Origin of the sequence: Cupriavidus sp. 2TAF22 (assembly GCF_052115045.1) — a bacterium.
Lineage (GTDB): Bacteria > Pseudomonadota > Gammaproteobacteria > Burkholderiales > Burkholderiaceae > Cupriavidus.
Genome location: NZ_JBFRFX010000004.1, coordinates 1 through 55,947 on the forward strand (window position 1 = coordinate 1; position 55,947 = coordinate 55,947).

Annotated in this window: 49 protein-coding genes, 1 tRNA gene and 1 pseudogene (1 of these 51 only partly in view); 28 read left to right on the forward strand and 23 right to left on the reverse strand. The window is 68.3% G+C overall.

What is annotated here, in order from left to right; all coding sequences use genetic code 11:
• On the reverse strand, positions 1–1,092 hold a 1,092-nt coding region (locus AB4Z48_RS06415; RefSeq protein ID WP_441613061.1), incomplete at its 3' end, for an HD-GYP domain-containing protein.
• 231 nt (positions 1,093–1,323) lie between these two features.
• Here AB4Z48_RS06415 and AB4Z48_RS06420 point away from each other — a divergent pair.
• Positions 1,324–2,097 carry an alpha/beta fold hydrolase gene (locus AB4Z48_RS06420; protein ID WP_441613062.1) on the forward strand — a complete coding sequence of 258 codons (774 nt, stop codon included), beginning with the start codon at positions 1,324–1,326 and terminating at the stop codon, positions 2,095–2,097.
• Between the two features lie 125 nt (positions 2,098–2,222).
• Complete coding sequence (locus AB4Z48_RS06425) at positions 2,223–2,687, forward strand: GNAT family N-acetyltransferase (protein ID WP_441613063.1); 465 nt, start codon at positions 2,223–2,225, stop codon at positions 2,685–2,687.
• Here AB4Z48_RS06425 and AB4Z48_RS06430 read toward each other — a convergent pair.
• The 3 genes from AB4Z48_RS06430 to AB4Z48_RS06440 form a co-directional block, all read right to left on the reverse strand.
• Entirely contained in the window at positions 2,677–3,189 is a 513-nt protein-coding gene (locus tag AB4Z48_RS06430; protein ID WP_441613318.1) for a DNA-deoxyinosine glycosylase, read from the reverse strand. The two genes, AB4Z48_RS06425 and AB4Z48_RS06430, sit on opposite strands and share 11 nt — an antisense overlap.
• A gap of 91 nt (positions 3,190–3,280) precedes the next feature.
• Entirely contained in the window at positions 3,281–5,194 is a 1,914-nt protein-coding gene (gene htpG / locus AB4Z48_RS06435) for a molecular chaperone HtpG (protein ID WP_441613064.1), read from the reverse strand.
• A 115-nt stretch (positions 5,195–5,309) separates the two neighbouring features.
• Positions 5,310–6,827 carry an aminotransferase-like domain-containing protein gene (locus tag AB4Z48_RS06440; RefSeq protein WP_441613065.1) on the reverse strand — a complete coding sequence of 506 codons (1,518 nt, stop codon included), beginning with the start codon at positions 6,825–6,827 and terminating at the stop codon, positions 5,310–5,312.
• Between the two features lie 84 nt (positions 6,828–6,911).
• Between AB4Z48_RS06440 and AB4Z48_RS06445 the strand changes: the two genes are divergently transcribed.
• The 8 genes from AB4Z48_RS06445 to AB4Z48_RS06480 all read left to right on the forward strand — a co-directional run bounded on the left by AB4Z48_RS06445 (position 6,912) and on the right by AB4Z48_RS06480 (position 13,006).
• Positions 6,912–7,592: a VOC family protein gene (locus AB4Z48_RS06445; protein ID WP_441613066.1), complete on the forward strand. Its 681-nt coding sequence runs from the start codon at positions 6,912–6,914 to the stop codon at positions 7,590–7,592.
• A 102-nt stretch (positions 7,593–7,694) separates the two neighbouring features.
• Positions 7,695–8,411: an alanyl-tRNA editing protein gene (locus AB4Z48_RS06450; protein WP_441613067.1), complete on the forward strand. Its 717-nt coding sequence runs from the start codon at positions 7,695–7,697 to the stop codon at positions 8,409–8,411.
• A complete protein-coding gene (locus AB4Z48_RS06455) occupies positions 8,408–9,061 on the forward strand; it encodes a LysE family translocator (protein WP_441613068.1) in 654 nt (217 codons plus the stop codon). The genes AB4Z48_RS06450 and AB4Z48_RS06455 overlap by 4 nt, the downstream gene beginning before the upstream one ends.
• A 75-nt stretch (positions 9,062–9,136) precedes the next feature.
• The gene (locus AB4Z48_RS06460) at positions 9,137–10,069 is read left to right on the forward strand and encodes a DMT family transporter (protein WP_441613319.1); all 933 of its coding nucleotides are present in this window, start codon (positions 9,137–9,139) and stop codon (positions 10,067–10,069) included.
• Positions 10,070–10,080: 11 nt separating this feature from the next.
• Complete coding sequence (locus AB4Z48_RS06465) at positions 10,081–10,539, forward strand: RidA family protein (protein WP_441613069.1); 459 nt, start codon at positions 10,081–10,083, stop codon at positions 10,537–10,539.
• Positions 10,540–10,642: 103 nt separating this feature from the next.
• Positions 10,643–10,972, forward strand: coding sequence for a DHCW motif cupin fold protein (locus AB4Z48_RS06470; protein ID WP_441613070.1), 330 nt, complete (start codon positions 10,643–10,645; stop codon positions 10,970–10,972).
• Positions 10,973–11,008: 36 nt separating this feature from the next.
• A complete protein-coding gene (locus tag AB4Z48_RS06475; protein ID WP_441613071.1) occupies positions 11,009–12,196 on the forward strand; it encodes an aminotransferase-like domain-containing protein in 1,188 nt (395 codons plus the stop codon).
• A gap of 165 nt (positions 12,197–12,361) precedes the next feature.
• A complete protein-coding gene (locus tag AB4Z48_RS06480; protein ID WP_441613072.1) occupies positions 12,362–13,006 on the forward strand; it encodes a glutathione S-transferase family protein in 645 nt (214 codons plus the stop codon).
• Between the two features lie 17 nt (positions 13,007–13,023).
• On the opposite strand, the gene AB4Z48_RS06485 is transcribed toward AB4Z48_RS06480, so the two are convergent.
• Entirely contained in the window at positions 13,024–13,671 is a 648-nt protein-coding gene (locus tag AB4Z48_RS06485; protein ID WP_441613073.1) for a LysE family translocator, read from the reverse strand.
• A 364-nt stretch (positions 13,672–14,035) separates the two neighbouring features.
• Between AB4Z48_RS06485 and AB4Z48_RS06490 the strand changes: the two genes are divergently transcribed.
• The gene (locus AB4Z48_RS06490; protein WP_441613074.1) at positions 14,036–15,712 is read left to right on the forward strand and encodes an L-lactate permease; all 1,677 of its coding nucleotides are present in this window, start codon (positions 14,036–14,038) and stop codon (positions 15,710–15,712) included.
• Between the two features lie 96 nt (positions 15,713–15,808).
• Here the strand turns inward: AB4Z48_RS06490 and hutG are convergent, their stop codons facing one another.
• From hutG to hutU, 3 genes are all read right to left on the reverse strand, one after another.
• Entirely contained in the window at positions 15,809–16,783 is a 975-nt protein-coding gene (hutG, locus tag AB4Z48_RS06495) for a formimidoylglutamase (protein ID WP_441613320.1), read from the reverse strand.
• 28 nt (positions 16,784–16,811) lie between these two features.
• Positions 16,812–18,119 carry an MFS transporter gene (locus AB4Z48_RS06500; RefSeq protein WP_441613075.1) on the reverse strand — a complete coding sequence of 436 codons (1,308 nt, stop codon included), beginning with the start codon at positions 18,117–18,119 and terminating at the stop codon, positions 16,812–16,814.
• Between the two features lie 87 nt (positions 18,120–18,206).
• Entirely contained in the window at positions 18,207–19,880 is a 1,674-nt protein-coding gene (gene hutU / locus AB4Z48_RS06505) for a urocanate hydratase (RefSeq protein WP_441613076.1), read from the reverse strand.
• Between the two features lie 357 nt (positions 19,881–20,237).
• On the opposite strand from hutU, the gene AB4Z48_RS06510 reads away from it, so the two are divergent.
• The gene (locus AB4Z48_RS06510; RefSeq protein WP_441613077.1) at positions 20,238–22,070 is read left to right on the forward strand and encodes an ABC transporter ATP-binding protein; all 1,833 of its coding nucleotides are present in this window, start codon (positions 20,238–20,240) and stop codon (positions 22,068–22,070) included.
• Positions 22,071–22,158: 88 nt separating this feature from the next.
• On the opposite strand, the gene AB4Z48_RS06515 is transcribed toward AB4Z48_RS06510, so the two are convergent.
• The 5 genes and pseudogenes from AB4Z48_RS06515 to AB4Z48_RS06535 all read right to left on the reverse strand — a co-directional run bounded on the left by AB4Z48_RS06515 (position 22,159) and on the right by AB4Z48_RS06535 (position 28,733).
• Positions 22,159–22,689 (reverse strand): chromate transporter, encoded by a 531-nt coding sequence (locus tag AB4Z48_RS06515; protein ID WP_441613078.1) that lies wholly within the window; start codon positions 22,687–22,689, stop codon positions 22,159–22,161.
• A gap of 125 nt (positions 22,690–22,814) precedes the next feature.
• Positions 22,815–23,375: pseudogene (locus tag AB4Z48_RS06520) on the reverse strand (chromate transporter); the annotation flags it as partial.
• 104 nt (positions 23,376–23,479) lie between these two features.
• Complete coding sequence (gene parC, locus AB4Z48_RS06525; RefSeq protein ID WP_441613079.1) at positions 23,480–25,831, reverse strand: DNA topoisomerase IV subunit A; 2,352 nt, start codon at positions 25,829–25,831, stop codon at positions 23,480–23,482.
• A 69-nt stretch (positions 25,832–25,900) separates the two neighbouring features.
• Entirely contained in the window at positions 25,901–26,701 is an 801-nt protein-coding gene (locus AB4Z48_RS06530) for a lytic transglycosylase domain-containing protein (RefSeq protein ID WP_441613080.1), read from the reverse strand.
• A gap of 40 nt (positions 26,702–26,741) precedes the next feature.
• Positions 26,742–28,733 carry a DNA topoisomerase IV subunit B gene (locus tag AB4Z48_RS06535; RefSeq protein WP_441613081.1) on the reverse strand — a complete coding sequence of 664 codons (1,992 nt, stop codon included), beginning with the start codon at positions 28,731–28,733 and terminating at the stop codon, positions 26,742–26,744.
• Positions 28,734–29,107: 374 nt separating this feature from the next.
• On the opposite strand from AB4Z48_RS06535, the gene AB4Z48_RS06540 reads away from it, so the two are divergent.
• Positions 29,108–30,319: an MFS transporter gene (locus AB4Z48_RS06540; RefSeq protein ID WP_441613082.1), complete on the forward strand. Its 1,212-nt coding sequence runs from the start codon at positions 29,108–29,110 to the stop codon at positions 30,317–30,319.
• Positions 30,316–30,453: a hypothetical protein gene (locus tag AB4Z48_RS06545; RefSeq protein WP_441613083.1), complete on the forward strand. Its 138-nt coding sequence runs from the start codon at positions 30,316–30,318 to the stop codon at positions 30,451–30,453. Before AB4Z48_RS06540 ends, AB4Z48_RS06545 begins: the two co-directional genes overlap by 4 nt.
• 119 nt (positions 30,454–30,572) lie before the next feature.
• On the opposite strand, the gene AB4Z48_RS06550 is transcribed toward AB4Z48_RS06545, so the two are convergent.
• Positions 30,573–32,489, reverse strand: a complete 1,917-nt coding sequence (locus tag AB4Z48_RS06550) for an ATP-binding cassette domain-containing protein (RefSeq protein ID WP_441613084.1) — start codon at positions 32,487–32,489, stop codon at positions 30,573–30,575.
• A 733-nt stretch (positions 32,490–33,222) separates the two neighbouring features.
• On the opposite strand from AB4Z48_RS06550, the gene AB4Z48_RS06555 reads away from it, so the two are divergent.
• Together AB4Z48_RS06555 and AB4Z48_RS06560 are read left to right on the forward strand one after the other, a co-directional pair.
• Positions 33,223–34,092, forward strand: a complete 870-nt coding sequence (locus tag AB4Z48_RS06555) for an amino acid ABC transporter substrate-binding protein (RefSeq protein WP_441613321.1) — start codon at positions 33,223–33,225, stop codon at positions 34,090–34,092.
• A 193-nt stretch (positions 34,093–34,285) separates the two neighbouring features.
• Positions 34,286–35,503, forward strand: coding sequence for a benzoate/H(+) symporter BenE family transporter (locus AB4Z48_RS06560; RefSeq protein WP_441613085.1), 1,218 nt, complete (start codon positions 34,286–34,288; stop codon positions 35,501–35,503).
• Positions 35,504–35,539: 36 nt separating this feature from the next.
• Here the strand turns inward: AB4Z48_RS06560 and AB4Z48_RS06565 are convergent, their stop codons facing one another.
• Positions 35,540–36,034, reverse strand: a complete 495-nt coding sequence (locus AB4Z48_RS06565) for a hypothetical protein (protein WP_441613086.1) — start codon at positions 36,032–36,034, stop codon at positions 35,540–35,542.
• Positions 36,035–36,304: 270 nt separating this feature from the next.
• Here AB4Z48_RS06565 and AB4Z48_RS06570 point away from each other — a divergent pair, with 270 nt between their 5' ends.
• Positions 36,305–36,637: a DMT family transporter gene (locus AB4Z48_RS06570; RefSeq protein ID WP_441613087.1), complete on the forward strand. Its 333-nt coding sequence runs from the start codon at positions 36,305–36,307 to the stop codon at positions 36,635–36,637.
• A gap of 153 nt (positions 36,638–36,790) precedes the next feature.
• Here AB4Z48_RS06570 and AB4Z48_RS06575 read toward each other — a convergent pair.
• Positions 36,791–36,865 (reverse strand) — tRNA-Arg (locus tag AB4Z48_RS06575).
• Positions 36,866–37,857: 992 nt separating this feature from the next.
• Between AB4Z48_RS06575 and AB4Z48_RS06580 the strand changes: the two genes are divergently transcribed.
• Positions 37,858–39,816: a DEAD/DEAH box helicase gene (locus AB4Z48_RS06580; RefSeq protein WP_441613088.1), complete on the forward strand. Its 1,959-nt coding sequence runs from the start codon at positions 37,858–37,860 to the stop codon at positions 39,814–39,816.
• 112 nt (positions 39,817–39,928) lie between these two features.
• Here the strand turns inward: AB4Z48_RS06580 and AB4Z48_RS06585 are convergent, their stop codons facing one another.
• Both AB4Z48_RS06585 and egtD read right to left on the reverse strand, forming a co-directional pair.
• Positions 39,929–41,188 (reverse strand): SUMF1/EgtB/PvdO family nonheme iron enzyme, encoded by a 1,260-nt coding sequence (locus AB4Z48_RS06585; protein ID WP_441613089.1) that lies wholly within the window; start codon positions 41,186–41,188, stop codon positions 39,929–39,931.
• Between the two features lie 161 nt (positions 41,189–41,349).
• Entirely contained in the window at positions 41,350–42,438 is a 1,089-nt protein-coding gene (gene egtD / locus AB4Z48_RS06590; RefSeq protein WP_441613090.1) for an L-histidine N(alpha)-methyltransferase, read from the reverse strand.
• A 539-nt stretch (positions 42,439–42,977) separates the two neighbouring features.
• On the opposite strand from egtD, the gene AB4Z48_RS06595 reads away from it, so the two are divergent.
• The 3 genes from AB4Z48_RS06595 (at position 42,978) to AB4Z48_RS06605 (ending at position 45,191) form a co-directional block, all read left to right on the forward strand.
• The gene (locus tag AB4Z48_RS06595) at positions 42,978–43,676 is read left to right on the forward strand and encodes a TerC family protein (protein ID WP_441613091.1); all 699 of its coding nucleotides are present in this window, start codon (positions 42,978–42,980) and stop codon (positions 43,674–43,676) included.
• Positions 43,677–43,899: 223 nt separating this feature from the next.
• Positions 43,900–44,694, forward strand: a complete 795-nt coding sequence (locus tag AB4Z48_RS06600) for a thymidylate synthase (protein WP_441613092.1) — start codon at positions 43,900–43,902, stop codon at positions 44,692–44,694.
• On the forward strand, positions 44,691–45,191 hold the full coding sequence (locus AB4Z48_RS06605; RefSeq protein WP_441613093.1) for a dihydrofolate reductase: 501 nt from the start codon (positions 44,691–44,693) through the stop codon (positions 45,189–45,191). Before AB4Z48_RS06600 ends, AB4Z48_RS06605 begins: the two co-directional genes overlap by 4 nt.
• A 73-nt stretch (positions 45,192–45,264) precedes the next feature.
• Here AB4Z48_RS06605 and pmbA read toward each other — a convergent pair whose 3' ends face one another.
• A complete protein-coding gene (pmbA, locus tag AB4Z48_RS06610) occupies positions 45,265–46,632 on the reverse strand; it encodes a metalloprotease PmbA (RefSeq protein WP_441613094.1) in 1,368 nt (455 codons plus the stop codon).
• Positions 46,633–46,689: 57 nt separating this feature from the next.
• Here pmbA and yjgA point away from each other — a divergent pair, with 57 nt between their 5' ends.
• The gene (gene yjgA / locus AB4Z48_RS06615) at positions 46,690–47,310 is read left to right on the forward strand and encodes a ribosome biogenesis factor YjgA (protein WP_441613095.1); all 621 of its coding nucleotides are present in this window, start codon (positions 46,690–46,692) and stop codon (positions 47,308–47,310) included.
• Positions 47,311–47,329: 19 nt separating this feature from the next.
• On the forward strand, positions 47,330–47,983 hold the full coding sequence (gene mog, locus AB4Z48_RS06620) for a molybdopterin adenylyltransferase (protein WP_441613096.1): 654 nt from the start codon (positions 47,330–47,332) through the stop codon (positions 47,981–47,983).
• Positions 47,984–47,994: 11 nt separating this feature from the next.
• Here mog and AB4Z48_RS06625 read toward each other — a convergent pair whose 3' ends face one another.
• Positions 47,995–48,876, reverse strand: coding sequence for an AEC family transporter (locus tag AB4Z48_RS06625; RefSeq protein ID WP_441613097.1), 882 nt, complete (start codon positions 48,874–48,876; stop codon positions 47,995–47,997).
• Between the two features lie 68 nt (positions 48,877–48,944).
• Positions 48,945–49,589: an oligoribonuclease gene (gene orn / locus AB4Z48_RS06630; protein WP_441613098.1), complete on the reverse strand. Its 645-nt coding sequence runs from the start codon at positions 49,587–49,589 to the stop codon at positions 48,945–48,947.
• A gap of 159 nt (positions 49,590–49,748) precedes the next feature.
• On the opposite strand from orn, the gene AB4Z48_RS06635 reads away from it, so the two are divergent.
• From AB4Z48_RS06635 to AB4Z48_RS06645, 3 genes are read left to right on the forward strand one after another with little or no spacing between them, the layout of a single operon-like run.
• Entirely contained in the window at positions 49,749–50,996 is a 1,248-nt protein-coding gene (locus AB4Z48_RS06635; protein WP_441613099.1) for a M48 family metallopeptidase, read from the forward strand.
• Positions 50,993–51,985 carry a ribosome small subunit-dependent GTPase A gene (gene rsgA / locus AB4Z48_RS06640; RefSeq protein ID WP_441613100.1) on the forward strand — a complete coding sequence of 331 codons (993 nt, stop codon included), beginning with the start codon at positions 50,993–50,995 and terminating at the stop codon, positions 51,983–51,985. The genes AB4Z48_RS06635 and rsgA overlap by 4 nt, the downstream gene beginning before the upstream one ends.
• 35 nt (positions 51,986–52,020) lie before the next feature.
• On the forward strand, positions 52,021–52,329 hold the full coding sequence (locus AB4Z48_RS06645; protein WP_441613102.1) for a putative signal transducing protein: 309 nt from the start codon (positions 52,021–52,023) through the stop codon (positions 52,327–52,329).
• 16 nt (positions 52,330–52,345) lie between these two features.
• Here the strand turns inward: AB4Z48_RS06645 and AB4Z48_RS06650 are convergent, their stop codons facing one another.
• Both AB4Z48_RS06650 and AB4Z48_RS06655 read right to left on the reverse strand, forming a co-directional pair.
• Positions 52,346–53,338 carry a CobD/CbiB family protein gene (locus tag AB4Z48_RS06650; RefSeq protein WP_441613103.1) on the reverse strand — a complete coding sequence of 331 codons (993 nt, stop codon included), beginning with the start codon at positions 53,336–53,338 and terminating at the stop codon, positions 52,346–52,348.
• A gap of 167 nt (positions 53,339–53,505) precedes the next feature.
• Complete coding sequence (locus AB4Z48_RS06655) at positions 53,506–54,204, reverse strand: pirin family protein (protein ID WP_441613104.1); 699 nt, start codon at positions 54,202–54,204, stop codon at positions 53,506–53,508.
• Positions 54,205–54,344: 140 nt separating this feature from the next.
• Between AB4Z48_RS06655 and AB4Z48_RS06660 the strand changes: the two genes are divergently transcribed.
• Both AB4Z48_RS06660 and gluQRS read left to right on the forward strand, forming a co-directional pair.
• Complete coding sequence (locus tag AB4Z48_RS06660) at positions 54,345–55,268, forward strand: LysR family transcriptional regulator (protein ID WP_441613105.1); 924 nt, start codon at positions 54,345–54,347, stop codon at positions 55,266–55,268.
• Positions 55,269–55,307: 39 nt separating this feature from the next.
• Positions 55,308–55,947 carry the 5' portion of a tRNA glutamyl-Q(34) synthetase GluQRS gene (gene gluQRS, locus AB4Z48_RS06665; RefSeq protein ID WP_441613106.1) on the forward strand. It continues 269 nt past the right edge of the window, so the window shows 640 of its 909 coding nt (coding positions 1–640); the start codon lies at positions 55,308–55,310; its stop codon lies off the right edge, out of view.

A 55,947-nucleotide genomic window follows, 5' to 3' on the forward strand; every position in this document is an offset into this window, starting at 1 on the left:
CGCGCGCAGCGCGGCCCACGCCGCCGATGCGCCCAGCGTGCGGTGCGCGGCCGACAGCGCGTCGCCACCGAGGCCGCGGAAATAGCCGCTGCCGTCGAGCCGCTCATACGCATACGAGGCCAGCTCCGCTTCCGCGCCAAGGTCGCCGATCTGGCGGGCCGCGCGCGAGGTCCAGTAAGGCACCAGGCGGATGTGTTCCCAGTCCGACGGGGGCAGCCGGCCCGGCGTGTTCCACAAGCGGTTGGGCAGCGCGGCGCGGCCCATGCCGTGGATCAGGCCGGCGCGGTGCAGCCGCGCCTGCAGCCCGGCATCGAGCCCCTGCAGCGCGGCGCTCGCACGCGCCAGCTCCGCCACCTGCCGCGAGTACCCGGTCATCCACGGCAGCTTGAGATCGATGACGTCGGCGATCACGGTCAGGCGGACTTCCTCCGCGGCGGGCATGCCGGGCACGCCGGGCGCCTCGCCGTCCAGCTCAGCCAGCCAGTCGCGCGCGCGGCAGCGCAGCGGCTCCACCAGCGCGTCCGGATACTTGCGATTGCCCGCCGCCGCGATGCGCGCCAGCGCGCCATCGAGGCCGTGGGCGCGGCTGAGGATCTCCAGGTCGCTGGCCAGCGCCACGTGATAGACCAGCTCCGGCACCTCCGGATGCCGGAGCCCGCCGGGCATGCCGCTGCCGTCGTAGGTCTCGAAGATATTGCGCAGCCCGTGCTCCACCTCGCCGCGCATGCCCAGCATGGCCGCGATCTCGCCCGACACCTCGCAGTGGATTTCCGCCAGCGGGACGATGTCGCGCTGCTGCGCGTGGCTGAGCGCGGGCAAGGTCTGCGTGAGCATGGCATCGCGGCCGCCCACGTCGTCGCCGAGGAGCGCCTCGAAGCCGGCCGCGTTGGCGGTGCAGCCCGACCAGCGCAGCAGCGCCACCTGCTGCGCCGCGCTGCTGCCGGACGCGCCGCAGCCTGCCAGCGCGGCGAGCTGCGCGGCCAGCCACGCGGTACGCGGCGAGTGGTCGGTCGGCCGGCCCATGCTCAGGTCGCCGATAAAGGCCAGAGCCAGAATGGCGTCGCGGACCGGCACGGTGTCTGGGCTTTGCATGTGGCGTTCGGTAATGGTTGCGAGCGGTTGCGAGCGGTTGCGGACGGCTGCGGGCGACTGCGGCGAAACAGGCAGGATAGCCGGGAATGCCCGGATGACGAATGGGAACACAAAAGCACACGGCGGCGTCGCCAGGGGTCGGTTAATCGACCGATCCCCGCCGGCGGCGCAATTCCGGATACTGGGCTCCAGTCACATACCCCGTGCCGAGCAACCAACCGGAGATCCTCCATGCTGCATCGTAAAACCATTTCGCTTGCCCTGGGCGCCCTGGCGCTGGCCGCCGGCACCTTCGCCCACGCCGCCGCGCCCGCCGGCCAGGCCCCCGCGGTCGTGCTCGTGCATGGCGCCTTCGCCGACGGCTCGGACTGGGCCAAGGTGATCCCGCTGCTGCAAGCCAAAGGCATCAAGGTGCAGGCCGTGCAGAACGGCCTGAACTCGCTGCAGGACGATGTCGCCGCGACCCGCCGCGCCATCGACAGCCAGAAAGGCAAGGTGGTGCTGGTCGGCCACTCCTGGGGCGGCACCGTGATCACCGAGGCCGGCAACGACGACAAGGTGGCGGCGCTGGTGTACGTCGCCGCGTTCGCGCCCGACGCCGGCCAGTCCACCGAAGACGTCGGCAAGGGCTATCCCACGCCGCCGGGCATCAGCAAGCTGGTCGCCGATGCGCAAGGCTACCTGTCGCTGCCGCCCGAGGCGATGGCCCAGGACTTCGCGCAGGACGTGCCGGCCGCGCAGGCGCGCGTCATGGCCGTCACGCAAGGTCCCATCCAGGCAAAGTCGTTCGGCGAGAAGGTCACCACGGCCGCGTGGACCACCCGCCCCTCCTGGTACATCGTCAGCGAGAAGGACCGCATGATCCAGCCGGACCTCGAACGCGCGATGGCCAGGAAGATCGGCGCCAAGGTCACGAGCCTGCCGAGCAGCCACGTGCCGCAGCAGTCACGGCCGGCCGACGTGGCCAGGGTCATCCTCGACGCCGTCCAGGCCAGCGCGCAATAAGCGCCCTGGCACCCGCACATCGGCAACGGTGCCGGCCGTCGTGGCGACTGGCGCCGCGCCCGGCCGCGTGACAAGATACCTGCCTCTTCACCGAAGCGGCGCGCATCTTGTCGCGCGGCATGGGCATGGGCATGGAACAAGTGATATTTCGGGCGGCGGTGGCGGACGACCTCCCCGCCATCGTCGGATTGCTGGCCGACGATGCACTCGGCAGCCAGCGCGAAACCGTCGGCTCGCCGCTGGACGAGCGCTACCTGCGCGCCTTCGCGGCGATCGAGGCCGACCCCAACCAGCGCCTCGTGGTCGCGGTCCACGCCGGCATGGTGGTCGGCACGCTGCAGCTATCGTTTATCCCGGGCATCGCGCGCCGGGGTGCATGGCGCGGACAGATCGAAGCGGTGCGGGTCGCCGCGGCCCAGCGCAGCACGGGCCTGGGACAGAGGATGTTCGAATGGGCGATCGGCCAATGCCGCTCGCGTGGCTGCTCGCTGGTGCAACTCACCACGGACAAGGGCCGTCCGGATGCGCACCGTTTCTACGAGAGGCTGGGTTTCGTGGCCAGCCACGAGGGCTACAAGCTCAGCCTGTGACGCGGGGACCGGACAGCCACGCCCGCAGCGCCTGCCAGGCACGCAGTTTCTCCGCATAGGCCAGCGTGTAGGCGGGACTGCTGGAGGGCAGCTTGACGATGTGATGCCGCGCGGCATGCTGGTCGAGCGCCCTGGCGCCGATGCGCGCGGCCGTGCCGCCATTGAAGGCGATGACTTCGAGACCGGGGAGCGAGGCGACAAGGCCGGGCAGGTCGTTGCCGGCGTGGTCGCGTATGTTGCTGTCGAGGCTGCCCTCGCGGCGCGCTTCGGCCACCACGTCCCACAGGCCGATACGGTGGGCCAGCAGCGTGCGCAGGCGCGCAGCGTAGTCCATCCCCACCAGGTCCTCGCCGATGACCGCGCCGGTCAGGTGCCAGAAACGGTTCTGCCGGTGCGCGTAATACTGGCTCTGCGCAAGCGACACCTCGCCGGGCAGGCTGCCAAGGATCAGCACCCGAGTGTCGGCGTCGACCACGGGCGGGAAGCAGCGCTTGAGCGCCATTGTCTGTTCTTCGTCTACGGCCATGTTCGGCACCGCCCTCCCCCGCGAGCGGGAGAGGGCGGCCAGCCCCCGGTCAGGATCGGAGCCGTGCTCAGGCCAGCAGCTTGTTGATCCGGCGCACGTAGGCCGACGGATCTTCCAGCGTGCCGCCTTCGGCCAGCAAGGCCTGGTCGAACAGCACATGCACGCGGTCGCCGAAGGCCTCGTCGGCGGGGCCGGCCTCGGCCAGCGCGCGCAGCTTCTGCACCAGCGCGTGGTCCGGGTTCAGCTCCAGGATCGGCTGGGCGTCGGGCGCCTTCTGGCCGGCCTGCTTGAGCAGGCGCTGCAGGTAGCCGCTCATGTCGCCTTCGTCCGACACCAGGCACGATGCGGACTCGGTCAGGCGCAGCGTCACGCGCACGTCCTTGGCCTTGCCGTCGAGCACGGTCTTGGCGCGTTCGAGCACTTCCTTCCAGTCGCCTTCGGCCTTCTCCTGCTCAGCCTTCTCGCCGGCATCGGCCAGCGCGCCGAGCTCGAGGTCGCCGCGTGCCACCGACACCAGTTCCTTGCCGTCGAACTCGCGCAGGAAGGACAGCATCCATTCGTCCACGCGGTCGGTCAGCAGCAGCACTTCGATGCCCTTCTTGCGGAACACTTCCAGGTGCGGGCTCGACTTGGCCGCGGCCCAGCTGTCGGCCGTGACGTAGTAGATCTTGTCCTGGCCTTCCTTCATGCGGCCCACGTAGGCAGCCAGCGCCACCTTCTGCTCGGCGCTGTCCTCATGGGTGGAAGCGAAGCGCAGCAGCTTGGCGACACGCTCGAGGTTGCCGGCGTCTTCTCCCAGGCCTTCCTTGAGCACCTGGCCGAACTGCTGCCAGAAGGTGTCGTACTTGGCGCGTTCGGCTTCGTCCTCGCTGTCGGCCAGCGTCTCCAGCATCGACAGCACGCGCTTGGTGCAGCCTTCGCGGATGGCCTTCACGTCGCGGCTTTCCTGCAGCAGTTCGCGCGACACGTTGAGCGGCAGGTCGGCCGAATCCACCACGCCCTTGACGAAGCGCAGGTAGGACGGCAGCAGTTGCTCGGCCTCGTCCATGATGAAGACGCGCTTCACGTAGAGCTTGAGGCCACCCTTGTGGTTGCGGTCGAACATGTCGAACGGCGCGCGCGCCGGCACGTACAGCAGCTGGGTATATTCGCTGCGGCCTTCGACGCGGTTGTGGGTCCACGCCAGCGGGGCCTGGTTGTCGTGCGAGATGTGCTGGTAGAAGGCGGTGTACTGCTCGTCGGTGATGTCCGACTTGGAACGCGTCCACAGGGCGCTGGCCTGGTTGACGCTCTCCCACTCGCCGGTTTCCTTGTACGCGCTGGTCTCGGCATCCCACACTTCCTTGGGCATGCGGATCGGCAGCGAGATATGGTCGGAGTACTTCTGGATGATGCCCTTGATCTTCCACCCCGAGAGGAAATCGTCCTCGCCTTCGCGCAGGTGCAGCGTGATGGTGGAGCCGCGCTCGGCGCGGTCGATGGCATCCACGCTGAACTCGCCGTCGCCGGCGCTTTCCCAGCGCACCGCCTCGCTGGCGGGCAAGCCCGCGCGGCGCGTTTCCACCGTGACCTTGTCGGCCACGATAAAGGCCGAGTAGAAGCCCACGCCGAACTGGCCGATCAGCGCGGCGTCCTTCTGCTGGTCGCCGGAGAGCTGCTGGAAGAATTCCTTGGTGCCCGAGCGGGCGATGGTGCCGAGGTTGCGGATGGCCTCGTCGCGGCTCATGCCGATGCCGTTGTCGGTGATCTTCAGCGTGCGGGCCTTGGCGTCCGCCTCGATGCGGATGGCGAGGTCGGCGTCGTTCTCGAGCAGGGCCGGGTTGGCAATCGCCTCGAAGCGCAGCTTGTCAGTGGCATCCGAAGCATTCGAGATCAGCTCGCGCAGGAAGATTTCCTTGTTGCTGTACAGCGAGTGGATCATCAGGTGCAGCAATTGCTTCACTTCCGCCTGGAAGCTCATCGTCTCGTGCGGTGCGGTCATGGTTCTCCTCTTGGCAAACTTGGCTGAAACGAAAAATCTGGTTCTTGGCCGCGGCACATGGGCGCCGGGCCGTTGTCCCCAACATAGGGACGCGGGGCATGATTTTCAAGTGCAGCTAACGCCGCCCCAACTGACGCTCCAGGAAGGCCAGCATGTCCGGATCCTGGCTGCTGGCCACGTTGAAGCGCATCCAGCCCGACGGCATCTGGGACGGCGAGAACAGGCTGCCCGGCGCGAACAGGTAGCCTTCCTCGTGCCCGGCGGTGGCGATGGCGTTGGTGTCGCGCCCGGTATCCGCCCACAGGTACATGCCGGCATGCTGTCCCGGGAACAGGGTCAGGCCGAGCCGCTCCAGCGTACGGCGGGTGTCGTCGCGGGCGCGGTCCAGCCTGGTGCGCACCCGCTCCACATGCTTGCGGTAATGGCCCTCGGTAAGCACCTTGTAGAGCACGCGCTCGTTGATTTCCGGCGAGGCCAGGCCGGCCAGCAGCTTGCTGTCGGTCAGGTTGGCGGCGATCTCCGGGTGCGCGGCGATAAAGCCCACGCGGAGGTTGGCGGCCAGCGTCTTGGAGAAGCTGCCCAGGTAGATCACCCGGCGCAACTGGTCGAGGCTGGCCAGCCGCGTGGCGGCATGGCCGGGCGGGCACAGGTCGCAGTAGATATCGTCCTCGACGATCAGCAGGTCGTACTGCTCGGCCAGGCGCAGCAGCTGGAAGGCCTTGGCGGCCGACAGCGAGGTCCCGGTGGGGTTGTGCAGCACCGAGTTGATCACCATCAGGCGGGGGCGGCGTGCCTGCAGGATGCGCTCCAGCGCCTCCAGGTCCGGACCTTCGGCGGTATAGGGCATGCCGATCAGCTGCGCGCCCTGCGCGGCGAAGCGGCCGAACATCACGAACCAGGCCGGGTCGCCCACCAGCACCGCGTCGCCGGCGCGCAGGTAGAGCCGGGCGATCAGGTCCAGCGCCTGGGTGATGCCCGAGGTCAGCACGATCTGCTCGGGCACGGCACCGATCTCCAGCTCGGCCAGGCGGTTGCGCAGTTGCTGGCGCAGCGGCAGGAAACCCTGCGGCGTGCCGCTGACCAGGAAATGGCTGCCCGGCTGGCGGCCCAGCCCGCGCAGCGCGCTGGCGATCAGCTCGCCGTCGAGCCAGTCGTTGGGCAGGAAGCCCATGCCGGGCGATTTGTGGGGCTCGCTCGAGTGGAACATGCTGCGCAGCAGCCAGGTCACGTCGATATTGCGCGACCCGGTGGCCACCGGCGCCACGGCTGGCGCCTGCGGGGTGCGCTCGCGCACGTAGAAACCCGAGCCGCGGCGCGATTCCAGGTAGCCCAGCGCCACCAGCCGCTCGTAGGCCTCCACCACGGTGAAGCGGGAGATGCCCTTTTCCTGCGCCAGCTGGCGGATCGAGGGCATGCGCATGCCGGCGCGGAAGATGCGCTCGTCGATGCGCAGCCGGGCCCACTCCGTGAGCTGCTCGACCAGCGTCATCTGCGCCGACGGCACCGGGCTGGGCATGCGTTCGGTCGGCGGCGCCACCAGGCGCAGGGCGCGCGCCGGCTCGGCCGCAACCGCGCCGGCAACGCCGCCTGCCTTATCCTTGAGGCCGGGCGCGGCCAGATCCTCGCTGTTCATATCCTGCTCCCGCCACTGTACTGTGAATGATCTGCATAACTGTATAGGTACTGTACCGACAACCTTGTCTACCATCAACACACAATGCCGCTAGCTCTCGACCATCTCGTGATCGCCGCCCCCACGCTTGACGCGGGCGCGCGGCATGTCGCCGATCTGCTGGGCGTGCCGGTGCAGCCAGGCGGCGCGCATCCCGGCATGGGCACGCACAACCGCCTGCTCAGGCTGTCGGGCAGCGTCTACCTGGAAGTCATCGCCATCGACCCCGAGGCTCCGCCTCCCGGCCGGCCGCGCTGGTTTGGACTGGATTCCGAGGCGGTGCAGGCCCGCCTGCGCAACGGGCCCTTCCTGCTGCACTGGGCGGCCCGGGTGGAGCGCCCGACCGATCTGTCGTTGTGGCAGTCGCAATATCCCGCGCGTATCGCGCCGGCGATTCCGATGACCCGCGGCGACCTGCGCTGGCGCATCACCGTGCCGGAGGACGGCAGCCTGCCGTCCTGGCCGGCCGGCGATGACGGCCCGGCCGTGGCCGGAGACGGCGTGCTGCCCACCCTGATCCAGTGGGACGTGCCGACCCACCCGTGCGCGCGGCTGCCCGACCAGGGCCTGGCGCTGCGCGCGCTGCGCGGACGGCATCCGCAGGCAGCGCGGCTCGGGCCGGCCATGCAATGGCTCGGCGGCGGGCTGCTCGCGCTGGAAAGCGCGGACATGGCCGAGCTGAGCGCGGAGATAGAGACGCCGGACGGCGTACGCACGCTGCGCTGACGCGCCGCGCCGCGCCGCAGCCGGCGAAGGCGGCAAGCAGGACCGCATTCACGACAAGAACGACAAGAACGACAAGAACAGTAACCGCAGGAGACTTCAGCAATGTCCGCCACCCGCAAGCGCTTCGACGACGACGCCTATCTTGGCAGCTGCACGGCCACCGTGGTCGCAGTGCATGCCGACGGCATCGAACTCGACCAGACCGTGTGCTACGCCCGCAGCGGCGGCCAGGCGGGGGATACCGGCACGCTCAGGCTGGCCAACGGCGCCACCATCGCCCTGCTCGAGACGATCCATGCGCCGGACCGCAGCCATATCCTGCATGTGCCGGCCCCGGGCGCCGCGCTGCCCGCGCCGGGCGACATCGTCGCCGTCGCCATCGACTGGGAGCGCCGCCACCGCCTGATGCGCCTGCACACCTGCCTGCACCTGCTGGGCTCGCTGATCCCGGTGCCGGTGACCGGCTGCGGCATCTCGCCGGATTCGGCGCGCATCGACTTCGACCTGCCCGAATCCACGCTCGACAAGAGCGTGCTCACCGAGCAGCTCAACGCCCTCATCACGGCCGACAGCCAGGTCCGCGTCGAGCGCATCACGCCCGAGGAACTGGCGGCGCAGCCCGAGCTGGTGCGCACCGTGGGCGCGGCGCCGCCGGCCGGCAGCGGCGCCATCCGCATCATCGAGATCCCCGGCGTGGACCGCCAGCCCTGCGGCGGCACCCATGTGGCCGCCACCGGCGAGATCGGCGCGGTGGTGGTGACCAAGATCGAAAAGAAAAGCCGCACCAACCGCCGCGTGGTGGTGCAGTTCGCGGCATGACGGGCGCGCTCGCAGGCCCGGCCTTGCTGACCGGGCTGTCCATGGCGCAGTTCGCCGCGCTGCTCACGCTGCTGGCGGTGGGCGCCTTCACGCCCGGCCCCAACACCACCATCGCCGCCGTCACCGGCGCCAACTTCGGCCTGCGCGCCACGCTGCCGCATTGCGTGGGCGTGGCCTTCGGCTTTGCCAGCATCGTGGCCCTGTGCGCCACCGGCGTTGGCGCGCTGGTGCTGGCGAGCCCCGCGCTGGGGCTGCTGGTGCACGCGGCCGGCGTGCTGTACCTGCTGTGGCTGGCACTGCGTCTTGCGCGCAGCACCGTGCTGAGCGACAAGCAGGTGCTGCGGCCGCTTTCCGTGTGGCAGTCGGTGATCCTGCAGTACGCCAATATCAAGGCGTGGATGCTGGCGCTGGCCACCGCCGCCTCGTACATGGCCGGCGCGCAGTCGCCGCTGCAGCGCGTGCTGCTGATGTGCGCGGTGTTCGGCGTGTTCGGCTTTCTCAGCAACGGTCTCTACGGCGCGATCGGCGCCAGCCTGCGGCACTGGCTGCAGGTGGGTAACCGCATCCGCTGGTTCAACCGCGCGATGGGCCTGTCGCTGGCCCTGACCGCCCTGTGGATCGCGCTGTCCGGCGGCCCCGCTTCTCACTGACGCACAACCATGGCTGCCAACCCTTCTTCCCTGCCACGCCTCGACGCAACCGCGCAGGCCACCCACGGCGGCGGCATGCTGCTGGGCCTGGTCGGCGTGGTCATATTCAGCCAGACCCTGCCCTTCACCCGCATGGCGGTGGCGGAGCTGGACGCTACCTTCGTGGCGCTGGGGCGCGCCGTGGTGGCAACCCTGCCGGCGCTGGCACTGCTGTGGCAGCGCGGCGCCTTCGCCGCCGCGCGCCGCCCGCGCGGCAACCAGTGGTGGCGCCTGGGGGTGACGGCGCTGGGCGTGGTGGTCGGTTTCCCGCTGTTTTCCTCGCTCGCCATGCGCGAAGTGCCGGCCGGGCATGGCGCCATCATCACCGGCCTGCTGCCGCTGGCTACCGCGGTGTTTGCCGCCTGGTTCGGCCGCGAGCGTCCCTCGCCGGCGTTCTGGCTGGCGGCGGCGGCCGGCAGCGCGCTGGTGGTCGCCTTTGCCTTGTGGCAGGGTGCCGGCGGGCTGCAGCACGCGGACTGGCTGCTGTTCGCCGCCATGGTGCTGGGCGCGCTGGGCTATGCCGAAGGCGGCAAGCTGTCGCGCGAGCTGGGCGGGCTGGAAACCATCAGCTGGGCGCTGGCGGTGGCGTTGCCATTGCTGCTGCCGGTGGTGGCCTGGCTGGCGCTGACGCATGCCGGCCAGATCGCCGCCGCCTCGCCGCGCGCCTGGCTCGGCGTGGGCTATGTGTCGGTGTTCTCGATGTTCATCGGCTTCCTGTTCTGGTACGCCGGCCTCGCAAAAGGCGGCGTCGCCCGCGTGGGCCAGATACAATTGCTGCAGCCGTTCCTCACGCTGGCGGGCGGCGCCCTGTTGCTGGCCGAGCCGCTCGACGCCGTCACCCTCGCTTTCGCGGTGGCGGTGATCGGCGTGGTGGCCCTGGGCCGCCGCACCGCCGTGCGCAGCGCCCCCGCGGGCACCGCGCCCGCCGTCGAAGAACCCCACCCCATCCCTACGGGACGACCCCACTGACAGGAGACCCTATGTCCGTCTACGACACCCTTGCCCGCCTTGGCATCGAACTGCCCACCGCCGGCGCCCCCGCCGCGGCCTATGTGATGGCCGCCCAGACCGGCAACACCGTGTTCCTTTCGGGGCACATCGCACGCAAGGACGGCAAGCCTTGGGCAGGCAAGCTCGGCAAGGACCTCGCCACCGAAGACGGCAAGGCCGCCGCGCGCGCCATTGCCGTGGACCTGCTGGCCACGCTGCATGGCCACCTCGGCGGCGACCTGAACCGCGTCACCCGCATCGTCAAGGTGATGAGCCTGGTCAACTCCACCCCGGAATTCACCGAGCAGCACCTGGTGACCAACGGCGCCTCGGAATTCCTCGTGGAAGTCTTCGGCGACGCCGGCAAGCATGCCCGCAGCGCCTTCGGCGTGGCGCAGATCCCGCTGGGCGCGTGCGTCGAGATCGAGATGATCGTCGAAGTCAAGTAAGCGCCGCGGCCATCCGTGGCCGCATGCAGAACCCGCGCAGCCGGCCCGCCGGCTGCAAGGCAGAACAGAACAGAACGGAACGACAGGATTCACGCCCCGCCCCATGCGTATCGACAACCTGCCCTTYGGCACCACCGACTGGTCCGGGATCGCCCCGACCCGCCACCCCGGCGATTCCGGGGAAGCCCTCTGGCGCACCCGCCAGTTCGGCGATATCCGGGTTCGCATGGTGGAGTATTCTGCCGGTTACCTCGCCGATCACTGGTGCACCAAGGGCCACATCCTGTTTGTACTGGAAGGCGAGCTGCATACCGAGCTGGAAGACGGCCGGCAGTTCGTGCTCCGCGCTGGCACGAGCTACCAGGTTGCCGACCATGCCGAGCCGCACCGTTCGTCCACGCCGACCGGCGCGCGGCTTTTTATCGTTGACTGAGTCGAGAGCGCTCGACTCCCATACCAAGAGACCATCATGAACTGGGCCATCTCCCGCCGGGCACAACAGCTGACCAGCTCGGCCATCCGCGAAATCCTGAAAGTCACCGAGCGTCCGGAAGTCATTTCCTTCGCCGGCGGCCTGCCCTCGCCGGCCACGTTCCCGGTAGCGGCCATGGAACAGGCGGTAGCCCGGATCTTCGCCGACAACCCGCAGGCCGCGCTGCAGTACGCCGCCACCGAAGGCTACATGCCGCTGCGCGAGTTCATCGCCAGGCGTCACAACGTGGGCGTGGAACGCGTGCTGATCACCACCGGCTCCCAGCAGGCGCTGGACCTGATCGCCAAGGTGATGATCGACCCGGGCAGCCCGGTGCTGGTGGAGACGCCCAGCTACCTCGGCGCGCTGCAGGCGTTTTCGCTGTTCGAGCCGGAATTCGTCTCGGTGCCGGGCGACGACAAGAGCCTGCTGCCCGAAGCGCTCACGCCCGAGCTGACCGCCGGCGCGCGCTTCCTGTACGCCCTGCCCAACTTCCAGAATCCCACCGGCCGCCGCATGCCGCTGGAGCGCCGCCAGGCGCTGGTGGCGCGCGCGCGCGAACTGGGCGTGCTGCTGGTCGAGGACGATCCCTACGGCGAGCTGAGCTACCGCGGCGACCAGCTGCCGAGCCTGCTGTCGATGAACCCGGACGGCGTGATCTACATGGGCTCGTTCTCCAAGATCCTCGCGCCCGGCCTGCGCCTGGGCTACGTGATCGCCCCGCCCGACCTGCACTTCAAGCTGTGCCAGGCCAAGCAGGCCTCGGACCTGCACACGCCCAGCTTCACGCAGCGCCTGGCCTACGAGGTGGTGCGCGACGGCCTGCTGGACACCCACATCCCCACCATCCGCACGCTGTATGCCGCGCAATGCCAGGCCATGCTGGATTCGCTCGCGCGCCACATGCCCGAAGGCGTGACCTGGAACGCGCCGGAAGGCGGCATGTTCATCTGGATGGAGCTGCCCGAAGGGCTGGACAGCATGGAGATCCTGCAGGAGGCGGTCAGGCGCAACGTGGCCTACGTGCCGGGCGCGCCGTTCTACGCCAGCAATCCGCGCCGCAATGCGCTGCGCCTGGCCTTCGTCACGGTGGCGCCGGAGCGTATCGAGCAGGGCGTGGCCATCCTCGGCACGCTGTTCCGCGAAGCCATCGCCAAGCACGCGCCGCAGGCCAAGGCAGCCTGAGCCGGCTGAGCTGGCTGGCCGGCCGGGTCGCCCCGGCGGGCCACACCATGCAACACGGCTACATCTCCTGGCCGATACCTGGGCGGCGGGCTTCATGGCAAGATAACGGCCATCACCCGTTCGTCCGGGCCGGTCCGCGGCCCCCGCCAGAAGGAGGAGGTGTTCGTGCTGCGTATCTGGGGTCGACTCTCATCGATCAACGTGCAGAAAGTGGTCTGGTGCGCGCGCGAGCTGCATCTGGACCATGAGCGCATCGACATCGGCATCCGCGAGGGCGACCTCGACACCGAGGCCTACGTGCGGCTCAACCCGAACCGGCAGATCCCGGTGATCGAGGATTTCCGCGGCACCGACCTGGGCGGCGAGCCCTTCGTGCTGTGGGAGTCCAATGCCATCGTGCGCTACCTGTGCGCGCATGACGGCGACGACTCGCTGTGGCCCGGCAACGTCAAGGCGCGCGCCCTGGCCGACCGCTGGATGGACTGGCAGACCAATGCCTTCAGTCCCGCCATGGTAGACGCCTTCCGCCAGCTCGTGCGGGTGCCGGCCGGGCAACGCGACCAGGCCCTGGTCGCCCGCTCCCTCGAACGCACCGAACCGCTCGCGGCCCGTCTCGACGAAGCCCTGGCCGACCGCGAATTCATCTGCGGCGACCGCTTCACCATGGCCGATATCCCGCTGGCCTGCTCGGCGCACCGCTGGCTTGGCATGCCGGCGCCGCGCCAGCCGCGCCCTCACCTCGAACGCTGGGTGGCCGCCATGCGCGCCCGGCCCGCCGCGGCGGGCATCCTCGTCCTGCCGCTGGCCTGAGGTGAGGCCGGCCCGGCTTATTTGCCGTGGCGCCCGCCCGATACCGCGGCGAGCACGCCCAGTCCGATCAGCGCCCCGCCCGTCACATAGCGGCCAACGGCATTTGCGCCGCGAGCGCGCGCCAGCAGCGGCAGCACCGCCGCCGCGGCCAGCACGTAGCAGCAATCGGTGAAGGACGCGACCAGCACGAAGATGCCGCCCAGCGCCATGCTCTGCTGCAGCGCGGGCGCGGCCGGGTCCATGAACTGCGGCAGGAAAGCGGCAAAGAACAGGGTCGTCTTCGGGTTGAGCATGGCCACCACCATGCCGTCGCGGAACACCTTGCCGAGGCTGGCCGCCGGTGCCTGCCCGGCGGCGTCATCCGCCGGGCGCGCGCGCAGGGCCCGCACGCCAAGGTAGACGAGATAGGCCGCGCCTGCGTACTTGACCACGGCAAACGCGAGCGCCGACACCGCGAACAGTGCCGCCAGCCCCAGCGCCGCCGCCAGCGCATTGACCAGGTTGCCCAGCGCCACGGCGGCCACGGAGGCCAGGCCGCTGCGCCGGCCTTGCGACAGGGTGCGCGTGACGATGTAGATCACCGCGGGCCCTGGCGTCAGCGCCAGCACCAGGCTGGCCAGGAGGAAGGCGGCGAACAACGCGCCGCCGGGAATGGCATGGTGCATGACAAAGCTCCTTCGGGATCGCGGGGGAATTGCGCCGCGCGGGACGAGCGTGCGAACGATCCGGGCATTCTGCCACCGGCCAGCCGTGGCGGGCATACATTTGCGGAACGGCACGTTTGGAGTAATCTGCCCTAGGTGCGGGTGTGCGCCAGCCTGCCCCCAGGCGAACCCTGATCCCTGAATCCGGCTCATGATGCTGGTGATCCGATTTAGGGCGGCGCGGCAGGAACCCATCCCTAAAATCCGAAGTTTGTCCGTTGCGCGCCCCGCAAGGACGCCAGGGCAAAAGCCAGAAGAGCCGAGAAATGGCAGGCCGGAGTAAAAGAAGAGAAAACCTGCCGCCCAACCCGAGGAGGATTCAATCGTGTGGAGTCAAATCTATGACCCGCTAGGCAGCATGGCGTTGTCCACGCTGGCTGCCGGGGTTCCCGTGGCCGTGCTGCTGGCGGCACTTGCCTTCTTTCATCTGCAGGCTCACCTGGCCGCCGGGCTGGCATTGGTGATTGGCGTGGTCATCGCCTCCGCCGTGTTCGGCATGCCGGCAGCCATGGCCGGCAAGGCGGCCGGACTCGGCATCGTCTCCGGCCTGTTCCCGATCGGCTGGATCGTTCTCAACATCATCTTCCTGCACCGGCTGACCACACTCAACGGGTCGTTCAAGGTGTTGCAGAACTCGATCTCCGGCATCACCGAAGACCGGCGCCTGCAACTGCTGCTGGTGGCCTTTAGCTTCGGGGCCTTCTTCGAAGGCGCGGCCGGCTTCGGCACGCCGGTGGCCGTGACCGGTGCCATCCTGATCGGCCTGGGCTTCTCGCCGCTGGCCGCATCAGGCCTGGCGCTGATCGCCAATACCGCGCCGGTGGCATTCGGCGCACTGGGCGCGCCGCTGATCGGCCTGGCTTCGGTCACCGGCCTGGACCTGCTGCACCTCTCGGCCATGGTCGGCCGCCAGTTGCCCTTCTTCTCGGTGCTGGTGCCGTTCTGGCTGATCTGGGCCTTCGCGGGATTCCGCGGCATGCTGGCGATCTGGCCCGCCATCCTGGTGGCCGGCGTCACCTTTGCCATTCCCCAGTTCCTGGTATCGAACTTCCATGGCCCGTGGCTGGTGGACGTGATCGCCGCGCTGATCTCGATGGCCTCGCTGACGCTCTTCCTGAAGGTCTGGAAGCCCAGGGAAATCTGGACCTCCACGCGGATCCTGGGCCGCCATGACGACTCCAAGGTCGACGACCCCGAAGCCGTGGCCGCGGAAGCGCGCGCCAGCGCCGCCTCCGTCGGCATCTCGGTGGTCAAGGCCTGGATGCCGTGGGTGATCCTGACCGTGTTCGTCTTCGTCTGGGGCATCCCGGAGTTCAAGAAGCTGATGGACGGCATCTGGCAATGGCGCTTCCCCATCCCCGGCCTCGACAAAGCCGTGCTCAAGGTACCTCCGGTGGTACCCAAGCCCACCGCCGAAGGCGCGGTGTTCGCCTTCAACGTGCTGTCGATGGCGGGCACCGGCATCCTGGCCTCGGCCTTGCTGGGCGGCCTGCTGATGGGCTACTCGGTGCCGCGCCTGTTCAAGGAGTACTGGGAAACCATCAAGCTGGTGAAGTATTCGCTGCTGACCATCTGCGCGATGTTCGGCATCGGCTACCTGACGCGCTATTCGGGCCTCGATGCCACCATGGGCCTGGCCTTCGCGCACACCGGCGTGCTCTACCCGCTGTTCGGCACCTTGCTGGGCTGGCTGGGCGTGGCGCTGACCGGGTCGGACACCGCGTCCAACGTCCTGTTCGGCGGCCTGCAGAAAACCACCGCGGAGCAGCTCGGCCTGTCGCCGGTCCTGATGGCCGCGGCCAACAGCTCAGGCGGCGTGATGGGCAAGATGATCGACGCGCAGTCCATCGTGGTGGCGTCCACCGCCACCAAGTGGTACGGGCACGAGGGCGAGATCCTGCGCTATGTGTTCTTCCACTCGATCTCGCTGGCGATCCTCGTCGGCCTGTTCATTACGCTGCAAGCGTATGTGCACCCGTTCACGCAGATGGTGATCCACTAGCGCGGCGCGGCATCCGGTTCGCTGCTGCAAAGGCAAAACCCCCGCTGTCGAAGGCGGGGGTTTTTGCTTTGGCGCGCGGTTCGGGGTCACGGGCCATCAGCCCGCCATCAACCTGTATGCCAGCCGCGCCGCTGCCCGCGCGCCGCAGGCATCGCGGTCATACAGCGGATTGAACTCCGCCAGATCCGCCACGCGCAGCTTGCCGCTGGCACGCGCGCATGCCACCACCGCCTCCACCACCGGCAGCGGTACGCCATACGCCGCGGGCGCCGACACCGCCGGCATCACCGCTGCGGGCAGCACGTCGAGATCGATGGTGAGGTAGACGTGGTCCACCGCGTCGATGCGTGCCTGCAGTTCGGCCAGCCGCGCATCGAGGTGCCGCTCCTGCATCTGCACGTCTTCGACGTAGTGCACGCCGAGCGCGTCAGCATGCGCGAACAGCGCGGCGGTATTGCCGAGACGGCTCACGCCGAGGCAGCTGTATTCGAAGCGCTGGCCGCGCGTGCGGCAAGCTTCGGCGATCTGGTCGAACGGCGTGCCCGAGCTGCCGGGACGGCCCGTGCGCAGGTCGAAATGCGCATCGAGGTTGATCACCAGCACGCGGCCGTTGTCGCCGCGCGCGTCGAGATGCGCGCGCAGGCCTTGCCACGTGCCCCAGGCAATCTCGTGGCCGCCGCCGAGCACCAGCGCGAAGGCGCCCTGCGCGAGTTCCGTGGCCACGGCCTGGGCCAGCGCCTGCTGCGCGGATTCGAGGTCGCCGTCGCTGCAGACGATATCGCCCGCATCATGGAACGCGGCGAGGCCGTGCGCCGGGATGCCGGCCAGCGCGCGGCGTATTTCGCGCGGGCCGCCGGCGGCGCCTGGCCGGCCCTGGTTGCGCAGCACGCCGGCGTCGCAGCAAAAGCCCAGCAACGCCGGCGCGCCGGCCACGCGCGCGCTGCCGCCGGTGCGCACCACATTGAACAGCCGCCGCGTGTCGCCACGCTCGTTGCCATCGGTGCGGCCGCGCCAGACAGCGCCGCCGCCTGCCGCCCCCGCCGCGTCCTGCGCCGGGCTCACCGAAGCCATCGGGTCCATCTCGCTCATGACTGCCTGCTCACTTCAGGCGCCGGCCCAGCGTTTCGGGCACCATCGCCAGGCCGATCAGCGAGACCAGGCCGCAGCCGATCACGTAGAAGGCCGGCGCATTGGGATTGGCCGTGAGATGGATCAGCTCGGTCGAGAAGAACTGCGCGAAGCCGCCGAAGATGGCGATGGCAATGCAATACGCAATCGACAGGCCGGTGGCGCGCAAGCGCTGCGGCAGCACTTCGCTGACCAGCACCATCGAGGCAGGCGAAGTCATCGACATCGGCACCGACAGGCAACCCACCACGATCAGCAGGCGTGTCAGGCTGGGCTCGGCATTGATCAGCACGAAGGCGGGATAGATCATCACCAGCAGGGCCACGCGCGACCACAGCACCACCGGGCGGCGGCCGAAGCGGTCGGCGAGCCAGCCCGCGAACGGCGACAGCACCACCTGCACGCCGGCCGCCACGCAGGCCGCCCAGATGCCCAGCGACAGCGGCATGTGCAGTTGCGAGACCGCGTAGTTGCTGAGGTAGTAGACGACGATATAGGTCGACGAAGCCACGCCGATCATCAGCAGCACGCTGGCCACCAGCGCGCGGCGATGCTCGCGCAGCAACTGCATGGACGAGCCGCGCTCCGATGCATTGGCCGCGGGCGCGGTCTCCTCCAGCCGGCGGCGGATCACCAGGCCCACCGGAATCACCAGGATGCCGATGGCGAAGGCCACGCGCCAGCCCCAGGCCTGCAGGTCGGCAGGATCGAGCACATTGCTCAGCAGCAGGCCGACCAGCGCGCCGAGCAGCGCCGCCAGGCCCTGGCTGAACGGCTGCCAGCTGGTGTAGAAGCCGCGCGAGCGATCGTCGGCGTATTCCAGCAGCAGCGCCGTGGAGGCCCCCATCTCGCCGCCGATGGCAAAGCCCTGCACCAGCCGCGCAAGCAGGATCAGCACCGGCGCCAGGATGCCGATCTGGGCATAGGTGGGCGTCACCACGAAGATCACCGCGCTCAGGCCCATCAGCCAGAGCGTCAGTGCCACCGCCGGCTTGCGCCCCACGCGGTCGGCGTACATGCCGATCACCAGGCCGCCCAGCGGGCGCATCAGGAAGCCCACCCCAAAGGTGGCGAAAGACAGCAGCAACTGGCCGGTGGCGTCGGCCACGGGGAAATACAGGCGGCCGATCAGCGTGGCGAAGAAGCTGTAGACCACGAAGTCGTAGAACTCCAGGCCGTTGCCGATGGTGATGGCGGCAATGGACTTGAACCTGGACAGCGGCGCGGGCGCGGCGCCGCTCAGGGCAGGCGCGACGGGGGCGGTGGTGTCGAAAGACATGATCAGTATCCCTGGCGAAGGGTTGGGGGCGGCCTGCGCGCCATCATGGCGATCCGCGCAGGCGAGGGGGAATGCTCGGCAGCCCGCTCAGCGGCCCAGCATCGGCAGGTTCAGCCCTTGTTCGCGGGCGCAGTCGATGGCGATCTCGTAGCCGGCGTCGGCATGGCGCATCACGCCGGTGGCCGGATCGTTGTGCAGCACGCGGGCGATGCGGGCCGCGGCTTCATCGGTGCCGTCGCACACGATCACCACGCCGGAATGCTGCGAGAAGCCCATGCCCACGCCGCCGCCATGGTGCAGCGAGACCCAGGTGGCGCCGCTGGCCGTGTTGAGCAGCGCGTTGAGCAGCGGCCAGTCGGACACGGCGTCGGAGCCGTCGCGCATGCTTTCGGTTTCGCGGTTGGGGCTGGCCACCGAGCCGGAATCCAGGTGGTCGCGGCCGATCACCACCGGCGCCGACAGTTCGCCGCTGCGCACCATCTCGTTGAAGGCCAGGCCGAGCTTGGCGCGCAGGCCCAGGCCAACCCAGCAGATGCGCGCCGGCAGGCCCTGGAAGCTGATGCGCTCGCGCGCCATGTCGAGCCAGCGGTGCAGGTGGGCGTCGTCGGGGATCAGCTCCTTGACCTTGGCGTCGGTCTTGTAGATGTCCTGCGGGTCGCCCGACAGCGCGGCCCAGCGGAACGGGCCCACGCCGCGGCAGAACAGGGGACGGATGTACGCAGGCACGAAGCCGGGGAAGTCGAAGGCGTTCTCGACGCCTTCTTCCTTGGCCATCTGGCGGATGTTGTTGCCGTAGTCGAAGGTGGGCACGCCCATCTTCTGGAAGTCCAGCATGGCCTGCACGTGCAGGGCCATCGACTGCTTGGCGGCCTTGACCACGGCGGCCRGGTCGGTCTGCGCGCGGTCGCGGTACTGGCCCCAGGTCCAGCCTGCCGGCAGGTAGCCGTTGAGCGGGTCGTGGGCGCTGGTCTGGTCGGTGACCATGTCCGGGCGCACGCCGCGGCGCACCAGTTCCGGCAGCACTTCGGCGGCGTTGGCGCACAGCGCGATGGAGACGGCACGGCCTTCGGCGGTGTATTTGGCGATGCGGGCCAGCGCGTCGTCGAGATCGCTGGCCTGCTCATCCACGTAGCGCGTGCGCAGGCGGAAATCGATGCTGGCCTGCTGGCATTCGATGTTCAGCGAGCAGGCGCCGGCCAGCGTGGCGGCCAGCGGCTGCGCGCCACCCATGCCGCCCAGGCCGGCGGTCAGCACCCAGCGGCCCTTGAGGCTGCCGTCGTAGTGCTGGCGGCCGGCTTCGACGAAGGTCTCGTAGGTACCCTGCACGATGCCCTGGCTGCCGATGTAGATCCAGCTGCCGGCGGTCATCTGGCCGTACATGGCAAGGCCTTTGGCGTCGAGTTCGTTGAAGTGTTCCCAGTTGGCCCAGTGCGGCACCAGGTTGGAGTTGGCGATCAGCACGCGCGGGGCGTTGCTGTGCGTCTTGAACACGCCCACCGGCTTGCCCGACTGCACCAGCAGGGTTTCATCGTCGTTCAGGGTCTTCAGCGTGGCCACGATCTTGTCGTAGCACTCCCAGTTGCGCGCGGCGCGGCCGATGCCGCCGTACACCACCAGTTCCTTGGGGTTCTCCGCCACTTCCGGGTCGAGATTGTTCATCAGCATGCGCAGCGGCGCTTCGGTCTGCCAGCTCTTGGCGTTCAGCTGGCTGCCGCGCGGGGCGCGGATCTCTACATCGCGGAAGCGGAAGTTGTCGCTCACGGGGGACTCCTTGGTGATGGCGCTGGGATGGCGCCTGAATGTCGCGGGAATGAGGCCTGCACATGCCGCTGTGTGGCTGTGCTGTGCGTGTATAGTGTTGTATAGACAAGCATAGATGTATTGGTGATTTCCCGGATATCGTCCATCGCGAATGGCGGAAGCGGCCAATATGGCCAGAAAGCGGCGCTTGCAGCGCACCTGGTACGAAGGACCTGGCGCGCCGGAGCGTCCGGGATCCGGCCACGAGTGCAGGGGACGGCTTCCGGCGCGCGCACCCGATCTGGGTATCATGGCAGTCCGTGGTGCCGGGTCAGTGCCGGGTCGGCGCCGGAGCGGCCCCGAGACCCCAGGAGACCCATGCTGCTGCGCTTGCTGGAACGAATGATCGACCCGTTTCGCAGCCTGCCCGACACCGAGCCGCCCGGGCAGATCTGGCGCTTCTATGCCTACTACCTGCGCGAGGTGTGGCCGGTCTTTGTGTTCCTGCTGGCGGTCGGGCTGGCGGGCGCGCTGATCGAGGTCGCGCTGTTCGGTTTCCTCGGCCGGCTGGTGGATCTCGCGCAAGCCACGCCGGGCCCGGAGTTCTTCCGGCGCCATGCCGGCGAACTGGCCTGGATGGCCGTGGTGGCGCTGCTGCTGCGCCCGCTCTTCAACGGCCTGCACGACATCCTGGTGCACCAGGTCATCAATCCCAGCCTGGGCAATCTCGTACGCTGGCAGAACCACCGCTACGTGCTCAAGCAGAGCATGTGGTTCTTCCAGAACGACTTCGCCGGGCGCATCGCCCAGCGCATCATGCAGACCGGCTTCTCGCTGCGCGACTCCGCCGTGCAGGCGGTGGATGCGATCTGGCACGTGCTGATCTACGCCGCCAGTTCGCTCTACCTGTTCGCGCAGGCCGACTGGCGGCTGATGCTGCCGCTGCTGCTATGGATCTGCTGCTACACGGCGGCCATGCTGTACTTCACGCCGCGCGTGAAGGCGCGCTCGGTGGCCGCCACCGGCGCGCGCTCGCGGCTGATGGGGCGCATCGTCGACGGCTACACCAATATCACCACGCTCAAGCTGTTCGCCCACACGCGCCTGGAAGAAGACTACGCGCGCGAGGCCATGGCCGACCTCACCGACAAGGCACGCCGCTCGGGCCGCATGGTGAGCGCCATGGATTTCACCGTCACCGCGCTCAACGGCGCACTGATCGCCGGCACCACCGGGCTGGCCCTGTGGCTATGGAGCGACGGCCGCATCAGCGTGGGCGCGATCGCGCTCTCGGCCGGGCTGGTGATCCGCATCGTCAATATGTCGGGCTGGATCATGTGGGTGATCAACGGCATCTTCGAGAATGTCGGCCAGGTGCAGGACGGCATGCAGACCATCTCGGTGCCGCGCAAGGTGACCGACCGGGAGGGCGCGCCGCCGCTGCGCGTGACGCGCGGCGAGGTACGCTTCGAGGACGTGGGATTCCACTATGGCAAGGGCGCTGGCGTGATCGACAAGATCGACCTCACAGTGCGCCCTGGCGAGAAGATCGGCCTGGTCGGCCCGTCCGGCGCGGGCAAGTCCACGCTGGTCAACCTGCTGCTGCGGCTGTACGACGTCGAGCAGGGCCGCATCCTGATCGACGGCCAGGACATTGCCGCGGTCACGCAGGAGAGCCTGCGCGCGCAGATCGGCATGGTGACGCAGGACACCTCGCTGCTGCACCGCTCGATCCGCGACAACCTGCGCTACGGCCGCCCCGATGCCACCGAGGCGGAACTGATGGCCGCCGCCGCGGACGCCCACGCCGCCGGCTTCATCCCGCAACTGCGCGACGCCCACGGCGCCACCGGGCTCGACGCCCAGGTCGGCGAGCGCGGCGTCAAGCTCTCCGGCGGGCAGCGCCAGCGCATCGCGGTGGCGCGCGTGCTGCTCAAGGACGCGCCGATCCTGATCCTCGACGAAGCCACCTCGGCGCTCGATTCCGAAGTAGAAGCCGCCATCCAGGAGAACCTGGAAACGCTGATGCGGGGCAAGACCGTGATCGCCATCGCGCACCGGCTCTCCACCATCGCGCGCATGGACCGCCTGGTGGTGCTGGACAACGGGCGCATCGCGGAGAGCGGCACGCACGCCGAGCTGCTGGCGCACGGCGGCCTCTACGCGCGGCTGTGGGCGCACCAGACCGGCGGCTTCGTCGGCGTGGAATAGCACGCGCGGCAGACAGCGTTCGTGCGCCGCGTTCAGCGCATCCGCCGTGCGCCGCACCGGCGCATGGCCGCGGCCGCGGCGCCGCGCGCTAGACGAGGCCCAGCAAGCCGGCCCCCGCCCCCAGCGCCACCAGCATCAGCGGGTGCACGCGCGTCTTGAGCATCAGCACGATGGTGACCAGCGTCACCGCCACCGCGGTCCAGCGGTGATCCACGCTCGCGGCCAGGATCCAGCCGGTGGAAAACAGCAGGCCGATGGTGAGCGTGGCAAGCCCGCGCCGGATCAGCCCCGGCCAGCGCGCATGCGGCGAGCGCCCGGCGAAATACTCGAAGCCGAGCGCGATCACGCTCGACGGGCCGCAGATGCCGATCATGCCGACGATGGCCCCGGCCAGCCCCGCCACCTGCCAGCCGAACAGCGCGACGAACAGGATGTTCGGCCCCGGCGCGGCTTGCGAGATCGCATACATGGCGGAGAACTGCGTATCGGTCATCCAGCCGTTGGACTCCACCAGGAAGCGGTGCATGTCCGGGATGGTGGAGCTGGCGCCGCCGATGGCCAGGAAGGACAGCAGCAGGAAATGGGTGAGCAGGCTGCTGAGCACATTGGGCGGGTTCATTGGCGCGGCTCCTCGCCCGGGGCAGGGTCGACGCCGCCATCGCCCGGGGGCACCGGCGGCAGCTCGATCGCCGCCGGCGGCAGGGCCGCCTGCGCCGCCGCGTGTGCCCGCAGCGCCTGGCCCTCCGCGTGCCACTCGAGCACCAGGCCGAGCGGCACCAGCACCGCCATCACCGGCACCAGCGGCCAGCGCAGCAGCCCGATGCCGGCGAAGGCCGCCACGCCGATCATGATGCCGCGCACCGTGCGCGGCTGGCTCTGCGCGAGCCTGAAGCCGGTCGACAGCACCAGGCCCGCCGACACCGCGGTCATGCCGGTCAGCATGCGCTGCACCGCCGCCACATCGCGGTAGTGCTCGTAGAGCAGCATCAGCGCCAGCACCCCCACCATCGGCACCATCACCAGCCCCGCGAACGCCGCCAGCGCGCCGCGCAGGCCGGCAAAGCGCAGGCCCAGCATGAGCGCGAGGTTGATCACATTGGGCCCGGGCAGCACCTGCCCGAGGCTCAGCAGCTCGACGAAGTCGCGGTCGCCCAGCCAGCGGTTGCGGTCGACCACCGCGCGCCGCACGAAGGGCAGCACGCCGCCGAAGCCGGACAGGCCCATGCGCGCAAATTCGATGAACAGGTGGCGCGGCGTGGGCGGCGGCGCAAGCGCGTCGCCGCCGGGGACGGGAGAAACTGGCATGTCACTAAGCAAGCAAGACGGCACGCCGGCCGGGCGGATGCCCTGGGCGGCGTGCCGGAAATGAAAAAGGCCCTGCGCTTGTCGCGCAGGGCCTGGTTGGCAGATCAGTTGCCGCCTGCCGGCGGCTCGATCCTCACGGGATCGATGCGCGGGTCCTTGAGCCTGGCCTCCAGCGCGCGGCCCTTGCGGGCGCGCTTGCCCACATACGGCAGCAGGTTCTGCCCCGCCACCTTCTGCGAGCCCGGCTTGCCGCCACGCCCTGCACCGGACAGCACCAGCCCCGGCGCGCCCACGGCGATGGCCTGCAGCAGCGTTTCCTTGGGCTCGAGCTCCATCAGGATCACGCCGCGGCCGCCGGCCGACAGGGACTTGATCTCGTCGAGCGCGACCAGCAGCATGCGGCCATTGGCCGACAGGCAGGCCACATGCGTGGCCTCCTCGCCGATCGGCGCGGGCACCAGCGGGGCGTCGCCTTCGTCCAGCGTGAGGTAGGCGCGGCCGCCCTTCTGCCGGCTGACCATGTCGCCCACCTTGGTCTGGAAGCCGTTGCCGCCCTGCGTGGCGATCAGCATGCGCTGGTCGAGTCCGCCGGCGAAGGTATGGGCGATCTGGCTGCCGGCCTGCAGCTCGATCAGCGTGGTCACCGGCACGCCGTCGCCACGCCCGCCGGGCAGCCCGGCCACCGGCACCGTGTACACACGGCCGTTGGTGCCGAACACCAGCATCACGTCCACCGTGCGGCACTCGAAGGTGCCGTAGAGCGCGTCGCCCGCCTTGAAGGTGAACTGCTGCGCGTCGTGGCCGTGGGCCTGGCGCGTGCGCACCCAGCCCTTCTGCGAGACCACCACGGTGACGGGCTCGTCGACCACGCGCACTTCGGCGGCGGCGCGGCGTTCTTCCTGGATCAGCGTGCGGCGCGGGTCCTTGTCTTCGGGGCTGAACTGCTTGGCGTCGGTCTCGATCTCCTTGATGATGCGCCGGCGCATCACGGTCTCGGACTTGAGCAGCACGTCGAGGTCGGCCTGTTCTTCGCGCAGCTCCTTCAGTTCCTTCTCGATGCGCAGGGCTTCGAGCCGGGCCAGCTGGCGCAGGCGGATTTCCAGGATGTCCTCGGCCTGGCGGTCGGACAGGCCGAAGGCCTGCATCAGCGCCGGCTTGGGTTCGTCGCTCTCGCGGATGATGCGGATCACCTCGTCGATATTGAGCAACACCAGCATGCGGCCTTCGAGGATGTGGATGCGGTCCTCGACCTTGCCCAGGCGATAGCGCGTGCGGCGCGTGACGGTCTCGAAGCGGAACGCGATCCACTCGCGCAGGATCTCGGGCAGGCCCTTCTGGCGCGGCCGGCCGTCGGTGCCGATCATCACCAGGTTGATCGACGCGCCCGACTCCAGGCTGGTATGCGCGAGCAGCGTCTGGATGAAATCCTGCTGCTCGATGTTCTTGCTCTTGGGCTCGAACACCAGGCGCACCGGCGCGTCCTTGCCGGACTCGTCGCGCACCGCGTCGAGCACGGCCAGCATGCCCTGCTTGAGCTGCAGTTGCTCGGGCGTGAGCGACTTCTTGCCGGTGCGGACCTTCGGGTTGGTGATTTCCTCGATTTCCTCGAGCACCTTCTGCGCCGACGTGCTTGGCGGCAGTTCGGTCACCACCAGTTGCCACTGGCCGCGCGCCATGTCCTCGATGATCCAGCGCGCGCGCACCTTCAGGCTGCCGCGGCCGCCCTCGTAGATCTGCGCGATATCCGAGGCCGGCGAGATGATCTGGCCGCCGCCCGGATAGTCAGGACCCGGCATCAGCGCCAGCAGCTCGGCCAGCGTGATGTTGGGATTGCGGATCATCGCCACGGTGGCCGCCGCCACTTCGCGCAGGTTGTGCGGCGGCACTTCGGTGGCCATGCCCACGGCGATGCCGGATGCGCCGTTGAGCAGCACGAAGGGCAGCCGCGCGGGCATCAGCTTGGGCTCTTCCATCGAGCCGTCGTAGTTGGGCACGAAGTCCACCGTGCCCTGGTCGATCTCGTCGAGCAGCAGGCGCGAGATCGGCGTGAGGCGCGCCTCGGTGTAGCGCATGGCCGCCGCGCCGTCGCCGTCGCGCGAGCCGAAGTTGCCCTGGCCGTCGATCAGCGGGTAGCGCAGCGAGAAGTCCTGCGCCAGGCGCACCAGCGCGTCGTAGGCGGACTGGTCGCCGTGCGGGTGATACTTGCCCAGCACGTCGCCCACCACGCGCGCGGACTTGACCGGCTTGGCGTCGGAGCGCAGGCCCATTTCGTGCATGGCGAACAGGATGCGGCGCTGCACCGGCTTCTGGCCGTCGGCCACTTCCGGCAGCGCGCGTCCCTTGACCACGCTGATGGCGTAGTCGAGGTAGGCGCGCTCGGCGTAGTGCGCGAGCGTCAGCGAGTCCGCGCCACCATCGGGCGAACCTGGGTCAAACAGAGTGTCTTGTTGTTCCATGGCTTGGCAGGAAGACGGCGCGCCTGTCTGTAGCGCGGCGCGCCGGTTGCATATTGTTCGTTGTCGGTGTCAGGGCATGTTGCGGCGCCCGCCGATCACCATCTTGACGCGGCTCACGCCGCCCGCGCCGCCTCCCGCCACGCTCGCGGGCGTGCCGCCCGGCTGGTAGAAGCGGTAGAACTGCAGCACCGTGCTGACATACTGTTGCGTCTCCGGGAACGGCGGGACGCGGTTGTTGTAGCGCTGCACCGCGCCCTCTCCCGCGTTGTACGCCGCCAGCACCAGTTCGAGGTTGCCGGGGAACAGCTCCATCAGCCAGCGCAGGTAGCGCACGCCGGCCGAGATATTGGTGCGCGGGTCCGCCAGCTTCTGCTCCACCGTGCGGCGCGCGTCGGCGGCGACGCCAAAGCGCGCGCCGGTGTCGGGAATCACCTGCATCAGCCCGATCGCGCCCTTGGGCGACACCGCGCCGGCATTGAAGCCCGACTCCACCGCCATCACCGCCTTGACCAGCGCCGGGTCCACGTTCTGCGCCTGCGCCACCTGGCGGATGATCGGCTCGACCGTGGCGATGTTCGGGTGGTTGACGATATAGCGGTAGAGCTTGTGCGTCTCCAGGTCGATCTGGCCGCCAGCGCCAGCGCCCGCGCCCGCGCCCGCGCGGCCCGGCGAGACGCGCAGCTCGCCGCCGTTCCGCATGAACAGCGTATAGCGCTCATCGAGCTTCTCGTCGGCAAAATGCGCCACGCCGTCGTCGTCGATATAGCCATAAAGCGCCGCGTGGGCCGCCGGCGCGCAAGCCAGGCCGGCCAGCAGCAGGACGGCAGCCATGCGCCGCCACCGCTTGCTCTCAGGTCTGGTATTCGCCATCGGGTTTCCTCGCGTCATGCGGATCTCGGAAGCGGGCCGCTCAGATGTCGGCCACCACCTCGTTGCCCCGCTCTTCGAGCCAGGTGCGCCGCTGCGCGGCCTCGCCCTTGCCCATCAGCATGTTCATCACGCCCACGGTCTGCGGCAGGTCGAAGCTGCCCAGCGCCACCGGCAGCAAGCGGCGCGTATCGGGGTTCATGGTGGTTTCCCAGAGCTGCTCGGCATTCATCTCGCCCAGGCCCTTGAAGCGGGAGATCTGCCAGCTGTTCTCCTTGACGCCGTCCTTGAGCAGCTTGTCCTGGATCGCCACCAGCTCGCCGTCGTCGAGCGCGTAGAGCTTCTGCGCCGGCTTCTTGCCGCGCGCGGGCGCATCCACCCGGTACAGCGGCGGGCGTGCCACGCACACATTGCCGTTGTCGATCAGCTTGGGGAAATGGCGGAAGAACAGCGTCAGCAACAGCACCTGGATGTGCGCGCCGTCCACGTCCGCGTCGGACAGGATGCAGATCTTGCCGTAGCGCAGGTTGGACAGGTCGGGCTCGTCGTTGGGGCCGTGCGGGTCCACGCCGATCGCCACCGCGATGTCGTGCACCTCGTTGTTGGCGAACAGGCGGTCGCGCTCGGTCTCCCAGGTATTGAGCACCTTGCCGCGCAGCGGCAGGATGGCCTGGAACTCCTTGTCGCGCCCCATCTTGGCCGAGCCGCCGGCGGAGTCGCCTTCGACCAGGAACAGTTCGTTGCGGGTGACGTCGGTGGATTCGCAGTCGGTCAGCTTGCCCGGCAGCACGGCCACGCCCGAGCCCTTCTTCTTCTCCACCTTCTGCGCGGCGCGCGTGCGCGCCTGGGCCTGGCGGATCACCAGCTCGGCCAGCTTCTTGCCGTACTCGACATGGTGGTTGAGCCACAGCTCCAGCGCGGGACGGCTGAAGGTGGACACCAGGCGCACCGCGTCGCGGCTGTTCAGGCGCTCCTTGATCTGGCCCTGGAACTGCGGGTCCAGCACCTTGGCCGACAGCACGAACGAGGCGCGCGCGAACACGTCTTCGCTCATCAGCTTGACGCCCTTGGGCTGCAGCGCGTGCATCTCGATAAAACTCTTGACCGCCTGGAACAGGCCCTCGCGCAGGCCGGACTCGTGCGTGCCGCCGGCCGGCGTGGGGATCAGGTTGACGTAGGACTCGCGCACCGGCGCGCCGTCCTCGGTCCAGGCCACCACCCACGTTGCGCCCTCGCCCTCGGCAAAGCCTTCTTCGGCGGCGTTGGCGTCCGGGTCGGCGAAATGCTCGCCCTCGAACATCGGCACCACCAGTTCGGCGCCGCTGCCCTGCGCCAGCGCTTCGACCAGGTAGCCCTTGAGGCCCTGGTCGTACTGCCAGGTCTGGCGCTCGCCGTTCTTCTCATGCAGCAGGGTGACCTTCACGCCTGGCAGCAGCACGGCCTTGCTGCGCAGCAGACGCTGCAACTCGGCCAGCGGGATGGTGGCCGAATCGAAATACTTGGGGTCCGGCCACACCTGCACGCGCGTGCCGCTCTTCTTCTCGCCGCGCTCGAGCTTGCGGGTGGCCAGCGGCACGGTGACGTCGCCGCCCGAGAAGGTCAGCGTGGCGTTGTTGCCGTCGCGCCAGACGGTGACGTCGAGCTGCGTCGACAGCGCGTTGGTGACCGAAACGCCGACGCCGTGCAGGCCGCCGGAAAAGGCATAGGCGCCGCCCTTGCCCTTGTCGAACTTGYCGCCCGCGTGCAGGCGCGTGAAGACGATCTCCACCACCGGGACCTGCTCTTCGGGATGGATGCCGACCGGGATGCCGCGGCCGTCGTCCTCCACGCTGACGCTGCCGTCGCGGTGCAGGGTGACCATGATCTCGGTGCCATACCCGCCCAGGGCTTCATCGGAGGCGTTGTCGATCACTTCCTGCACGATGTGCAGGGGGTTGTCGGTACGGGTGTACATGCCGGGCCGTTGCTTGACCGGCTCCAGGCCCTTGAGGACCCGGATGGAAGATTCGCTGTACTGACTGGTTTTGCTCGCCATGGAGTCGCTTGCTTAGTGGGATTCTCGGCCAGCCCGGCGCCACGGCGGTCCGCCGCGCGCCAGCCAGGGTGGCCGGGCAGCCTGCATTGTAATGGAAGCGCGTGACCGTCTTGCCACCATTCTCGATCGCATCAGCCCGCGCCCGATGCGGCACATTGCTGCGCCGTCCCGGCGCGCCACGCGGCCCCCGGATGCGGAGTAAACTCCCCCGCACCGGGCTGCGCGGCCAGGCTGCGCCCTTGCCGGGGCAGCCGGCAAGGGCGCCTGCGGCAGGCGCCGGCGAAGGATGAGAGCAGAACGAGAGAAGAACCAGAACAAAATTAGAACAACACGACAAACAGAGCCAAGGGACGCACGCCAAGATGCAGAACACCATGCAGAAGAAACCACTTTCCCTCACCACCGTGCTGATTTGCGGTGGCTTGCTGGTCACCTTGTCGATGGGCATCCGGCACGGATTCGGGCTGTTCAACCTGCCGATCACCCAGGCGCATGGCTGGAGCCGCGAGACTTTCGCCTTTGCGCTGGCGCTGCAGAACCTGATGTGGGGGGTGACCCAGCCGTTTACCGGGGCGCTGGCCGACAAGTTCGGCGCGTTCCGCATCATGCTGATCGGCGTGGCGCTCTATGTGGCAGGCCTGCTGGTCATGGCCATGGCCAGCTCCGGCACCGCCTTTGCCTCGGGCGCCGGCATCCTGATCGGCATCGCGCAATCGGGAACCACGTATAGCGTGGTCTACGGCGTGATCGGGCGCGTGGCCAGCGCCGAGAAGCGCGTGTGGGCCATGGGCATATCCGCGGCGGCGGGCTCGTTCGGGCAGTTCCTGATGATTCCGGTGGAGCAGACGCTGATTTCCACGGCCGGCTGGCAAAACGCGCTGCTCGTGCTGGCGGTGCTGGCCTGCCTGATGCTGCCGCTGGCCTTCAGCCTGCGCGAGCCGAAAGCCGAAGCGCATGCGGGCGGTTTCCAGCAGACCATCGGCCAGGCCGTGCGGGAGGCCTTCGGCAACCGCAACTTCCAGCTGCTGACGCTGGGTTACTTCGTGTGCGGGTTCCAGGTCGTGTTCATCGGCGTGCACCTTGCGCCGTACCTGAAGGACCGCGGCCTGACCGATCCCAAGGTCGCCACCGTGGCGCTGGCGCTGATCGGCCTGTTCAATGTGTTCGGCACCTACACTGCCGGCGCGCTGGGCCAGCGCATGCCCAAGCGGTACCTGCTGTCGTTCATCTACATCACCCGCTCGGTGGTGATCGCGGCCTACCTGCTGTTGCCGCTCACGGCCGCCAGCACCTGGGTGTTCGCCGCGCTGATGGGCTTGTTGTGGCTGTCCACGGTGCCGCTGACCAACGGCATCATCGCCCAGGTGTTCGGCGTGCAGTACTTGTCGATGCTGTCCGGGGTGGTGTTCTTCTCGCACCAGATCGGCAGCTTCCTGGGGGCGTGGCTGGGCGGCTTCCTCTATGACCGCACCGGCAACTACAACACGGTGTGGATGATCGCCATCGGGCTGGGCGCGCTCGCCGCACTGGTCAACCTGCCGATCCGCGAGCACGCCATCTCGCGCCCGCGGGTGGTGGCGGCATGATCGCGCGCGCCACCGTCTTGCGCGCCACCGGCTTCGCGGTGGCGGCCATGGTGCTGGCGCTGGCCTTCCTGGGCTACCTGCGGCCGGCCTTCATGGTCGACCTGACCAATATGGTGCTGGCCTGGTGCGGCTAGCGGGCCCGGCCACGCCCTGATTGATTCCTCCCCTTCCCCATGAGGGGAGAAAGGAAACGACCTCGGGCACCGCGGGCGGCCTTGGCGGAGCCTGGCAGCAGCGCGGCGGCGTCCGGACTTTACTGCGCCTCGCCCTTTGTCTTCGCCTCCAGCACTTCCCAGCGCTCCAGCGTCTCCAGCAGTTCCATCTCGATCTCGTCGTGGCGGGTGCCGAGCTGCGTCGCCTTGGCGGGATCGCTGGCGTAGAGCGTACCGTCCGCGAGTTGCGCGGACACGGTCTGCTGCTCCTTCTCGAGCGCGGCGATGCGCTCGGGCAGGCCGTCCAGTTCACGCTGCTCTTTGTACGACAGCTTGACGCGCGCGGCCGCGCGGGCCTCGCGCGGCTTGGCTGCCTCGGCGGCCTTGCGCTCGCCGCCGCGCGCTTCCTGCATGGCCGTGCTGCGTGCCGACTGCACCTGCCAGTCGGAATAGCCGCCCACGTATTCGCGCCAGCGCCCGTCGCCTTCGGCGGCAATGGTCGAGGTCACCACGTTGTCGAGGAAGGCCCGGTCGTGCGAGACCAGGAACACGGTGCCGCTATAGTCCTGCAGCAGTTCCTCGAGCAGCTCCAGCGTGTCGATGTCGAGGTCGTTGGTCGGCTCGTCGAGCACCAGCACATTGGCCGGGCGGGCGAACAGGCGCGCCAGCAGCAGGCGGTTGCGCTCGCCGCCGGACAGTGACTTCACCGGGGAACGCGCGCGCTCGGGCGCGAACAGGAAATCACCCAGGTAGCTCATCACGTGCTTGCGCTGGCCATTGATCTCGACCCAGTCGCTGCCCGGGCTGATGGTATCGGCCAGCGAGCGCTCCAGGTCGAGCTGGGTGCGCATCTGGTCGAAATACGCCACCTGCATATTGCTGCCGTTCTTCACGGTGCCGCCGTCCGGTGCCAGCTCGCCGAGGATCAGGCGCAGCAGCGTGGTCTTGCCGGCGCCGTTGGCGCCGATCAGGCCGACCTTGTCGCCGCGCATGATGGTGCCGGTGAAATCGCGCACCACCACCTTGTCGACGAAGCCCTTGCTGACGTCGGTCAGCTCGGCCACGATCTTGCCGGAGCGTTCGCCCTGCGACACCTCCAGCTTGACGTTGCCCTGCACGTCGCGCCGCGAGGCGCGCTCGCTGCGCATCGTCACCAGGCGCTGGATGCGGGCCACGCTGCGCGTGCGGCGCGCCTCCACGCCCTTGCGGATCCACACTTCCTCCTGCGCCAGCAGCTTGTCGAACTTCGCCTGCTCGACCTGCTCGGCCGCCATTTGCTCGGCCTTGCGCGTCTGGTAGGCGGCGAAGTTGCCGGGGAAGGACACCAGCCGGCCGCGGTCCAGCTCGACGATGCGGGTCGCCACGCGGTCGAGGAAGGCACGGTCGTGGGTAATGAGCAGCACGCTGCCGCGGAAGGACAGCAGCAGGTCTTCAAGCCAGCGGATGGCTTCCACGTCCAGGTGGTTGGTGGGTTCGTCGAGCAGCAGGATGTCGGGCTCGGCCACCAGCGCCTGCGCCAGCGCCACGCGCTTCTGCATGCCGCCGGACAAGGCATCCACCCGCACATTGGCGCTCAGGCCAAGCTGCGCCAGCGTGGTTTCCACGCGCGTGCGCACTTGCCACGCCCCGGCGGCGTCGACCTCGGACTGCAGGCGGTGCAACTCGGCCAGCGCGGCCTCGTCGTGGTTGTCGTCCAGCGCGGCCAGCGCGGCTTCGTATGCGACCAGCAGGTCATGGACCTGGCCCAGGCCCTGGGATACCGCATCGAATACCACCTGGCCGGGCTCGAATTGCGGCTCCTGGGGCACATAAGCCGAGGTCACGCCACTCTGGCGCGCGATCAGGCCATCGTCCGGCGCGGACAGGCCGGCCACGATCTTGAGCAGCGAGGACTTGCCCGAGCCGTTGCGGCCAATCAGGCCGACGCGCTCGCCGGCTTCCAGGGAGAAGTCGGCATGGTCGAGCAAGGCCACATGCCCAAAGGCGAGCTGGGCGTCGGAAATCGAAAACAGGGCCATGGGAGCAGCAGTACGAAAAGGAAGACAGAGGTGGCGGCACGGGCGCGGCGCTGGCGCCCACGGGCGCAAGGCACGACGAAGGCGCGGCAGAACGGTGCTCGCCCAGCGCCACGCGGGCAGCGCGTCGCGCCGGACCGGGCGCCAGGATGCCAGGTAGCCGGCATTGTAGACCAGTGTGGCCTCGCGGCCCGGCGGCGGGGGCCGGCGACCGGCCCGGCATGCGCCGGAAAAAAAGAAGGGCCCGCGCTGGCGCGGGCCCAAGAGTCTCTCCTCGGTGCCCTGCTCGCAAGGCACGAATGCAGGATAGCAAGGGCCCCGGCGCCGCTCTAGTCGGACAAATCCGTAAGGGAAAGCCCCGTCAACGTGCACCGCTCTCGCCCACGGTGCGCGACGCACCCGGATGCCCTGTTCAAACCCCCGTTTTAGTGCGCAGTTGCGCGCCGCGCAACACTCCCCTGGGCGCGTATTGTCGAGCCGCGCACGGCCATGGAACAATGGCCGCCGGTCAAGCAAGCCGCAGCACGACGGCAGCAACTTACAAAAAGCCGGTCAGCAACCGGTGCGGGCAGCCCGACGCCAGACAACGCTTGTTCTGCGATTAGTCGTTCCAGCCGCTTTTCTTTGTACGGGGAATTCCATGATCTATCCGCGTTCGCATTGCTTGCGCGACGCCCGGCCGGGGTTCGCGCCTGCCCGGGGCCGCGCGCTGCCCTTGCTGTCCACGCTTGCACTGATGCTGACGGTGGCCGCGGGCATGCCGCCTGCCGTGGCCCAGACGTCGGCGACACCCGTCCTGCTGCGCATCCAGCAGAGCGGCACGCTGCGCATCGCCCACCGCGAAAGCTCGGTGCCGTTCTCGTTCGTGGCGGACGGCAAGCCGTTCGGCTACGCGGTCGACCTTTGCCTGCGCGTGGCCGACTCGCTGCGCGACGCCCTGAAGATGCCGGGCCTGAGGGTGGAATACGTGCCGGTCACGCCGGCCAGCCGCATCCCCGCCATCGTCGAAGGCAAGGCCGATCTCGAGTGCGGCTCCACCACCAACAACCGCGAACGGCGCGAACAGGTCGCCTTCACCATCCCGCACTACATCGCCGGCAGCCGCATGCTGGTCAAGAGCGACTCGGGCATCCGCAAGCTGAGCGACCTGCGCGGCAAGACCGTGGTCTCGACGACCGGCACCACGCCGCTGGCCATGGTGCGCCAGATCAACGGTGCCGGCGCCATGCAGATGAAGGTGCTGGAAGCCAAGGACCATGCCGAGGCCTTCGCCATGGTCGAGCAAGGCAAGGCCGACGCCTTCATCATGGACGACGTGCTGCTCTACGGCCTGCGCGCCAATGCGAAGAACCCGGCGAGCTTCACCATTACCAGCGAACTGCTGACGATCGAGCCTTACGCGATCATGCTGTCGCGCCGGGATGCAGAGTTCAAGCACCTGGTGGACAAGGCACTGATCGCCTCGATCTATTCGCAGGATACGCAGAAGCTCTACAAGAAGTGGTTCCAGTCGCCGATCCCGCCGAACGGGGTCAACCTCGATATCCCGATGAGCTACCTGCTGCGGGATTCGTTCAAGTTCCCCAGCGACAAGGTCGCCGACTGAGCCGGTGCCCCGGGACGCGTCCCGGGGCGGCCACGCCCTGGCGCGGGCAGGCAGGCGACAAAAAAGAGGAGACTCGTGCGAAGATGGCGGCCCGGCCGCATCCGCGGTTCTTCGCTTTCTTCGCCGTCTCGTTTCCCTGCCGCGCGCTCCGGGGCTCACAGGCCTCGTGAGGTATCGCCGGCAACCCTGCCCGATGCCCGCCACTGTCCCGCCCAAGCTCTCCGATCTCTCCGTCCCGGCGCTCGTCGCCGGCCTGATAGCCATGCTGACCGGCTACACCAGCTCGCTGGTGCTGATGATCCAGGCCGGCCAGGCCGCGCATCTCTCCGATGCGCAGGTCGCATCGTGGATCTGGGCGCTATCGATCGGCATGGGTGTCACCACCATCGGGCTGTCGCTGCTGACGCGCGCGCCCATCGTGATCGCCTGGTCCACGCCCGGCGCGGCGCTGCTCATCGCCAGCCTGCCCGGCGTGCCCTACCCGGAAGCCATCGGCGCCTTCGTGATGGCAGCATTGCTGATGACCGCGGCAGGGCTGACGGGCTGGTTCGACAAGCTGATGCGCGCCCTGCCGGCCAGCATTGCCTCCGCGCTGCTGGCCGGCATCCTGTTCCGCATCAGCGTCGATGTGTTCGTACAGGTCCAGCAGCAGACCGTGTTGCTGCTGGTGATGTTTGCGCTCTACCTGGCCGGCAGGCGCTGGTGGCCGCGCTACGCGGTGCCTGGCGTGCTGGTGGCGGGCGTGGCACTGGCCGGCGCGCTGGGCCAGTTGCATTTCGAAGCGTTCCATTTCGCGCTGGCGGCGCCGGTGTGGACCACGCCGGCCTTCTCCGTGCAGGCGTTCGTCAGCATCGCGGTGCCACTATTCATCGTCGCGCTGGCTTCGCAGAACGTGCCCGGGCTGGCGGTGCTGCGCGCCGACGGCTATCACGTTGCCGCCTCGCCACTGATCGCCGTGACCGGCATCGCCTCCGCCCTGCTCGCGCCGTTCGGCTCGCACGGCATCAACCTGGCCGCGATCACGGCAGCGATCTGCACCGGCCCGCAGGCCGACCCCGACCGCGACCGCCGCTACACGGCAGCCGTGGTTTGCGGCATCGGCTATCTGGTGGCGGGTGTGCTTGCCGCCAGCATCGCGGCGCTGTTCGCCGCCTTTCCCAAGGCGCTGGTGGTGGCGGTGGCGGCCTTCGCCCTGCTCGGCTCCATCGCCAGCGGGCTGACCACGGCCATGCAGGTGCCAGCCGAACGCGAGGCGGCCTTGCTGACCTTCATGATCACCGCCTCCGGCATGACGCTGGCGGGCGTGGGCTCGGCCTTCTGGGGCGTGGTGGGTGGCATGCTGGCGCTGCTGGTGCTGCGCCCGCGCGCCGCCCCGGCAAGCGGCCAGGGCCGCGACGCGCAGTCAAGATGAAGCGAGACGGCCCCGGACTCTTGCCGGGCGTGCCGCTCAGAGCAGCAGGAAAGCGATATCGGCGGCGCACATGCCGGATAGCGGCGCGCCCTTGCGGCGCTGGAAGAGAATGTGCTGCAGCACGCGGTCGCGGTGCTCGGCGAAGACGGCGGGATCGAAACTCAGCGCGGTCAGCGCGTAGTGCTCGGCCAGCAGCTTGTAGACCCGGTGGCGCACCATCAGCATCTCGCTCTCGGCGCGCAGGCGGCTGACCTCGCCGGCGTTGTCCTCTTCGAGCTGCCGCATGCCCACCACCACCCGCGCATGCATGCCACGGTAGCGGTCCAGTTCGCCATGCGCCTTGCGCAGTTCCTCGCGCAGCGCCCGTACCTCCTGCTGCAAACGCAGATTGTGCTGGACGCCCCGCTGGATGCGCGACGCCTCCTCCAGCGCCACATCCGCGGCGGCAATCGTGTTCTGCCAGACCCCCTGCCCCGCCAGCGCGCCATCCACCTGCGGCCAAACGGTCTGCAACTCGTCGTCGCCTTTCATGGCGCCCCCCTGTGAACCTGACTCACCCGCCTCCGGCTTTATCGTATTGCCAGCTGGTCGGCACTACCGCGACATACCAGGCTCTCTGAGGAACCCTAACTGCGATTGAAGGCCGCATCCCGGCGCGGGGCAACCACCTGAAAGTAGGGGGTTGTCCGTGGCCGCGCGCCCGCGCCCGCCCGGTTACGCACTGTACACCCCCTTCCCGGCCCGGCCGACGCCATGTGGGAAAATGCGCACCCGGCGACAATCAATGCAGGAAAACGACCGATGAACAGCTACGTGCTCCTGGCCCTGGCCATCGTGGCCGAAGTGATTGCCACCAGCAGCCTCAAGGCCGCCGACAATTTCACGCGCCTGCTCCCCAGCTTGCTGGTGGTAAGCGGCTATGTGGCCGCCTTCTTCCTGCTGATGCAGGTCATGAAAACCGTGCCGGTCGGCATTGCCTACGCCATCTGGTGCGGCGCCGGCATCGTGCTGGTCACGCTGATCGCCGGCGTGCTGTACCGGCAGATCCCGGACCTGGCGGCATGGCTGGGCATCGGCCTGATCGTGGCGGGGGTGGCGGTGATCCAGTTGTTTTCGAAGACGGGGGCGCATTGAGTGATCCGGCGGCGCATAGTCAAGCCCGGGAGAGTGCCGCAGGTTCCGGGCTTCCCTGCAGACGGAGACAGAGACGGACACTAGACGGAGACGGACACTACATAGCCTGAAACGGGGCATCGTCCGACGAACCGCGAAGAACCAGCGTTGCACTGGTCCCGCCGACAGGAATCGAACCTGTATCTAGCGCTTAGGAGGCGCTCGTTCTATCCATTGAACTACGGCGAGCGGATAGACCCCGCGGATGTGTGGCGCGCCTCGATGGCACGGATCCGGGAGCAGGCCCGGAGTATATCAAAAACCGCACGGCGCAAACGCTGGCCGCGGCAATGAAAGCGGCAGGCGTGACGCAACGGGAGTGAGGCGGGCGGATGGGCCTCGGGATTGAAGACACCTGACATGAAAAAGCCCGCCAGTCTGCTGGCGGGCCGGTTGCGGACGGTCCGGACCTTCCTGGTCACATCGGCGTTATCCCGGCAAACAGTCGTGCAAGCAGGATTCCCATGATTCCGCCCATGACGCGGACGTCCCTCCGGACCACCCGGAGAGCCGAAGGAATACTGGCAGTGACGCCGACTGCCGCGATACCAGCGGCGAGCAGCACTTAAATCAAAGCGCCAAGGAAGGTCAGCGGTATGCTTGGTCCGCTACCTTGCCGGGCGTAGGTGAGCCCGACGGATTCAGTATAGGCAGACGACCGGCGGATGCAACTCCCGCGGCGGCAAGGCCCTTGACCGGCAAAGCGGACAAAGGGCCACGCAGCAGAGACTCGCCAGCGCACATAGAGAATTCTTATCGCAGCGCAACAAATTACTTTTGTTTCTGCTACAATACGCGCCGTGAGTTCGCACTGTGAGTTGTGCAACACGCCAGCCGCGACCTGCGGCAGGCGATACCGCCCCCGCTCTCAAGCTCTGCTCCCCGGTCCCGCCGGCTGGCCCGTCCTGATGGCCAAGTGGTGATACCCGACAGAACGCATTTCTCACCGACGTCGCCTCGTCTCCGATCCTGTTGAACAGCTTGTATCGAGCTGTTTGCCTGCCAGGGAATACGCACCCGGCCTTGTGCCGATGCCGCCCTGCCTGCCGCCGTACTGCCAGCGTGTCTGTCGTAACGGCCTCACCGATTGGCGCCGAAGCCTTTTTTAAGACTTTGCACTGCGCCCGCCCCTGCACACTCGATTGGCATGGGGTGCCATGCATTTAAATAAAAGTTACGACATGACCCAGCACGACATCCGTGCGGAGCAGGATTTTGCCTCCGCCGCTGACGCATCGACCGAAGCCGCCATCATCGCCACGCCCGCAGCCCAGGAACCGAGCCCGCTCGAGAAGATCGACGCCATGCTCAACCCGGCCGCCGAGCCTGCCGCCGCCGCTCCGGTTGCTGCCGACAACGGCTTTGCCAAGCTCGGCCTGGACGAAGCCATCCTGCGCGCCCTCGCCGAACTGAACTACACCACGCCCACGCCGGTGCAGGCGCAGGCAATCCCCGCCTTCCTGGCCGGCCGCGATCTGCTGGTTTCCAGCCAGACCGGCTCGGGCAAGACTGGCGCGTTCATGCTGCCGGCCATCCAGCGCATCAGCGAAAAGGCTGCGCCGAACCGCCCGCGCTTTGACGAGCCGGCCAAGCGCATGAAGGGCAAGCGCCCCCGCCCCGCACCGGCGCAGCCGGCGCTGCTGGTGCTGACGCCGACGCGTGAACTGGCCCTGCAGGTGACCGAAGCCGCCGCAAAGTACGGCCGCCACCTGCGCCGCATCGTGTGCGCCAGCATCCTGGGCGGCATGCCCTACCCGAAGCAGCTGGCCATGCTGTCGAAGATGCCCGACATCCTGGTGGCAACGCCGGGCCGCCTGCTCGACCACATCGAAGCCGGCCGCATCGACCTGTCGGCGCTGGACATGCTGGTGTTCGACGAAGCCGACCGCATGCTGGACATGGGCTTTGCCGATGACATCGACGCCATCGTCGCCGCCACCCCGGCCACCCGCCAGACGCTGATGTTCTCGGCCACGCTGGACGGCCGCATCGCCCAGCTCGCCTCGCGCCAGCTGCGCGACCCGCAACGCATCGAGATCGCCGCTGCCCGCGCCGACCAGAGCAATATCGAACAGCGCCTGCACTTCACCGACGACATGTCGCACAAGGAAAAGCTGCTCGACCACCTGCTGCGCGATGTCAGCCTCAAGCAAGCGATCGTCTTCACCGCCACCAAGCGCGATGCCGACTCGCTGGCCGAGCGCCTGTCGGACACCGGCTTCGCGGCCGGCGCACTGCACGGCGACATGACCCAGGGCGCGCGCAACCGCACCCTGACCTCGCTGCGCCGTGGCAACCTGCGCATCCTGGTGGCCACCGACGTGGCCGCGCGCGGCATCGACGTGCCCGACATCACCCACGTGGTGAACTTCGACCTGCCCAAGCAGGCCGAGGACTACGTGCACCGTATCGGCCGTACCGGCCGCGCGGGCCGCTCGGGCGTCGCCATCAACCTTGTGAACCATGGCGACATGTTCCAGTGGAAGCGCATCGAGCGCTTCACCAACAACCGCATCGACGCTTCGGTGATCGAAGGCCTGGAACCGCGCCGCTCGCCCAAGCCGCGCACCGGCTTCGGCGGCAAGCCGGGTGGTGACCGCGGCGGCTACCGTGGCAACAGCAACGGCGGCGGCTACCGCGGCGGCGAAAACCGCAGCTTCGGCGACCGCAAGTTCGGTGGCGGCGAAAGCCGCAGCTACGGCAACCGCGACGGCGCACCGCGCCCGGCCGGCGACCGCCCGTTCGGCGACCGCGACGGCAACCGTGGCTTCGGTGACCGCGGCGGCTTCGGCTACCGCGGCCAGAGCGCCAACACCGGTGCCGGCGGCAACGCCGGCAATGGCGGCCAGCGCAGCTTCGGCAACGAAGGCGGCTACCGCGGCGGCGACAACCGTGGCTTCGGCAACCGTGACGGCGCAGCACCGCGCAGCTTCGGCGACAACAACCGCAGCTTCGGCGGCGGCGCACCGGCCGGCAACGGCGGTGGCTACCGTGGCGGCGAAGGCCGCAGCAGCTACGGCAACCGTGACGGCGCTCCGCGCAGCTTCGGCGACGGTAACCGCGACGGCAACCGTGGCGGCTTCGGCGGCCAGCGCAATGGCAACGGCAACGGCGGCGGCCGCTCGCGTTTCGAGCGCTGATCGGAGACAGGGCTGGCCGCCACGGCGCACAGCCCCTTCCGGCAAAAGAAGAAGGCACCCTCGGGTGCCTTTTTCTTTTGCCGCCTGCATGGCAGTGCGCGCCGGGCGCCCCCTAGAGCGGACAACTGCGAAAGCCGACGAAGGCGAAATCGTCCTCGGGCAACAGCGCCAGCCGCGCGCGCGGGTGATGCTGCCGTGCCGGGCTGGCAAACGACGCACCCCGCACCGCCTGGTGGGTGGCGAAACAGTCGGCGAAATCCGCATCGCCCGGGCCTGCTTCAAACCCCGCGTAGGGCTCGTACGGCGTTGCCGTCCACTCGCGCACCATGCCCCAGCGCAGGCCCCCGCGATTCTGCACGGCGGCCAGTTCCCACTCTGACTCCATCGGCAGGCGCCGGCCGGCCCAGACGCACCAGGCCTGCGCCTCGAACAGGCTCACATGGCGCACGGCTTCGTCCGGATTCAGCGTGCGCAGGCTGCCGAAGCGCTGCGCCATCCAGGCCCTGGAGTCCGGGTGGCGCGCCCAATAGCGTGGCGCCGAGCGCTCCTGCATCATCAGCCACCGGCGGCCCGCCGGCGTCCACCAGTGGGCGCGCTCGTAGCCGCCGTCCTCGACGAACTCGAGGAACTGCGCGTTGCTGACCGGCGCGGCATCCATCTCGAAGGCGGGAACATAGGTGGGCTGCGGCGGCAGTTCATCGGGCAGCGCGAAGCCGTCCTGATCGGCCCAGCCCTGTACGAAGCGACCGCCGGGAAACTGCAGCGTGCCGCCATGCGGCACCGACAGCGAAGGCAACGCCACCGCGGGCTCCACCGGCGCCACGCCGAGCGCCTGCAGCAACGCCGCAATGGCCTCGCCCTGGCGGTCTTCGTGGAACAGGGCGCGGCGCCAGGCGTAGAGCGTGGCGTCGCTATCGTCGGGCAGCGTCGCCAGGCGGCGCAAGGTGGCGTCGAGCACGTCGGCGGCATAGCGCTTGACCACTGCCACATCGGGCAAGGCGACCTCCCAGCGCGCGTCGGGATCGATGCGCTCGGGATCGAACCATGCATCGGCGCCGGCCAGCAGCGACGGCGCCCCGGCCACCTGGAGCGGCACGCCGTCGTGCTCACGCACGCGTACCTCGCGCAGGCACCACCACTCGGCATGCCAGGCGATATGCCCCAGCATCCACAATGGCGGCTCGGCGAAATCCTGGCGCTGCACATCCCAGCCCCGGCGGGTCTGGCCAAAGGCGGCGAGCCATGCCAGGGTCCGGTTGCGGGTCTCCACCAGCGCCTGCGCCAGGCCTTCTCGTGGCAAGCGCCGAGGGTCGGTCCAGACCGTCTTGCCGCCGTTGAAGTGAAGATCGGGAAGCATGGAAAAGCCGCTCATCGAAAAAACCTGCCGGTGAATGGGATCGCCCACGGTTGCATGGCCGCGCGCCGGAAGTACGGCGCGCATGCTTGGCGCGCCGCCCCCGTCGCGGGAACGCAGGCATTATGACACCCCTGCCGCCGGGGCTCCGGCGGCCCGCGGCGCCGGGCGTGGAACGCTCACGCCCGCGCGTGGAACACCGCGAACCACCCACGCGGGTCGGTCCACCATACGGGATCGTCGAATCCGGCTGCCCCGAGCAAGGCGGCAAAGTCGCGCGGGCGGTATTTATACGAGTCTTCGGTATGGATCGTCTCGCCCGCGCTGAACGCCCGGCTGCCTTCCGCCCAGCGCACGGTGACATCGCGCTCGGCACGCAGGTGCATCTGGATGCGCGAGCCCTGGCGGTCGAAGCTGGCGGCGTGGCGCCAGTCCTCGAGGGCGAAGTCACTGCCGACGATGCGGTTCAGGTTGCGCAGCACGTTGCGGTTGAAGGCGGCGGTCACCCCCAGCGGATCGTCGTAGGCCGCGACCAGCGCCTGCTCTTCCTTGAGCAGGTCCACGCCGATCAGCACGCCGTCGCCGCGGCCCGCGGCCGCACGCAGTCGCTGCAGCAAGGCCTGCGCCTGGTCTGGCGCGAAATTGCCGATGCTCGAGCCCGGGTAGAAGAACAGCCGGCGCCCGTGCCTGACCTCGGGCGGCAGGTCGAGCGGCGCGCACAGGTCGGCGCCAAGGCCGAGCATGGGAATCTGCGGATGCTGCTGCTGCAGGCAGAACAGGGTGGCGCGCAGGAATTCCACCGAGATGTCGAGCGCCACGTATTGCGCAGGCTGCAGGCTGCCGAACAGCCGCGCGGCCTTCTGGCAGTTGCCCGCACCGAGGTCGATCAGCACGCAGCTGCTGCCGGCGCGCGCGGCCATGGCGGGTGCAAAGGTGGAGAAGACGGCGGCCTCGGTACGCGTCGGGTAATACTCGGGCAGGTCGGTGATGGCCTCGAACAGGCGCGAGCCGAGCACGTCGTAGAAGAACTTGGGGCTGATGCTGGCGGCCTCGGCCAGCAGGCCTCGCGTGATTTCTCCGCGCAACGCGCCGTTGTCTTCGTGATACTGCTGGATGAAGTCCAGCCGCGGCACCGGATTGGGCAGCGCGATCCCGTTGGCGGCGACAGCACCGGCCTGGCTGCCGTTGGGTTTCAAGGATGCGCCGGAAGTGCGCTTGGCTTGGGGATGTTCGTGTCGTGGCTGCAGCGGGGTCGGGACGGCCGGCATGACGTTTCCTTGATGGTCGATGGGCGATGCATAAAACCCCCAGGGGCCCGCACGTCACGGCATGCGCGGGGCCGGCATGGCGCGCGCCTCCGGTGACGTCTGGAGCGCATCGGCCGATGCCGGTCTTCTAGGATAGATCGCAAAAACGGGCCCGCGGCGGAAAAACGCCTGAAGCGCTGGCTACGCCCCTGAATATGTACGCCATAAACCACATTTTTCATCGCACGGAAAGCGCGGCTTCGTTTATAATCCGCCTCAGCGTATTCATCGCGGGCTTGCCCGGATGGAACGTCCCTCAAAGGGGAGTAGCTCCGGGGCCCAGCCCTTAGCACAATCGTCATTCCGAGTCCTCAGGGCCTCCGGTTGTGCTGACCGCCAACAAGACAGCAATGTACAAACGGCGGTCGAGCAAGACCTTTGCAACCTGGTTTCATGGTTTGCAAAGGCGCCCCCAAGCTCCCGAACTTCATGTCTCCAGGCAAACACTGTGCGCAAGTGCAGCTTTTGGCTTCCGGCTATTCGTTTTTCGAGGAGATTTCATGGAATGGTTCACCGATCTGTTCACGATGCAGTTCCTGACGGCGCTGCTTTCCATCGTCGTCATTGACCTGGTGCTCGCGGGCGACAACGCCATCGTGATCGCRCTGGCCGCACGCAACCTGCCGCCCCAGTTGCAGAAGAAAGCCATTATCTGGGGTACGGTCGGCGCGGTGGTGGTGCGCTCGGCAATGACCATTGGCGTGGTCTGGCTGCTCAAGATCCCCGGCCTGCTGCTGATCGGTGGCCTGGCCCTGGTGTGGATCGCCTACAAGCTGCTCTCCGACGACGGCAACGGCGACGAACACGGCGCTGGCGCGACCACGCTGGTGGGCGCCATGAAGACCATCATCATCGCCGACGCGGTGATGGGCGTGGACAATGTCCTGGCGGTGGCCGGCGCTGCGCACGGCAGCTTCCTGCTGGTGGTGCTGGGCCTGCTGATCAGCATCCCGATCGTTGTGTGGGGCTCGAGCCTGGTCCTCAAGCTGATGGGCCGCTTCCCCTCGATCATCTACATTGGCGCCGGCGTGCTGGCCTTCACCGCGGTGAAGATGATCGTCAGCGAGCCGCTGGTGAAGGCGTTCTTCGACAGCAACGCCATGCTCTACTACGGCCTGTTCGTGCTGATCGTGGGCGGCGTGCTCGGCGCCGGCTACCTGAAGCAGAAGCGCCGCACTCCGGCGGCGGCCAGCCAGTAAGGCCGGCACAGGAAGCAGGCAGCGCCCGCCGGGGCGCTGCGCCCGGCAGACGGGCCGCCGCGAGGCGGCCCGTTTTTGCTTGGCGCCGCACCGGCGGCGACAGGAAGTCCCCCGGCCGCGTTTGCGATAAAATCGCACATCCTTCGGCAAGCCGCCCATCGTTCGGCAGCTTGCACTTCATGCCCACACCGCTGTCGCGTCACTTTCCCCAACACCCGCGCCGATGAAACAGTACCTCGACTTCATGCGCCATGTGCAAGAGCATGGCACCGAAAAAGCCGACCGCACCGGCACCGGCACGCGCTCCGTGTTCGGCTATCAGATGCGCTTCGACCTGCGCCAGGGCTTCCCGGTGGTGACCACCAAGAAGCTGCACCTGAAGTCGATCATCCACGAACTGCTGTGGTTCCTGCAGGGCTCGACCAACATCAAGTACCTGAAGGAGAACGGGGTCAGCATCTGGGACGAATGGGCTGACGAGAACGGCGAACTGGGCCCGGTCTACGGCTCGCAGTGGCGCGCCTGGCCGACGCCCGACGGCCGGCACATCGACCAGATCAGCGAGCTGATGGCGCAGATCCGCAGCAATCCGGATTCGCRCCGCCTGATCGTGTCGGCCTGGAACGTGGGCGAGATCCCGCAGATGAAGCTGCCGCCCTGCCACGCCTTCTTCCAGTTCTACGTGGCGGACGGGCGCCTGTCCTGCCAGCTGTACCAGCGYTCSGCSGAYAYCTTCCTGGGCGTCCCGTTCAACATCGCCTCCTACGCACTGCTCACGCACATGATTGCGCAGCAGACCGGCCTGGACGTGGGCGATTTCATCTGGACCGGCGGCGACTGCCACATCTACAGCAATCACGCCGAGCAGGTGGCGACGCAGCTGTCGCGCGAGCCGCGCCCGTTGCCGCGGCTTGTCATCAAGCGCCAGCCGCAGAGCATCTTCGACTACCGCTACGAGGATTTCGAGCTTGACGGCTACGAACCTCACCCGGCCATCAAGGCACCGGTGGCCGTATGACATTGCTGACCCTGATCGTGGCCAAGGCCCGCAACAATGTGATCGGCCGCGACAACGCGCTGCCGTGGCGCCTGCCCGAGGATCTCGCGCACTTCAAGCGCACCACCATGGGCGCCCCCATCCTGATGGGCCGCAAGACCTGGGAATCCATCGGCAGGCCGCTGCCGGGCCGCCGCAATATCGTGGTGAGCCGCAACCCCGACCTGCGCATCGAAGGATGCGAGGTGGCGAACTCGCTCGAAGAAGCGCAGCGGCTGTGCGCGGGCACGGCGCAGATCTTCCTGATCGGCGGCGCGCAGTTGTACGCCGAGGCCCTGCCCAGCGCCGACCGCCTGGTGGTGACGGAGATCGATGCGGATATCGAAGGCGACGCGGTTTTCCCGCCGATCGACCCGCGCCAGTGGCTGGCCACCGCACGCGAATCGCATCACTCCGAGGCCAATGGCTTCGACTACGCCTTCGTGACCTACGAGCGCCCGCCCTCCGGCGAGGAATAAACCGGGCCTGGAAGCAAGAACCGCGCGGCGGCCCTGGCAACAGGCCGCTGCGCGGTCGTTTGCAGCGCCCGCCTCAGTTGCCGGCGATGGTCATCTGCTCGATCAGGATCGAGCCGGTTTCCTTCGTGCCGCGCACCAGCGTATCGGCGCCGATGGCGACGATCTGGCGGAACATCCCGGCCATGCTGCCGGCAATGGTGATCTCTTCCACCGGATAGCGGATCTCGCCGTTCTCCACCCAATAGCCCGAGGCACCGCGCGAATAGTCGCCGGTGACGTAGTTCACGCCCTGCCCCATCAGCTCCGTGACCAGCAGGCCGGTGCCGAGCTTGCGCAGCATGCCGGCGAAATCGTCGTCGGGCGTGGTCAGCTTGCTGGACAGCGTCAGGTTATGCGAGCCGCCGGCATTGCCGGTGGTCTTCATGCCCAGCTTGCGCGCCGAATAGGTGGAAAGGAAGTAGCCCTCCACCACGCCGCCGCGGACCACGTCGCGCGCATGGGTCCTCACGCCTTCCTCGTCGAACGGCGCGCTGCCCATGGCGCCCGGCAGGTGCGGCTGCTCGTGGATATGGATGTGCGGGGCGAACACGGCCTTGCCCAGCGTGTCGTAGAGGAACGTCGACTTGCGGTACAGCGCGCCGCCCGACACCGCCTGCACGAAGGCGCCCAGCAGGCCTGCCGCCAGCGGCGCCTCGAACAGTACCGGGCAACGGCGCGTGGAAAGCTTGCGCGAACCCAGGCGTGCCAGCGAGCGCTCGGCGGCATAGCGGCCGATATCCTCGGGCGCGGCCAGCGCGCCGGGAGCCCGCTTGGACGAGTACCAGTCGTCGCGCTGCATGCCGCTGCCGGTGCCGGCGATCGGCGCGCAGGAGATGAAGTGGCGCGAGTACGGGTAGCCGCCCGTGAAGCCGCGCGAGGTGGCCAGCACGAACTGCGAATGCTGGGCCGACACGCTGGCGCCATCGCTGTTGCGGATGCGCGGCGAGACGGCGAAGGCGGCGGCCTCGGCGCGGCACGCCAGCTCGATGGCCTGCGCGGCGTCGATGTTCCACGGATGGAACAGGTCGAGATCACGCGGGTTGTGTTCGAGCAGTTCTTCCTCCGCCAGGCCGGCGCAATCGTCCTCGGCCGTGAAGCGGGCGATGTTGTAGGCGGCCTCGGCCGTGGCGCGCAGCGCCGCCGGCGAGAAATCCGAGGTGCTGGCATTGCCGCGCCGCTTGCCGATCATCACCGTGACGCCCACCACCTTGTCGCGGTTCTGCTCGATAGTCTCCACCTCGCCCTTGCGTACCGAGACCGACAAGCCGCTGCCTTCGGAGATCTCGGTGGCCGCGTCGGTGGCGCCCAGTTCGCGTGCCACCCGCAGCACATCGGCGGCCATCTCGCTGAGCTGAGCCTGGGTATAGGTGAAATGGGCGGTCTGGTCTGCGGATTGATCCATTGTGGGCGCGGTCATCAAAAGTCCAAACAAGAATCATAGCAAGATAAAATGCCACCCATGACGCGAAACTCCCGCACCTCCCCCCGGAACGCCTCCGGCTTCCCCGGCCAGTTCGCCCCCGAACCGGACGAAGACGACCTGCCCAAGAGCAAGTCACAGAAAAAACGCGATATGCTCGCCCTGCAAGACCTGGGCGTGGAACTCGAAGCGCTGCCCAAGGATCGCCTGGCGCGCGTACCCATGCCCGAAGCGCTGGCCGACGCCATCCGCGATGCGCGCCGCATCACCAACCACGAAGGCAAGCGCCGCCAGATGCAGTTCGTGGGCAAGGTCATGCGCAGGCTGGACGACGCCGAGGTCGATGCCATCCAGCGCGTGCTGGAAGCCTTCAAGGGCGCCAGCAAGTCCGAGACGGCCAAGCTGCACCTGGTCGAGCGCTGGCGCGAACTGCTGCTGGCCGATGACGCCGCGCTGACGAAGTTCCTGGCCGAACACCCCGATACCGATGTGCAGGCGCTGCGCAACATCATCCGCAATGCCCGCAAGGAACGCGAACTGAGCAAGCCGCCGCGCTATTTCCGCGAGTTGTTCCAGGCGGTCAAGAGTGCGCTGGACGGCACCCAGGCAGCCGCCGGCGAAGCCGAGCCACTGCCGGACGGCGAAGCCAGCGACGAATGACCGCAAACCCGGAGCCAAGATGACGCAGACCACCACCCCCGCGACGACCCATCCCGTGGCCCGCAAGCATCCGGACGAACTGGTGGTCGGCTTCGTCTCGATCTCCGACCGCGCCTCGGCCGGCACCTACCAGGACGAAGGCATCCCGGCGCTGCGGGACTGGTTCGGCCGCGCCCTGACCTCGCCCTGGCAGGCCGTCGAACGGCTGGTGCCCGACGAGCAGGCGCTGATCTCGCGCACGCTGATCGAACTGGTCGACGTGGCCGGCTGCGACCTGGTGCTGACCACCGGCGGCACCGGTCCGGCGCGCCGCGATGTCACGCCGGAAGCCACGCTGGCTGTCGGCACCAAGGAAATGCCCGGCTTTGGCGAACAGATGCGCCAGATCAGCCTGCATTTCGTGCCGACCGCGATCCTGTCGCGCCAGGTGGCGGTGATCCGCGAGACCGCCAGCCGCGCCGCGCTGATCATCAACCTGCCGGGGCAACCGCGCGCCATCCGCGAAACGCTCGAAGGCCTGCGCTCTGACGATGGCAAGACCATCGTGCAGGGCATCTTTGCCGCCGTGCCCTATTGCGTGGACCTGATCGGCGGACCGTACATCGAATCCGACGAGGCGGTGGCCAGGATATGGCGGCCCAAGCAGGCCATCCGCGCCAGGCCCGCGGCCTGAGCGGCCAGGCTTCAGCGCAGCCCGAGGTAGAGCCCCAGCGGCACGAACACCACCGCGCCGACATTGCCCAGCAGCACGATCGAAGCCACCTGGTCGGGCTCCTGGCGGAAGTGGTCGGCCACCAGGAAGTTGAGCACCGCGGGCGGCAGCGACGCGAACACGAACAGCAGCCCGCGCTGGAGCTGGGTGAGCGGCACCACCTGCGCCAGCAGCAAGGCACACGCAATGCCTGTCAGCGGGCATACCGCGGCGCCGATCGCGCCCATGGTCCAGTTGCGCAGGTTCACGTCCTTCATGCGCACCCCGAGCGCGAACAGCATCAGGGGCACGGTAGCGTCGCCCAGCAGCTTGACCGATTGCAGCACCGGCTCGGGCAACGCGAACCACGGCCGCGCCAGCGACAACCCCACCCCCGCCACGGTCGCCAGCACCATCGGGTTGCGCGCGATCTGCGCCACCCGCGCATGGCGGTTGACGATCTTCATGCCGATGGTGAAGTGCATCAGGTTGGAGGCGGCGAACAGCGCCACCGCCGGCGCCAGCCCGACCTGCCCGAAGGCGAATACCGACAGCGGCAGGCCCATGTTGCCGCAGTTGTTGAACATCATCGGCGGCACGAAGGTGCGCGGGTCAGCCCGCAGCAGGCGCGCACCGAGCCATGCGAGCACACCGGAACCCAGCACCACGGCCACCGCGCAGCCAAGCAGCTCGAACTGGTCGGCCAGCACGAAATCCTTGCTGACGAAGGCCGAGACCACCAGCAACGGCGCGATCACGTCCAGCGTGGCGCGGTTGATGCCCGCCATGTCGGGATGCGCGCGCCGCCCGTACAGCCAGCCCACCAGGATGATCAGGATGACCGGGGTGATGATCGAGACGATGCGCGCGAACATGAAAGGTGGCTGCGGTAATTAACAAGGCGCCCCGCGAGGCGCCTCGTGAGTGGCGTGGAATGCTCGTATCAGGCCGCCGGGGCGGACGGCGCCACGGGCGCATCGGCGGCCACAGCCGCGGCGGGCGCCGGATGGCGGATGAAATGCGTGCGGTAGTAGCGCAGCTCTTCCACCGATTCCAGGATGTCGGCCAGGGCCGTGTGCAGCTGGCGCTTGACGAAGCCCTTGTGGATGGCCGGCTCCCAGCGCTTGCACAGCTCCTTCAGGGTAGACACATCGAGGTTGCGGTAGTGGAAGAACGCCTCCAGCTTGGGCATGTAGCGCGCCATGAAGCGGCGGTCCTGGCAGATCGAGTTGCCGCACATGGGCGACTTGCCAGCCGGCACCCAGCGCTTGACGAAGGCCAGCAGCTCGGTCTCGGCCTGGGCTTCGCTCAGGGTCGATGCCTTGACCTTGTCGATCAGGCCGGAGCGGCCATGGGTGCCCTTGTTCCAGTTGTCCATGCCGTCGAGCACGGCGTCTTCCTGGTGGATCACCAGCACCGGGCCTTCGGCCAGGATATTGAGTTCCGAATCGGTCACCACGATCGCGATCTCGATGATGCGGTCCTGGTCCGGCATCAGGCCGGTCATCTCCATGTCGAGCCAGATCAGGTTGTTTTCGCTCTTGACGGATTTGGCGCCGGCGCCGGCGTGCGTGTTTTGGCTGGTCATCTGGACTGCAATCGAAGGAGAAGCAAGAAGGGGCGCACCCGGGCCCGGACGATGAACACGGGGCGCCAGGCGCGAACAACTTATAATTCTCGCATATCCGCCGCCGCGGCCGGCCTTCGGCCCTGCACGGCAACGGTTCACACGACAAGGCCCCGCCCGATGTTCACGTTTCTGTTCCTCGCCGCCCTGATGCTGATGGTGCTGACCAAGCTCTGGCTGGCAGCCCGCCAGGTGCGCCATGTGGCGCAACACCGTCACGCGGTGCCCGGCCGCTTTGCCGACACCATCACGCTGGCTTCGCACCAGAAGGCAGCCGACTACACCATCGCGCGCACCCGCTTGTCGATGCTGGAAGTGCTGGCCGGCGCCGCGCTGCTGATCGTCCTGACCATGCTGGGCGGGCTGCAGTGGATCAACCAGTTCTGGCTGGACACCTTCGGCCCGGGCTATGCCTACAGCGTCGCGCTGATCGCCAGCGTGGCCGTGGTCGGCGGCCTGGTCGACCTGCCCTTCTCGGTCTATGGGCAGTTTGTCATCGAACAGCGCTTCGGCTTCAACCGCATGAGCTGGCAGCTTTACCTCGTCGACCTGGTCAAGATGACCGCGGTCGGCTGCGCGCTCGGCCTGCCCCTGCTGCTGGCCGTGCTCTGGCTGATGGAGCATATGGGCCAATACTGGTGGGCCTGGACCTGGCTCACCTGGATCGCATTCACCGTGTTCGTGCAGATGATCGCGCCGTCGGTGATCATGCCGCTGTTCAACCGCTTCGAGCCGCTGGCCAATGCCTCGCTGGAGGCGCGCATCACGCGCCTGCTGCAAAAGTGCGGCTTCCGCAGCCGCGGCCTGTTCGTGATGGACGGCAGCAAGCGCAGCGCGCACGGCAACGCCTACTTCACCGGCTTCGGCGCCGCCAAGCGCATCGTCTTCTTCGATACGCTGATGGAGCGCCTGGCGGACGACGAGATCGAAGCGGTGCTGGCGCACGAGCTCGGCCATTTCAAGCGCCGTCATATCCTCAAGGGCATGGTGGTCAGCTTCGCGCTGAGCCTGGCCTTCCTGGCCGCGCTGGGCTGGCTGGCCAGCCGCACCTGGTTCTACACGGGCCTGGGCGTGCTGCCCAACCTCGGCACCAGCAACCATGCGCTGGCGCTGGTGCTGTTCTTCCTGACGTTGCCGGTGTTTACGTTCCTGCTCGGGCCGCTGGCCAGCCAGACCTCGCGCCGCCACGAATTCGAAGCGGATGCCTTTGCCGCGGGACAGACCGACGCCGGCCACCTGATCTCGGCGCTGGTCAAGCTGTACAAGGACAACGCCTCGACCCTGACCCCCGATCCGCTCTACAGCGCCTTCTACTACTCGCATCCGCCCGCGGCACAGCGGATCGACCGCCTGCTGGCGCACGCATGAGCCGCGCCGCCAGAGGGGGCCAGCAGCGCGCCGCAAGCGCTGCCAAGGGCAATGGTGCAGCCACGGAAGAAGCGCTGGTCGTCGCCGCGCACGGCCGCCACTATGTGATCGAACTGGGCGACGGCAGCCGCCTGCACGCCTTTCCGCGCGGCAAGCGCAGCGAGTGCGCCGTGGGCGACCGCGTCAATATCGAGTACGCCTCCGCGGACCAGTGCGTCATCACCAGCGTCAAGCCGCGCAAGAACCTGCTGCACCGCTCGGACCAGTTCAAGTCCAAGCTGCTGGCCGCCAATATCGACCAGGTGGTGATCGTGCTGGCGACCGAGCCGGGTTTCTCGGAAGACCTGCTCGGGCGCGCGCTGGTATCGGCCGAAGCGCTGGAAATCCGGCCGCTGATCGTGCTCAACAAGGTCGACCTGACCGCGCGCCTCGACGAAGCCCGCAGCCGGCTCGCGCCCTACCAGGCGCTGGGCTACGAGATCCTCTACATGTCCGTGCACGGTGCGCCGGAAGACGCGCTGGCGCAGTTGCGCCCGCGCCTGGCGCAGCGCGCCAGCATCCTGATCGGCCAGTCCGGCATGGGCAAGTCCTCGATGCTGAACCTGCTGATCCCGGGCGTCGAAGCGCAGACGCGGGAGATCTCGGCCAAGCTGGATTCGGGCAAGCACACCACCACGTTCACGCGGCTCTACCACCTGCCGGCAAGCGTGGATAGCGATGCCGACCATGGCGAGCGCCAGCGCGGCTGCCTGATCGACTCGCCCGGCTTCCAGGAATTCGGCCTGCATCATCTCAGCGAGGGCATGCTCGAGCGCGCCTTCCCCGAGTTCCGGGCGCGCCTGACCGAGTGCCGTTTCTACAACTGCCACCACATCAACGAGCCCGGCTGCGGCGTGCTGGCGGCCATCGAGGCAGGCGAGATCTCGGAACGCCGCCATCAGCTCTACACGCAGCTGCTGCACGAATCCCGCCAGCAAAAGCCGTGGTAAGGTGATCGGGCGCCCACCCGGCGCGCCCGATCCTCATGAAACTACTGCTCTCCACCCCTTCGCTCGTGCATGCGGCGCATTGCCAGAACCTGCTGGAAGCCGCCGGCATCCGCGCTGACCTGCGCAATACCTGGCTGGTCGGCGCGATGGGCGACATTCCGTTCCGCGAAAGCGCGCCCCAGGTCTGGCTGATCGACGACGAGATGGAAGCCCAGGCATGGGCGGTCTTGCGCGCGGCCGCCAACCCGCCCTCCGGGCCAGGCTGGCAGTGCTTGTCCTGCGGGGAATGGCACGAGGCGCAGTTCGGCTCGTGCTGGCAATGCGGGGCGCCGCGCCAGGGCTAGCCTGGCGCCTGGCGCTTCAGCCCACCCACAGCGCCAGCGACAGCATCGCCAGCAGCAGCATCCACAGCACCACGGCTCGCCACACCAGGCCGATGGCCGATTGCAGCGTGCGCACGCCGGGTTCCGCGCCGAACTCGGGCGCGACCGGCTCGGGCTCGCTGTCGCCCTCCATGCCCGGCGCATAGTCCACCGCCGGGCCGGCCACGATGGTGCGCAGCACCACGGCGGAGTCGGCCTCCGCCAGCGGCACGCCGAGGCGTACGCCGAGCGCGCCGCCGCCGCTGGCCAGCAAGATGCCGTTGACCGCGTCGTTCCACTTGCGCGCATGGTTGCGCCACGCGTAGACCGCGTCTTCGAAGTTACCGACGATGGCAAAGCCCACCGCGGTCAGCCGCGAGGGAATCCAGTCCAGCAGATAGAAGGCACGCGCGGCAAAGCGACCGAGCGCGGGACTGCGCTCAGTGGAAGGCAGGTTCCAGTGGCGCGCCAGGTATTCGGTGATCCGGTACAGCACTACCCCGCCCGGGCCGATCGGCACCAGGAACCAGAAGAACACGCCGAACACATGGCGGTGGACCGCCACGATGGCGGCCTCGAGCGTGTGGCGCACGATCTCGGTGACCGGCATTTCCACGGTATCGAGCCCGGTCCACTGGTGCAGCAGCGCGCGGGCGCGCGGCAGGTCGTCGCGGTTGAGGGCTTCGTGGATGTCGGTGAAGAAGTGGCTGAACTGCCGGAATCCGAGCGTCAGGTAGAGCAGCAGGACATTCCAGGCGAGCGTGAGCGCCACGCTGATCGAAGCCAGCAGGTAGTGCACCACCATGGCCGTGAGCGTCAGCGGCAACACCACCGTGAACCAGGCCAGCGCGGCATCGCGCGGACGGCCTGTGTCGAACGCGTGTTCGGCCCGCTCGGCGAGCACGCGCACGATGTCGTAGATCGGATTGTTGCGGCCCAGGGCGCGGAACTGCTCGGCGATCAGCGCGAGGAGAACGGATACAAAAGTCATCTCTGGTCTGGGGGTCGATGGCCGGAGCGCGCCGGAAGCGGCAAGTGCCGGCCCGTGCGCTTATCTATAGCGAGAAGATAGCACACGCCAAACCCGCCAAGACAAAGCCCCGCAGACCGCCGGTGCGCCGGCGGGCTGCGGGGCTTGCCAGGACCGCCGCGGGCGCCTCAGGGCAGGTCGAAGACCAGCACTTCCGCGTTGTCTCCACCGGACAGGGCCACGGCGTCCACGCCTTCGATCTTCGCGGCGTCGCCGGCTTCGAGCGCCTTGCCGTTGATATTGACGCGGCCGCGCGCCACATGCACGTAGGCGCGCCGTTGCGGGGCGAGCGCGAGCGTGGCGGACTCGTCACCGTCGAACAACCCGGCGTACAGGCGCAGGTCCTGGTGGATCACCACCGAGCCTTCGGCGCCGTCGCGGCTGCCCACCAGGCGCAGGCGTCCGCGCTTGTCGGCGGCTTCGAAACGCCGCTCCTCGTAGCCGGGCTCGAGATTCGCCGCCTCCGGCAGGATCCAGATCTGCAGGAAGTGCGTGGTGTCGTGCGCCGCGTGGTTGTACTCCGAATGGCGCACGCCGGTGCCGGCGCTCATGCGCTGCACATCGCCCGGACGGATCACGCTGCCGTTGCCCATGCTGTCCTTGTGGGCCAGTTCGCCCTCCAGCACATAGCTGATGATCTCCATGTCGCGGTGACCGTGCGTGCCGAAACCCATGCCTGGCGCGACGCGGTCTTCGTTGATCACACGCAGCGGCCCGTACTGGACGTGGCCGGCATCGTAGTAGTCCGCGAAGGAAAAGCTGTGGTAAGACTTGAGCCAGCCATGATCAGCGTATCCGCGTTCACCCGCCTTTCTGATTTCAATCATTTTGACGGCCCTCCTTCAGGCCACATCGGCACAGAGACTGAGTCCTGGCCTTGCGCTACGTTTCGATACTAGGCAGTTTATGGGCGCAGGAGTATATTAAGCGGGACGATCTTCGTAGCAATCATTCAGAATTTCTGAACATGGCCCTCTCTCTCGAATCCCTGGAAGTCCTCGATGCCATCGAGCGCAAAGGCAGCTTTGCCGCAGCCGCCCACGAGATGGGCAAAGTGCCGTCGGCGCTGACCTATGTGGTGCGCAAGCTGGAAGAAGACCTCGACGTGCTGCTGTTCGACCGCCGCCGCCACCGCGCCGAGCTCACGCCCGCCGGACGCGCCCTGCTCGACGAAGGCCGCCACCTGCTGCACGCCGCCGACGACCTGGCGCGCCGCGTCAAGCGGCTGGCCACCGGCTGGGAAGCCACGCTGACCATCGTGGTGGACGACCTCATCAATTTCCGCGCGCTGCTGCCGGTGATCCAGGATTTCTATGCCGAGAACACCGCCACCCGGCTGCGCTTCGCCAAGGAAGTGCTGGGTGGCGCCTGGGACGCGCTGGTCAGCAACCGCGCCGACCTGGTGATCGGCGGCGCCTACGACGCGCCGAGCACGCAGGGCTTCCAGGTAAGGCCGATGGGCACCATGCCCTTCGTCTTCGCGGTGGCCGCGCATCACCCGCTGGCCACCGAGCCCGGCCCGCTCACCACCATCCAGATTGCCAAGCACCGCATCGTGGCCGTCGGCGACACCTCGCGCAACCTGCCTGCCCGCACCCACGGCGTGCTGGCCGGGCAGGACGTGCTGGTGGTGCCCACCATGCGCGACAAGCTCGAGGCGCAGATCCGCGGCCTGGGCTGCGGCTGGCTGCCGGCGCCGATGGCGCAGCCTTTCATCGAGAGCGGCGTGTTGCAGGCGCGCGAGACGCTCGAGGTGCGCGCGCCCGGCAATTTCAAGGTGGCCTGGCGCACCAGCACGCGCGGCAAGGCGCTGCAATGGTGGGCCAGCAAGCTCGAAGACCCGCGCCTGGTGCAGGCATTGCTGCAACAGCAGCCGGGGCAGCCCGACTGACACCGGCTGCGGTATCGATGATGTTCCGATGAAGTCCAGATGACGTCCCACGCCCCGGCCCCCGGTTATTGCGGCCGCTTTGCCCCCTCGCCCACCGGCCCGCTGCACATGGGCTCGCTGGTCACCGCGCTGGCCAGCTGGCTCGATGCGCGCGCGCACCGCGGCCGCTGGCTGGTGCGCGTCGAAGACATCGACTATCCGCGCTGCGTGCGCGGCGCAGACCAGCAGATCCTGCATACGCTGGAACGCCTCGGCCTGCATCCGGACGCGCCGCCGCAGTGGCAAAGCCGCCACGAGGCGTCATATGCCGATGCACTGCGCCGGCTCGATGCCGGCCACCAGACCTACCCCTGCGGCTGCTCGCGCAAGGAAATCGCCGACTCGCTGCTGCATGCGCGCGAGCGCCACCAGACGCTCGGCTATCCGGGTACCTGCCGCGACGGCCTGCACGGCAAGCTGCCGCGCGCCTGGCGCGTGCGGGTGCCGGATGGCGACGCGGCGCTGATCTGCTTCGACGACCGCTGGCAAGGCCGGCAATGCCAGAACCTCGCGACCGAGGTCGGCGATTTCGTGCTGCGCCGTGCCGACGGCCTGTGGGCCTACCAGCTCGCGGTGGTGGTGGATGACGGGCAGCAAGGCATCACGCATATCGTGCGCGGCGCCGACCTGCTCGATTCCA

What these genes read in the sequence shown, in the direction of transcription:
- AB4Z48_RS06645 (WP_441613102.1), top strand. Translation starts at nt 52,021, where the DNA reads ATGAAACTACTGCTCTCCACCCCTTCGCTCGTGCATGCGGCGCATTGC.
- AB4Z48_RS06450 (WP_441613067.1), top strand. Translation starts at nt 7,695, where the DNA reads ATGTCCGCCACCCGCAAGCGCTTCGACGACGACGCCTATCTTGGCAGC.
- AB4Z48_RS06585 (WP_441613089.1), bottom strand. Translation starts at nt 41,188, where the DNA reads ATGAGCGGCTTTTCCATGCTTCCCGATCTTCACTTCAACGGCGGCAAG.
- AB4Z48_RS06440 (WP_441613065.1), bottom strand. Translation starts at nt 6,827, where the DNA reads ATGAACAGCGAGGATCTGGCCGCGCCCGGCCTCAAGGATAAGGCAGGC.
- hutG (WP_441613320.1), bottom strand. Translation starts at nt 16,783, where the DNA reads ATGGCTTCGGTGAGCCCGGCGCAGGACGCGGCGGGGGCGGCAGGCGGC.
- AB4Z48_RS06460 (WP_441613319.1), top strand. Translation starts at nt 9,137, where the DNA reads ATGCTGCTGGGCCTGGTCGGCGTGGTCATATTCAGCCAGACCCTGCCC.
- AB4Z48_RS06565 (WP_441613086.1), bottom strand. Translation starts at nt 36,034, where the DNA reads ATGAAAGGCGACGACGAGTTGCAGACCGTTTGGCCGCAGGTGGATGGC.
- AB4Z48_RS06580 (WP_441613088.1), top strand. Translation starts at nt 37,858, where the DNA reads ATGACCCAGCACGACATCCGTGCGGAGCAGGATTTTGCCTCCGCCGCT.
- htpG (WP_441613064.1), bottom strand. Translation starts at nt 5,194, where the DNA reads ATGACCGCACCGCACGAGACGATGAGCTTCCAGGCGGAAGTGAAGCAA.
- AB4Z48_RS06455 (WP_441613068.1), top strand. Translation starts at nt 8,408, where the DNA reads ATGACGGGCGCGCTCGCAGGCCCGGCCTTGCTGACCGGGCTGTCCATG.
- yjgA (WP_441613095.1), top strand. Translation starts at nt 46,690, where the DNA reads ATGACGCGAAACTCCCGCACCTCCCCCCGGAACGCCTCCGGCTTCCCC.
- AB4Z48_RS06445 (WP_441613066.1), top strand. Translation starts at nt 6,912, where the DNA reads ATGCCGCTAGCTCTCGACCATCTCGTGATCGCCGCCCCCACGCTTGAC.
- AB4Z48_RS06545 (WP_441613083.1), top strand. Translation starts at nt 30,316, where the DNA reads ATGATCGCGCGCGCCACCGTCTTGCGCGCCACCGGCTTCGCGGTGGCG.
- AB4Z48_RS06485 (WP_441613073.1), bottom strand. Translation starts at nt 13,671, where the DNA reads ATGCACCATGCCATTCCCGGCGGCGCGTTGTTCGCCGCCTTCCTCCTG.
- AB4Z48_RS06655 (WP_441613104.1), bottom strand. Translation starts at nt 54,204, where the DNA reads ATGATTGAAATCAGAAAGGCGGGTGAACGCGGATACGCTGATCATGGC.
- rsgA (WP_441613100.1), top strand. Translation starts at nt 50,993, where the DNA reads ATGAGCCGCGCCGCCAGAGGGGGCCAGCAGCGCGCCGCAAGCGCTGCC.
- AB4Z48_RS06560 (WP_441613085.1), top strand. Translation starts at nt 34,286, where the DNA reads ATGCCCGCCACTGTCCCGCCCAAGCTCTCCGATCTCTCCGTCCCGGCG.
- AB4Z48_RS06605 (WP_441613093.1), top strand. Translation starts at nt 44,691, where the DNA reads ATGACATTGCTGACCCTGATCGTGGCCAAGGCCCGCAACAATGTGATC.
- AB4Z48_RS06475 (WP_441613071.1), top strand. Translation starts at nt 11,009, where the DNA reads ATGAACTGGGCCATCTCCCGCCGGGCACAACAGCTGACCAGCTCGGCC.
- AB4Z48_RS06540 (WP_441613082.1), top strand. Translation starts at nt 29,108, where the DNA reads ATGCAGAAGAAACCACTTTCCCTCACCACCGTGCTGATTTGCGGTGGC.
- egtD (WP_441613090.1), bottom strand. Translation starts at nt 42,438, where the DNA reads ATGCCGGCCGTCCCGACCCCGCTGCAGCCACGACACGAACATCCCCAA.
- AB4Z48_RS06500 (WP_441613075.1), bottom strand. Translation starts at nt 18,119, where the DNA reads ATGTCTTTCGACACCACCGCCCCCGTCGCGCCTGCCCTGAGCGGCGCC.
- AB4Z48_RS06660 (WP_441613105.1), top strand. Translation starts at nt 54,345, where the DNA reads ATGGCCCTCTCTCTCGAATCCCTGGAAGTCCTCGATGCCATCGAGCGC.
- AB4Z48_RS06420 (WP_441613062.1), top strand. Translation starts at nt 1,324, where the DNA reads ATGCTGCATCGTAAAACCATTTCGCTTGCCCTGGGCGCCCTGGCGCTG.
- AB4Z48_RS06510 (WP_441613077.1), top strand. Translation starts at nt 20,238, where the DNA reads ATGCTGCTGCGCTTGCTGGAACGAATGATCGACCCGTTTCGCAGCCTG.
- AB4Z48_RS06530 (WP_441613080.1), bottom strand. Translation starts at nt 26,701, where the DNA reads ATGGCGAATACCAGACCTGAGAGCAAGCGGTGGCGGCGCATGGCTGCC.
- AB4Z48_RS06650 (WP_441613103.1), bottom strand. Translation starts at nt 53,338, where the DNA reads ATGACTTTTGTATCCGTTCTCCTCGCGCTGATCGCCGAGCAGTTCCGC.
- AB4Z48_RS06550 (WP_441613084.1), bottom strand. Translation starts at nt 32,489, where the DNA reads ATGGCCCTGTTTTCGATTTCCGACGCCCAGCTCGCCTTTGGGCATGTG.
- AB4Z48_RS06430 (WP_441613318.1), bottom strand. Translation starts at nt 3,189, where the DNA reads ATGGCGCTCAAGCGCTGCTTCCCGCCCGTGGTCGACGCCGACACTCGG.
- AB4Z48_RS06425 (WP_441613063.1), top strand. Translation starts at nt 2,223, where the DNA reads ATGGGCATGGAACAAGTGATATTTCGGGCGGCGGTGGCGGACGACCTC.
- mog (WP_441613096.1), top strand. Translation starts at nt 47,330, where the DNA reads ATGACGCAGACCACCACCCCCGCGACGACCCATCCCGTGGCCCGCAAG.
- AB4Z48_RS06570 (WP_441613087.1), top strand. Translation starts at nt 36,305, where the DNA reads ATGAACAGCTACGTGCTCCTGGCCCTGGCCATCGTGGCCGAAGTGATT.
- orn (WP_441613098.1), bottom strand. Translation starts at nt 49,589, where the DNA reads ATGACCAGCCAAAACACGCACGCCGGCGCCGGCGCCAAATCCGTCAAG.
- AB4Z48_RS06465 (WP_441613069.1), top strand. Translation starts at nt 10,081, where the DNA reads ATGTCCGTCTACGACACCCTTGCCCGCCTTGGCATCGAACTGCCCACC.
- parC (WP_441613079.1), bottom strand. Translation starts at nt 25,831, where the DNA reads ATGGAACAACAAGACACTCTGTTTGACCCAGGTTCGCCCGATGGTGGC.
- AB4Z48_RS06635 (WP_441613099.1), top strand. Translation starts at nt 49,749, where the DNA reads ATGTTCACGTTTCTGTTCCTCGCCGCCCTGATGCTGATGGTGCTGACC.
- AB4Z48_RS06515 (WP_441613078.1), bottom strand. Translation starts at nt 22,689, where the DNA reads ATGAACCCGCCCAATGTGCTCAGCAGCCTGCTCACCCATTTCCTGCTG.
- pmbA (WP_441613094.1), bottom strand. Translation starts at nt 46,632, where the DNA reads ATGGATCAATCCGCAGACCAGACCGCCCATTTCACCTATACCCAGGCT.
- AB4Z48_RS06555 (WP_441613321.1), top strand. Translation starts at nt 33,223, where the DNA reads ATGCTGACGGTGGCCGCGGGCATGCCGCCTGCCGTGGCCCAGACGTCG.
- AB4Z48_RS06625 (WP_441613097.1), bottom strand. Translation starts at nt 48,876, where the DNA reads ATGTTCGCGCGCATCGTCTCGATCATCACCCCGGTCATCCTGATCATC.